Source organism: Lawsonibacter celer (assembly GCF_014281125.1).
Taxonomy (GTDB): Bacteria; Bacillota; Clostridia; order Oscillospirales; family Oscillospiraceae; genus Lawsonibacter_B; species Lawsonibacter_B celer.
This window is the reverse complement of the sequence record NZ_JACOEA010000001.1, coordinates 286303-340715: the sequence shown is the minus strand read 5'-3', so window position 1 is coordinate 340715 and position 54413 is coordinate 286303. Positions and strand designations below refer to the sequence as shown.

The following is a 54413-nucleotide window of genomic DNA, read 5'->3' as shown; positions in this document are numbered from 1 at the left end:
GAATGAGAGTCACTGGAACGGCCTGCTGGAATACCCGCAGTACTCCCGCCCGGAGGAGTGGCACGGCCGGCGGGTGCCCGATGTGCTCCGCTCCGGAAATCACAAGCTGGTGGAGCAGTGGCGGCGCAAGCAATCCATCCTGCGCACCCGCCTGCGCCGCCCGGACCTGTATGCCAAGCTGGACCTCTCCTCAAAAGAGGACCAGAAGCTGCTCCGGGAGCTGGAAGCAGAAATTGAGCCGGAGAAATAGCCCTTTCACGGACCGCCTTTTCCGGCGGTCCGTTTTTTGTTTGTTTACAGTTTTCCCCTTTACTTTTCCGCCGGAACATGCTAGAATGTCGACAAATCAAAGATCTAATTTTAAATACCACACAGAGGGATTTTAACAATGAGTTTTAAGATTATTGTCGACAGCTGCTGTGATTTGACCCAGGCCCAGCTCCGTGAAGCGTGCTTTACCAGCGTACCATTGACCATTCATGTGGGGCCGCATGTGGTAGTGGACGACAGCTCTTTTGACCAAAACGCCCTGCTCTGGCTGATGCGGGAAAGCGAAGAGGCGCCCAAAACCGCCTGTCCCTCCCCTGCACAGTACCTGGACGCCTTTGACTGCGGCGTGGACGATCTCTATGTGGTCACCCTCTCCGCGCTCCTCTCCGGCTCCCATAACAGCGCCGCCCAGGCCAGGGAGATGTGGCTGGAGGAGCACCCCAATGCCCGTGTGCATATTTTCAATTCCTGCTCCGCCTCCGCAGGTGAGGTTCTGGTGGCCCTGAAGATCCGGGAGCTGACCCAGTCCGGCATGAACTTTACCACGGTGGTCAGCCATGTCTCCCGCTATATCAATGAGATGGAGACCTATTTTGTACTGGAGACCCTGGACAATCTGCGCAAGGCCGGCCGGCTGTCCAAGCTGCAGACCCTGGTGACCAGCGCCCTGAAGGTCAAGTTGCTCATGGGTGCCACACCCGAGGGAGAGATCTGCAAGAAGGGCCAGGCCCTTTCCGTCAAGCAGGCGCTGGCCAAGATGGTCGCGCTTATGGCCGCCGACCCGTCCCATGAGGGCCGCCGGCTGGCGATCACCCACTGCAACTGTCTGGACCGCGCCTTTTATCTCAAGGAACTGGCGCTTAGACAGTGCCGGTTCAGCGAGATCGTAATCAGCGACACTGGGGGGATCTCCACCGTTTATGCCAATGACGGCGGTGTGGTAGCCGCCTATTGAAGCTTTTCTGTCCCGCCCGAAGGAGGATTCCTTCGGGCGGTTGTTTTTTATCCCGGCCCATGCTATAATCAAACAAATATTCGATTGCTGAGCGGTGACGCTTCTTGTCTTAGAGCCGACTGTTTCAGCTGGTCTATCTACTGCTGGACCGGGGCGCATGACCGCCCGGGAGCTGGCGCAGCACTTTGAGGTATCCGAACGCACCGTCTACCGGGATGTGGACGCCCTCTCCGCGGCTGGCGTTCCCATTTACGCGGTGCGAGGGAAAGGAGGCGGCGTGGCCCTGATGGACCACTACGTGCTCAGCCGCGCCGCCCATTGAGCCAGATGAGACCCCCATCCCTTGGTCTGCACTTCTCTCCCGCGCTCTCCTACCGGGTATACATATCCTGACGCAGGTTGTCGGGATATGTATGATACCACGATGGCATCTCACATACAGAAGGAAAACGCGATGGAGCTGGAATTTTGTCAGTCCTGCAGCATGCCGCTCCACGACTCGGCCATCCATGGCTGTGAGGCAGACAGCTCCCCCAACCCCCACTACTGCAAATACTGCTATCAAAACGGCGCTTTCACCAGTGGTATGACGATGAAGGAAATGATTGACTTCTGCACGCTCATGATGGTACAGGCCAACCCGGGTATGGCGGCCCAGCAGGCGCGGGAACGGATGCACCAGTTTTTCCCGCTTCTGCTGCGGTGGAAAAAATAAAACCAGCCCGGTACGTCCGCTTGACGTACCAGGCTTCCTCCGTTATACTGGCTCTATTGCGTTTATACAAGGAATACGAGGTGGTCTGCAATGGATCTGTGTAACAGCAATGAGATTAAAACCCTTCTCGCCCGGCATGGGTTCCGCTTCTCCAAAAGCATGGGCCAAAATTTTTTAATAGAGAGCTGGGTGCCCAGGGACATTGCGGAGGCCTCTGGAGCGAGCCCTCAGACCGGCGTTCTGGAGATCGGCCCCGGTATAGGGCCGCTGACCGTACAGTTGGCCCAGCGCGCCGGCCGGGTGGTCTGTCTGGAGCTGGACGAAGCCCTTCTGCCCATTCTGGCGGAGACGCTCTCCTCTTACGGCAACACGGAGGTCCTTTCAGGCGATATCCTGAAGGCTGATTTGGCCGCCCTGGTCACCGAAAAGCTGGCCGGCCTCACCCCCATTGTGTGTGCCAATCTGCCCTATAATATTACCACCCCCGTCCTTACCGCGCTGATTGAGTCTGGTCTCTTCGCCTCCATTACCGTCATGATCCAGCGGGAGGTGGCCCGCCGCTGTGCCGCCGCACCCGGCACGCCGGACTATGGTGCGTTTTCTGTCTTTTGCCAGTATTACACCACGCCGCAAGTGCTCTTCGACGTACCGCCGGACTGTTTTCTTCCCGCGCCCAAGGTCACCTCTTCTGTGATCCGCTTCGTACCCCGCCACGAGCCTGCTCAAGACCTAGTGGATGACACCTCCTTTTTCCGGGTGGTACGGTCGTCCTTCGCTCAGAGACGCAAGACACTGCTCAACAGCTTGTATGCTGTATTTGGCAGCAGGATGTCAAAGGACGAGCTCAAATCCCTGATCGAGTCTGTGGGCCTTCCCTCTGATGTGCGGGGGGAAAGACTTGAAATTTCGGATTTTGCCAAAATTGCCCAAAAACTCCCTTGAAATCCAAGGGAGTTTTTTCATTCTTGCAATTTCAAAAAATTTGCTTGCATTTTCCTAATTATTCACATAGAATAAAGCATATTATATTCCATGGGAGGTAATGGCTTTGGCTTTGACGGAAAACACGGCAATTTTGAATTGGATTGACGAGATGGCTGCAATGACTCAGCCGGATCAAATCGTCTGGATTGATGGTTCACAAGCCCAGCTAAACGCACTGCGTGCCGAGGCCGTTGCCTCAGGCGAACTGGAAAAGCTCAGTGAGGAAAAGCTTCCCGGCTGCTATCTGCACCGCACGGCAGTCAACGACGTGGCCCGGGTTGAGGACCGTACTTATATCTGCAGCCGGCGTCAGGAGGATGCGGGCCCCACCAACAACTGGATGGCTCCGGACGAGATGTACGCCAAGCTGAAAAAGCTGTACACCGCGTCGATGAAGGGCCGCACCATGTATGTAATCCCCTACTCCCTGGGCGTTGTAGGTTCTCCGTTTGCCAAATACGGGATTGAACTGACCGATTCCATCTATGTCGTACTCAATATGAACATTATGACACGGGTGGGCCGGCAGGTGCTGGATGCCCTTGGGGACAGCCCCGACTATGTCAAGGGGCTCCATGCGAAGGCGGATGTCGACCCGGAAAACCGCTATATTGTGCATTTCCCCGAAGATAACACCATCATGTCCGTCAACTCTGCCTATGGCGGAAACGTCCTGCTGGGCAAGAAATGCTTTGCCCTGCGGATCGCCTCCGCCCAGGGTCGCCGGGAGGGCTGGATGGCTGAGCATATGCTGATTCTGGGGATCCAGAATCCAAAGGGCGAGGTCCACTATCTGGCCGCCGCCTTCCCTTCTGCCTGCGGAAAAACCAATCTGGCCATGCTCATACCCCCGGCCCGCTATCGGCAGCAGGGCTGGAAGGTGTGGTGCGTCGGCGACGATATCGCGTGGATTCGTGTCGGAGAGGACGGCCGCCTGTGGGCCATGAATCCGGAGTACGGCTTCTTTGGCGTGGCCCCTGGTACCAACGAAAAGTCCAACCCAAACGCCCTGCATACCACTCAGAAGGACACGATTTTTACCAACGTGGTCCGCAATCTGGACGACAACACGGTCTGGTGGGAAGGGCTTGACAAAAATCCGCCCAAAAACGCCGTCGACTGGAAGGGGAATCCCTGGGACGGCACCGTCTCCGCTGAGAAGGGAGCCCACCCAAACTCCCGCTTTACCGCCCCGGCCAAGAACTGCCCCTGCCTTTCTCCGGAATTTGAAAATCCCAGGGGCGTTCCCTTGAGTGCCATTGTCTTCGGCGGCCGCCGGGCCAAGACCGCCCCTCTGGTCTACCAGTCCTTCGATTGGGAACACGGCGTGTTTGTGGGCTCCGCCATGGCCTCTGAGACAACTGCCGCCGCTGCGGGTGCGGTCGGCGTGGTGCGCCGGGACCCCATGGCCATGCTCCCCTTCTGCGGCTACAACATGGGCGACTATTGGCAGCACTGGCTCCACATGGGTACGGTGGTAACCGGCCGGGCCCCAAAGATCTTTCATGTCAATTGGTTCCGGACCGACGACGAGGGCCATTTCATCTGGCCCGGTTTCGGTGAAAATCTGCGGGTGCTGGTGTGGATTATGAAGCGCTGCTTTGATGAGGTCGGCGCAGACGAAACGCCGATCGGCTATCTGCCCAAGCCCCAGGATATTGATTTGGAGGACTCCGGCGTCGATTTGGACACGCTGAAGGGCCTGCTCAACGTGGACACAGAACTTTGGAAGGAAGAAGCCGCGGGGATCCGCGCCTTTTACAGCAAGTTTGGCCGTACGCTGCCCTCTGCACTCTCCGCCCAGCTGGACGCATTGGAGCGCCGCCTGGACTGAGCGCGGACTGGTTCCGCAAAGCCCGTCCATCCCCTCTGCGGGACGGACGGGCTTTCCTTTTTCTGCCGGCAAAAGCCCGTTATGCGCATTTTACACAAAAGCTCCCCGCAGCCCTCCTGCGCAGAATCAACAAAAATGATTTTTCCCAAAAAGTTCTGTTAGCGTTTCAAAACCGCAAAATGGTATAATTATCTTATCAAAATTAGGAGGATTATGCCATGAAGCGGATTCAAAGCGCCTGTCTGTCTCAGACGATTCTTTTTACCTGCAGTGACGATGTAAGCCCCGAACAGTCTGCCAAGTCGGCACGTCAGGAGCTTTCCCAGTACAAGGCCAGTCTGGAACGGCGCGGCATTTTGTATAAAATAGAAGAGGAAACGCTGCAGCCCGACGGCTCCATCGTGCTTAAATTGAAGCGACAGTATAATTTCTACCGCTGTGGCTCCTACTTGGACTGATCGGGGCGCGCGATGTATCACACTGGTGAGTTTATCGTATACGGCTCCAGCGGTGTATGCAGAGTTTTGGCAGTCGGCTCACCGGAAGCCGCGCAGGGCAGCCGGCCGCGCACCTACTATACCCTGCAGCCCGTTTACAGCTCTGAAACAATCTACGCACCCGTGGATTCCAGAGTGGCGATGCGGCCGGTGCTTACAAAAGCAGAGGCTCAGCAGCTGATTCGCTGCTTTCCTTCCATCCCAGAAGAACATATTGTGGAGGTGAAGAATGTTCAGACCCTTTCCCGCTACTATCAGGACTCCTTTCACGCCAACAGCTGCCGGGATCTGGTGCGCCTGCTCAAGACCATCCACAGCAGAAACAGCGCAGCCCGAAAAAATGGCCGGAGGCCCGGCAAGGTAGAGGGGCGCTACCAGAAGCGCGCAGAGGAGCTGCTCTATGGGGAGTTGTCCATCTCCCTCGGAATCCCGCTGGAGGAGGTCCCCCAATATATCCGGCAGGTATTGAAGGATGAGCCGCCTTCCGTACCCTGAGGCCCCTCAGCGGGCGGAGCAATGCTCCGCCCGCTGTCATTTTTTCTCGGGACGCATAGGATAGGAAAAAGGAGGTATCCCCATGCCTGTGATCTATCTTTCTCCATCCACACAAGAAAACAATCTCTATGTTACCGGAGGCACAGAGGAGGAATGGATGAACCGTCTGGCTGACGCAATGGAGCCCTACCTCACCGCTTCCGGCATCCGTTACAGCCGAAACACCCCTGACATGACGGCCGCGTCCTCGATCCGCGCCTCCAACGCAGGGAATTATGACCTGCATCTGGCGCTCCACTCCAATGCCGCGCCCGAGGGGCGGTATGGCCAGGTGCGGGGCATTCTGGTGTTCTACTTCCCTGGGTCCGCACAGGGCCAGCGGGCGGCTACGCTGATTGCTGACGGGCTGAAGAATATCTATCCTCTCCCGAACAATGTGCGCGCGGAGCCCACCACCAGTGTCGGCGAGGTGCGCCTGGTGCGGGCGCCATCTGTCTTTATCGAGCTGGGTTATCATGACAACCGGGACGACGCCGTCTGGATCACAAACAACCTGGACTCCGCCGCCCGCAATATCGTCCTCTCCCTGACCGAATTTTTCGGCCTGCCCTTCCTGGAGCCCATGCTGCCCAGGCCCGCTGTGGTGGATGTGTCCTGGGGCTATCTCAACATCCGCGACCGCCCCGATCCCGCCGCACCGGTCTTGGCCCGCGCCTATGACGGAGCCCGGCTGACAGTGCTCAATCAGTGGCAGGGCTGGTATGTGGTTCGCTTCGACAATTTGGTCGGCTGGGCCAGTTCTGACTTCATCACACTGATTTAGGAGGCCGCCATGGTAATCCATGTAGTACGGCCGGGGGATACGCCCTATAATCTGGCCCGTGAATACGGTGTCCCCCTTTCCTTTCTTCTGACGGATAATGGGTTGGAGCCCTCGGACACCCTGGTGGTAGGGCAGGCTCTGGTCATCCAGTTCCCGGAGCGCACCCACACCGTGCGCCCCGGTGAAACGCTGGACGCGATTGCCCGTCAATATGGAGTCAGCCTTCGGCAGCTGTATCGGAATAATCCTATTCTGGGCGGGCGCCCCCTGCTCTATCCGGACCTTACCCTGGTGCTCTCCTACCGGGGCACCAAAGAGGGTACCTTATCCGTCAACGGCTACGCCTATCCTTATATCGACAAAAGCCTGCTGCAGGCCACACTTCCCTATCTTACCTTTCTCACCCCGTTTACCTATGGTTTTACCCCCACAGGTGCGCTGGTCCCCCTGGACGACGAGGTACTGATCGCAATGGCGCTCCAGGCCGGTACCGCCCCTCTCATGCATCTGTCCACCCTGACGGAGGAGGGCGGTTTTTCCAATGACTTGGCTCATATTGCTCTGACCGACCTAACTGTCCAAAACACGCTGATAGACCAGATCCAGCGCACCCTGGAGGAAAAGGGCTATCGGGGGCTGGATGTGGATTTTGAGTATGTCTTTCCCGAGGACGCGGGGGCCTATGCCGCTTTTATCCGCCGTCTGGCCGCCCGCCTCAATCCATTGGGCTATCCGGTGATTGTCGCGCTGGCGCCCAAGACCTCAGCCACTCAGCAGGGGCTGCTCTATGAGGGCCATGACTTTGGCGCATTGGGGGCGGCAGCCAATGAAGTGCTGCTCATGACCTATGAGTGGGGGTATACATACGGCCCGCCTATGGCGGTGGCTCCCCTCCCCAACGTACGGCAGGTGGTGGAATATGCCCTCACTGAAATGCCTGCGGCAAAAATTTGGCTAGGTGTGCCGAACTATGGCTATGACTGGCCGCTCCCTTTTATTCGCGGTGAGACCAAAGCCCGCTCCATCTCCTCGGTACAGGCAGTGGAGCTGGCCCGCCAGCATGGCTCTGAAATCCAGTATGATGAGCGCGCCCAGTCCCCCTGGTTCCGATACACGGACGCCGCTGGTGTTGTACACGAGGTGTGGTTTGAAGATGCCCGCAGCATCCGGGCAAAGCTGGCCCTCATTCCCGAATATGGCCTGCGGGGCGCCGGCTATTGGAATGTGATGCGCCCCTTTCCCCAGAATTGGCGGGTACTCAACGGACTCTATCAGATTCGGGACCTCTGAAGCCGCCCCGTTTTTGGTCGATTTTTACGTTCATAAATTGTTCACAGCAAGTTTGAAAACGGTTCATCAATTCCATCTGAAATCTGGTATTATAATACTCGTCAGGATACCAGAGACAAAAACACATGACTCCTCCTCTCTTCCCTCTCTCTTTCAACACCAAGCACTGTCCTCCCGCGGGGCGGCAATCGCTCCCCGCGGGAGGGACAGACCAAAAGTTCCGCGTCCTTCGGGACGCGTTTTTTGATGTCAGGCATAAATTTCCCCCCAGACGGTCATACTGAGGGCGAGGTGATTTTATGTCCTACGTAAATCCCGCGATCCGCGACAAATTTGAATCCATGCCCGTTGATCTGAAAAACGCGATTCTCTCTATGGATGTGCGGCTTGAAAACATGTATGACCTGATGGCATGCCTGGAACGCATTATTGCGGAGGGAGAGAGCCATGCTTGACCACGCTGCGCTCACACCGGAAGCGCTGGATTACTTTCGCTCCCTTCCACTGAGCGACCAGGTCGCCCTGGATCACAGCAATCTCTCCTTCCGCACGCTGGAAGACCTTAAGGCCTACCAGGCACGCAACCTCCGGGATATCGACAGCGTGCTCTACCAGCAGCTGCCCGACCCCAGCATTCCCTCCAATTCCGCCCTGGATCCTTTGGATTCCCAATAAATCCCCTGCAAATCAGAAGCAAAACCGGAAGACAACTTTTGGGTATGTCTTCCGGTTTTTTCTCACCCGACCATTTTATATATACGTTCTTGGGGCAGTTGTCATGATGACAGCTGCCTCTTTCTCAGGTGAAATTTGCAGCAAAAATTTTATGGAGTCTTGACAAATGAACCGATAAACTTTCAATGGAAAAGTCCTGGTGCAGAGCTATGTTATGGACGAAATTTTTGAGAAGATGCAGAGCGGCTCCGCCGCCATCGGCGCCTACTACTACGGCGACTACCTGACCATGGCTGACATCAATCCCGACCTGGCCTTCTGCTTGCCCGAGGAGGGGACCCGTCTGAATCTGGCCTCCAACTGAACAGAAAAAGCGCGGAGCATTTCCCGCCAAAGTCTTTACACTTAAACCGGAGGGCATAGAAGAATAAATCTTCTATGCCCTCCGGTTTTTCTGCCTGGCATCTGTTAAAATTCGGAATCCCTGTTCCGCTTGGGATCAAGCCGCTCCAGGCACGCGCGTTCTTCGTCGGTCAAGTCCTCCATGACTGCATAATTCTCCCCAACAGGAAAGCCTGTATTTTCTACGACTTTCTCATAGGCAACGCCGGGATAAAGCAGAGAAAGCTCCAGCTTGCCCCCACGCTTTTCAAAAACGCACAGAGGGGTAAAGACCTTATCCACATTACCAAAGCTGGTAACAAAATCCACATGCTCCACAAAGGTCCGGGTATCGTGCTTTGTCCGCCACACCAGTGCCCGATGCGCATTGGGCACCAGCACTGCGCTGCCCGCGCCGCCGGGAAGCTTCACCTTCGGCTTTGCATAGGGGCCGATGCAGGAGTTGTTAAGGTGCGCGGTCTGATCAATCTGGACGCCGCCCAGGAAGGCGGTATCCAGGCGGCCGCGGGCCGCAAAGTCAAAAATGTCGGTCAGGTTAAAGCTGCACTTGGTTCCCTTGAAGAGGTTGTCGCCATCCGTAGAAATCCGAAGCTCCTCCGGGTGCATTTTATACCCGCCGGTGATGTTCACGTAATTCAGATTTTTTCCGTAGCAGCGGTCCGCCATCTGAATCGCGATATGAGGAATCGTCGAGGCCAGGCCATGGAAGACGCTCTCCCCTTCCCTCAGCTCCCGTGCGATGGCGGTCACCATCAAATCGGCCGTACGAGAAATGCTGTTCGAACTCATCAATGCTTCCCCCCTTCAATTCCCGCCGCGGCCAGGGCGGCTTCCGGCGTCTTGCCGTCCAGGAACGCGCGCAGCTCCTCCCGGTCCACATCGTAGCAGCCGCTGACCGCGCAGGGCCTGGCCCCGCCGGGCAGATGGACCACGGCAGTCGTCACCACGGCGGGAATGTCGGCGCGGTGCGGATCCTCGGCAAAATAGCTGCCGGGGACAATTTCTTCCGCGGTGAGGACGAGCTTTTTGGCCGCCCGTGCAATGGTCATATCCTCATAGCTGGGGCCAATGATGCAGGCGTTTCCGTCTTCATCCGCCTCCTGGACATGCAGGAACGCCACATCGGGTGCAATTGCCTGAATGGCCACCAGCTCCTCCCCGGTATAGGGGCAGGTGACGCTCTTAAAGCCCACCGCATCCAGCAGGTCAGAGCCCTTCATCCCACGAATGGGCAGGAAGGGCACGCCATAGATCGCCCCGCGCAGAGCGGTGATGACCGAATAGCAGGCGTTTTCATACGCCCGGACGGCTCCGGACTCCACGCCCTTCCGGTACCAGCGGCACAGTCCGAACTCCCCTTCATACCCCACGAAGCCGGCCGTAACCGCCTTTACTGCGCCGGCGGCACACAGCAGGTCAGCCTCATAGGCAATCGCGGTCTTGACCAGATGTAGCTCCTTGCGCCCCTGGCGGATCAGCTCCTTGACCGCCCCTACGGGAGAGCGGTAAAGAACATTTCCGCCAAAGGCCACGGTGTCCCCATCCTGTACCATTGCTACTGCGGCGGACAAGTCCATAAGTTTTGACATTCGATTTCCTCCTTTGTCTGTTTTTCAGAATGTTTTCTGTCTTCTCGGGTCTCCCCTATTTCACCATACCCGCCGCCAACTGCACCGGATCCCAGACATAGTTGAAGGGCGGGGCGTAGCCGAGGTCTGTCATGGCCAGCTGCGGGCAGGTAACGCCGGCGTCAATGGCCAAGGCGCACAGCTCAATACGGGCTGCCGCCCCCTCCTGCCCAGCCAGTTGGGCACCCAGCAGGGCCTTGGTTTCAGCATGGTAAAAGAGCTTAATGAACAGCTCACAGCCGCCTGGATAGTAGGGAGGCCTGGTATGCGCGGTGGTCTTGACCACCCGGACGGGAATGCCCGCCTCCTCCGCCTCCCTTTCATTCAGGCCGGTACGGGCCACCTCCAAATCCACAATCCGACACATAGAGGTTCCGAGCACCCCGGGCAGGCGGCTGTCCATCCCCACCAGCACCTCTCCAAGCACCTTTCCCTGCTTGTTGGCGTTGGTCCCCAGAGGCAGGTATACCTGCCTTCCGGTTATTTTGTTGGTAATCGTGGCGCAGTCCCCTGCGGCGTAAATATGGGGCACGCTGGTGCGCATCTGTCCGTCCACCAGCACCGCTCCATTGGGCAGCATTTTTACGCCGGAGTCCTTCAGAAAGGCCGTGTTGGGGCGCACACCCACGCTCAGGACTACCATCTGCGCGGGATAGGTCCCCCGATCCGTTACCACGCCTGTCACAGCGGTGGCTCCATCCAGCTCTTTCACGGCTTCTCCCAGCCGCAGAACCACATTATGCCGCTCCAGCGTCTGCACAATCAGCGGGGCAAAGTCTTCATCCATCACCATCATGGGGCGCGGCGCCATCTCAATGATGGTGACCCGCTTCCCCAGACGGACAAAGGACTCCGCCAGCTCCAGGCCAATATAGCCAGCACCCACAATGACCACGTCCTCTACGGCCGCCCGCTCCGCCCAGGCGCGGATTGCCTCCGCGTCCGCAATGGATTTCAGGGCGAAAACACCTTCCTTGTCCCGATTCCTGATGGGCGGAAGGATCGGAGCGGCGCCGGAGGCGACCACCAGCTCCTCATAGGACTCCTCCACCAGCTCTCCTGTGCTCAGATTGCGCGCTGTGACGGTTTGCCTGACGGCGTCCACCGCCACAGCCTCGTGTGCAATCCGCAGGTCAATGCCGCTGGCGAGAAACGCTTCCGGCTTGCGAATCCGGATTTTATCCGCATCATCGTTGACTCCGCCGATGTAATAGGGCAGCCCGCAGGCGCCATAGGAGGTTTCTTTGGTCCGCTCAAACACAACCACCTGCGCATCCGGCAGGCTGCGGCGGACCTTGGAGGCGGCGCTCATTCCCGCGGCGTCTCCCCCGATCATAACAACTTTCAAAAAATCACCTCAGCATAACAAAAACAAAGCCTGGTACAACCTCAAAAATGCGGAGCTGTGCGGATGTTCTCCGCACAGCTCCGCATTTTAAGTAGGATTTATCTGAGAGAACAGAGAGAGGTTAATGGATGAAAAGACTCGCCACAAAAATGATGGCCAGACTGATCACGGACTCCAGGAAACACATCAGGGTATAGGTCTTAAAGCCGCCCTGGGTGGTGAGACCGGAGATCTTGGTGGTAATCCAGAACGCGGAATCGTTGACGTGCGCGCCGCAGAGGGTACCGGAGAAGCCGGCCATGGCGATCAGGACGGGATTGGCGCCCGTAACGCCCATGGAGGCCACAATGGAGAGCGCGGTAATCATGGCTACCGTACCCGAGCCCTGAGCGACCTTCAGCAGAGCGGCAATGAGCCAAACGAAGAGGATAATCGGCATGTTGACGCTGCTGAGGATGCCCTTCAGCACATCGCCCACACCGGCCACGGTGAGGACCTGGCCCAGACCGCCGCCCACACCAGTAATGAGAAGGACGGTGCCCGCGGCGCCGACGGCCTTGTTAATGCTCTTTTCCACCTGCTTGAGGTCCATGCGGTGCTTCATCATGCAAACGACCATGGCGGCAATTGTGCCGCAGGCCATAGCGAATTCCTTTGAGCCAATCATCTGGATGAAATCAGGAACCATGGACACGCCGTCGGCGTTCTTTCCTACCACAGCGCCCCAAACCGTGTTGATGAGGATGAGGACGATGGGCAGGGCGATGGGGAGAATCGAAGCAAACATGCCGGGCAGCTTGCTCTCATCGCGCATCAGTTCCTTGGCACGGGCGGCCGCCTCGGCCTCCAGAGCTGGGTCATGCTCCTCACAGGTTTCAGGATTCCAGAAGCCCTTGCGGGAGAGGAACACGTTGTTGTAGATGAACATCGACAGCAGGAATGTGGGAAGGCCAATGGCGATGCCTACCGCGATGGTCACGCCGATGGGTACGCCCATCAGCTCGCCGCCGGTCATGGGACCAGGCGTGGGAGGAATAAAGGTGTGGGCAATGCCCAGGCCGGCCACCAGGCCGCCGACAAAGTGAGGCAGGATCTTCTGGGTGCTCTCCTTGGCCAGCGTCTTGGCCAGGGGCATCAGGATAACATAGCCGACATCATAGAACACGGGAATCGAGACGATAAAGCCGGTGGTGCCCATGGCATAGTCGGATTTCTTATCACCGAACACCTTGAGCAAGCCGTTTGCGATGGTCTGTACTGCGCCTACGTCAGCCACCAATTGCCCCAGCATTACGCCGAAGCCTACGGAAAGTCCGATGCCCTTCATCGTATTTCCGAAGCCGGTACTGATGGCACTGACTGTGTTCGTCATCCCCACGCCGCTGGCAATACCCATGAACATGGCTCCGATGAACATTGCGATAGCTGCGTTCATCTTGAACTTCAGGATCAGGACCAGAATGATGACGATTGCGATGACCAGCCATAGGAGAATGATTGGGGTTCCCATTATAAATGCCTCCTCTCAATATTTCAGAAGTCCTCGACTTCCGGTTCACACACAGGACCTTCTCTTTTTCTCTGCGCCCAGTTGGAGGTTCTTACAGGGTTTGGCGCCGATTATTCGACCACCGCGCCATAGCTGGCAGAGCGGACGAGCTTGGAGTAGCGGACCAGATAACCGTCGGTGACCTTCGGGGGATGCGGCACCCAGGCGGCTTTGCGCTTGGCCAGCTCCTCATCCGAAAGCTTTACGTTCAGGGTGCGCTTGGGGATATCGATTTCAATGATATCGCCGTCCTGAAGCAGAGCGATTTCGCCGCCCTCGGCAGCCTCGGGAGAGACATGTCCGATTGCCGCGCCGCGGGTAGCGCCGGAGAAGCGGCCGTCCGTGATGAGGGCCACCGTCTTGTCCAGGCCCGCGCCGCAGATGGCGGCCGTCGGGGTGAGCATCTCCCGCATGCCCGGGCCGCCCTTGGGGCCCTCATAGCGCACAATGACCACGTCGCCCGGAAGGATCTTGCCGGTCAGGATGGCGTCCACCGCGTCCTCCTCCATGTCGAAGCACTTGCAGGGGCCGGTATGGGTCAGCATCTCGGGAGAGACGGCGGCCTGCTTTACCACGGCGCCCTCCTTGCAGATGTTGCCGTGCAGGATGGCCAGGCCGCCCTCGTTGTAGAAGGCGTTCTCCATGGTGTGGATGACGTTTTCATCCTTAATGGAGCAGCCGGCCACATTCTCCGCCTGCGTCTTGCCAGTTACGGTGGGCAGGTTCAGGTCCACAAAGTCCAGCTTGGCGGTTTCCTTGATGATGGCGCCCAAGCCGCCGGCACGGTACATGTCCTCCATATACATATCTCCGCCGGGACGCATCTGAATGAGCTTTTTCGACTTTTTGGACAGCTCGTCAAAGTCCTCCAGCGTCAAATCCACCTTGGCCGCCTTTGCGATTGCCAACAGGTGCAGAATGGTGTTGGAGGAGCCGCCGATTGCCATGTCCACGGCGACGGCATTGATAAACGCCTGACGGGTCATGATGTCACGCGGCTTCACGTCGTTGGCGATCAAGTCCATGACCGTCTCACCCGCTCTGCGGGCCAGCGCCTTGCGCTTGGCAAGATAAGCCGGAATGGTGGAGTTCCAGGGCAGAGCCATGCCCAGGGCCTCGGCCATGCAGTTCATGGAGTTGGCGGTGCCCAGCAGGCCGCAGGCGCCGCAGCCAGGAGAGGCCTGGTCCTCCATCTCGTCCAGATCCTCCAGGGTGATGCTGCCAACCGAGACCTGACCCGCGGCCTCATAGAGGCGGGAGCCGTCGGTGCGGTTATCGCGGAACTTGCCTGCGTACATAGGCCCGCCGGCAATGAGGATGCTGGGAATGTTCAGGCGCGCGGCGGCAATGAGCATGCCGGGCGTGATTTTGTCGCAGTTTGTGATCATCACCAAAGCGTCCAGCTGGTGGCCCTCCGCCATCGCCTCAATGGAGTCGGCGATGATCTCGCGACTGGCCAGAGGATAGCGCATGCCGGAATGTCCCATGGCGATCCCGTCGCACAGGGCGATAACCGGGAATTCCAGGCCAACGCCGCCCTTGGAGGCAATTCCCAGCTTGACGGACTCGGCAATTTCGCGCAGGTGCACATGGCCGGGGTTTACCTCATTAAAGGAGTTGACCACGCCAACCAGCGGCTTTTTGAGGTCCTCGTTGGAAAGGCCGGTCGCCTTGAGCAGGGAACGCTGTGTGGCACGCGTCACGCCATCTTTTACCTGAGAACTTCTCATACTTCTCCTCCTTGTTCTTATTTGCCCTCAGCCGCTTTCCTGGCATCAAGGATCTGGTAGCAGATATCAATGATCTGGTCTTCTTGGCCGCCGATGACCTTGCGCTTGCCCAGCTCGGTGAAGATTTCACGGGCGGGGATTCCATAGCGCTCAGCCGCTTCCTTAGTGTGGAGATAGAAGCTGGAGTAAATACCGTTATAGCCCAGTGTAACCGACTCGTTGGTAATCTCCAGGGTGTGCCGAATCAGCGGCCGGACATACTGCTCCGCCACGTCCATCAGGGCGTAGAGGTCGGCGCCGGTCTTTACTCCCATCTTGTCCAGCACGGCGGTAATGGCCTGGATATTGCCGTTGCCGCAGCCTGCACCCTGCCCTTCCAGCGTGCCGTCCAGATAGGCCGCGCCGCACTCCGCGGCGGTAATGGCGTTGCCGACGCCCAGGCCCAGGTTGTTGTGCGTATGTACGCCAACCGGGCAGTCCACCACGGCCTGAACCGCCTGCATGCGATCACGGACCTGCTGAGGAGTCATGGCGCCGGAGGAGTCCGCCATATAAATCACGTCGGCGCCATACTCACGCGCCATCTTCGCCTGCTGAGCCAGGATCTCAGGCGTCGTCATATGGCACATCATAAAGAAGCAGATGGTCTCCAGGCCCAGCTTTTTGCCCAGCATGATGTGCTGCTCGCCGGCAGTCACCTCCGTGCAGTGAACCGCCACGCGGACGATATCCAGGCCCTCGTCCACCGCCATGCGCAGGTCGTCCATCGTGCCAAGTCCGGGCACCAGCAGTGTGGCCAGCTTGGTGTTTTTTAATACCTTGCGGGCGGAGGAGAGCATTACTTTATCGGTCTCCTTGGCAAAGCCGTACTCCAGGATGGAGCCGCCGATGCCGCCGCCATGGCCCACCTCGGCGGCATAGACGCCGCCCTTTTCCAGGCCCGCGCAGATATCCGTGATGTTCTGGGCGCTGTACTGGTGGGAAACCGCATGGCTGCCGTCGCGCAGCGTGGTGTCAATCAGACGAATGGAAGATTTCAGTTGGCTCATTTTCAGAACGCTCCTTTCAGCATAGCTTCGGCATAGAGTTCGCCGACCTTGACCGCCGAGGAGGTCTCCATATCCAGGTTGCCGGCATAGGGAGGCAGGAAGTCGCCCTGGCCCTGAATCGTAACCGTGGTGGTCACGATGCCCGCGTCGTAGACCGGACGGAGCGCCAGCTCATATCCGGGGACATAGGTCTTAATCTGATCCACCATCTCGTAAACCTCTTTCCGGACCGCCTCAAGGTCCACCTTGTCCGGATCCTTGGGAATACAATAGATAGTGTTGCGCATGGGGGGCTCGGGCAGAGCCGGCGTAAATACGGTAAGCACCTTGGCGGTTTCCGCCCCGCCGATGTCCCGCAGCGCCTTTGCCGTTGTACGGGTATACTCGTCGATGTTCCGGCGGGTACCGATTCCGGCGCTCTGGCTGGCCACAGCGGTGACCACCTCGGCATAGTGGATGTCCATGGCGTTATGGATCGCCCACACAATGGGCGTCGTGGCCTGGCCGCCGCAGGTAATCAGGTTGACGTTGCGCAGCTTCTTGGAAATGCAGTCCTGCATGTTCACCATGGGGGTGACCATCTCCCCTACAGCGGCGGGTGTCAGGTCGATTGCGATCTTACCCAGCTTATCCAGCACAGGGGCGGCAGTCTCAATGTGCGCCCGCGCGGTAGTGGCGTCGAAAACGATATCCGCCATCTCCGGGTGCTCCTCCAAATAGTGAACGCCGTCCAGCGAGGTGGCAAAGCCCAGATTCTTGGCCCGCGTGATTCCCTCCGAGTCCACCACGCCCAGCATGACTGACATCTCCAGGACCGGACTACGCATGACCTTATACATCAGGTCAGTACCGATGTTTCCAGGACCCAGAATGCCTACCTTGATTTTCTTCTGCTCCATTTGCGTTTCCTCCTTTTCCGATATTCGGAATTAGATTCCATATATCAAGGCGTAAAAGACTGTCTTCCGCCTCAATATCAGCTTAAAACCATTTTGTTCTCAAAAGGATTTTTGAACTTTGCTCTGTCTTAATATAGATTATTTCACCAAAATACTTTAAGTTTTCGCTTTCTATTTTTGCTGTTTTTTATTTTCATCTACCAAATTGCACGATTTAGTTTTTATGTTTCGAAAAAAATTGTGCATCTTTTCTTTTTATATAACCTAACACTCTTTTGAAAAAATATCAACACTTTTTCCTTATTTCAAATAATATTTCCGTATATCAGAAAAATAGACTTTACATCCTGTCTGAAATCAGATAGAATCAAACCATCGAATCCCTGTTGTCGAGAACAATCTGTGAGATGGAGGAATTTTATCATGATGGATCAAAAGCTTGTTCAGATGCTGGCGTCCGAGCTGCTGCAGGCCGAGGACACCGCAACCCCCATTCCCCCGCTGACCGACCGCTACCCGGACATCACAATTCCCGACGCCTATGCCATTCAAAAGGCAGTCATTGATTTGAAAACTGCACGCGGTGAAACAGTGATCGGCAAGAAAATCGGCCTGACCAGCCAGGGAATCCGCGACCAGGTGGGCGTTCAGGAGCCGGATTACGGCGTTATGACCAGCGCTGGTGTTGTCAACGACGGCGAGTGTATTGATATATGCAGGATGATCTGCCCCCGGATTGAGGCAGAGATTGTTTTCGTCCTCAAAAAGACCCTGGATAAGGACTACATCACTGCCTGGGATGTGATTGACGCCACCGCCGGCGTGATGCCCGCACTGGAAATTGTGGACAGCCGTATTCAGGACTGGCGGATCAAGATTCAGGATACGATTTCCGACAGCGCCTCCTATGCCCGGGTCGTAACCGGCGGCAACAAGCTGGTCCCCATCAATGATCTCGACCTCTCCATGGTGCCGATGGCCTCCTTCCGGAACGGCGAGCTGATGTTTACCGGCTGCGGCGCAGCCGTCATGGCCAGCAATCCGGTCAACTCCGTGGTTTGGCTGGCTAACAAAATGAAACAGTACGGAACCCCCCTCCAGGCCGGTGAGCTGATTCTCTCCGGCGCCTTTACGCCCGTGTTTGACTTCCGGCCGGGCGACCATGTGTTTGTCCGCTTTGGCCCTTTGGGCAATGTCTCCCTCAGCGCGAAGGCCTGAGCAGGCCCGGCATATCAATTGCAAAAAAGTACGGCGCTTTATCTGAACAGATAAAGCGCCGTACTTTTTCAATTGCCGCATTATATTTCGCTGTAGCCCAAATCCCGTGAAATCTGACGCGCGGTATTTTTTACATCCGCGATGAGCACGTCCAGCGAAGCGGGAACCCGGTTCACCGGCATGGAAATGCTTACCGCCCCGGCACACACGTCCCGCCCGCTGGAAAAGAAGGGCGCGCCGCAGCAAAAAAGCCCCATTTCACCCTCCTCGTTCTCAATGGCGTAGCCGTCCCTGCGCACGACCTCCAGCTGCTCCCACAGCTGTTGCTCCGTGACAATAGTATTGGGGGTATACCGCTCAAATTTGATCTGGGAAATGATATGTCTCTGTTCTGCCTGCGGCTGGTAGGCCAAAATACACTTGCCGCAGGCTGTGATCTGTATTTTTCGCGTGCCGCCCACATTGGGGGTGGCAAAAAAGCTGCGGTTTGCATTGATTTTTGAAATACACAAAATTTTATCCGTCCCCGTGCTGACAGACAGGTTGGTCGTTTCATTATACCGCTGAGACAGCTCTGTTAAGTACGGCTTCGCCACATTGGCCAGCTCATTGTAGAGCCGGACCTTATTGCCGAGGATAAAGCAGTTCAGCCCAAGGCGGTATTTCCCGTTCTCGCTGTTCTGGCTGATATAGCCCACGCTCTCCAGCGTGGTCAGTATACGGTGGGTCGTGCTTACAGGCATCTCCAGATGCGCTGCAATCGTGCTGATTCCCAGCTCATAATTTTCGAACGTGAACAGGTCCAGAATCGCCGCCGCCTTAACAATGGACTGATTCAGATATTTTTGATTAAAATTGCCGGAACGTTTCATATTATCCGTCCTTCCGGGGAAACAAAGAATCTTTTCTTTTTCTTATACTAGCAAACCCGGAAGCGGATTGCAACGCTATTTTCCAAATTCGTACGAAACGATAAAGTCAATTGGTTCCATGAAAGCGGAAATATCCGTCCTGCAGCGGTGCTACACGCAGCCTGCACCGGCCTGGAGCGCCTTCTCATTCACAGCCGCCAGCCGCTCCTTGGGGCCGTGAAACAGCTCCCGCAAAAGGTTTCGCAGCGTATCCATCTCTAAAAATCCGGCAGCAGCGGCATAGGCGCCTACCATCACCATGTTGGCGGTTTTGGGATATCCCAGTTCATTGGCCACGTCATTGCAGGGCACATAAATGGTTCTGCCCCTTCGCTCCACCCGGCGGGACACAATGGAGCTGTTTACTAGAACCATGGAATCAGGGGGCGCTATAGGTACATATTTGCAAAAGGACAGCTCGTTCATCACAATCAGCTCATTGGGCTCAGTCACGACAGGGGTAACAACCTCCTCTTCTGAGAGGACGCAGCAGCAGTTGGCGACACCGCCGCGCACCTCGGCCCCATAGGAGGGAAGCCAGGTGGCGTTCATCCCCTGCACTACCGCGGCCTGCGCAATCAGCTTCCCAATCGCCATGACGCCCTGCCCGCCGAAGCCGGCCACAAGCAGTTCATGGGTCATACCACATTCCCCTCCCTTCTGCAATCCTTCACCACGCCAAGGGGATAGTAGGGAATCATGTTTCCCTTCAGCCAGTCAATCGCTCCTGCCGGGTCCATCCCCCAGTTGGTGGGACAAATGGACAGCACCTCCACGAAGGTGAAGCCCGCGTTCTCCTTCTGAAGGAAAAGCGCTTTTTGAATGGCCCGTTTGGCCCGGTTCAGATGCGGGATATCCACCACGGTCACCCGTTCGGCATAAGCGGTGCCGTCCAGTGTGGACAGCAGCTCCGCCATGCGGATGGGGCTTCCGCATTGGCTCGGATCACGCCCCCACGGCGCGGTGGTCGCCCGCTGCCCCACCATCGTGGTGGGCGCCATCTGACCGCCTGTCATGCCGTAAATCGCATTGTTAATAAAAATCGTCGTGATTTTCTCGCCCCGCATTGCCGCGTGGACGATCTCCGCCGTACCGATGGCCGCCAGATCTCCGTCCCCCTGATAGGTGAATACAGTCCGGTCCGGGAGAACGCGCTTGATGCCGGTGGCCACGGCCGGCGCCCGGCCGTGGGCGGCCTGCTGCATATCGCAGTTGAAATAGTCGTAGGCATAGCCGGCACAGCCCACCGGAGCCACCCCAACGGCGTTCTCCAGCTCCCCTAGCTCTACCAGGCTCTCCGCCACCAGCTTGTGGACCAGGCCATGGGTACAGCCCGGGCAGTAGTGCATCGGCTTGTCGGTCAGGCCCTTTGATTTTGCATAGATGATTGCCACTGTGCTCACCTCCATTGTTCCAGAAAGGCTCTGGCTTGCTCCGCAATCTCATGGGGCGTCGGGATAACGCCCCCTGCGCGGCCGAAAAATCCCACCGGCTTGACGCCTTCCACGGCCAGGCGCACGTCCTCCACCATCTGCCCCAGGCTCAACTCCACCGTAAACACCGCCCGGACCGAGGTGCGCTCCGCCAGGGCGCACAGCCGGGTCGACGGATACGGCCAGAGGGAAATGGGGCGCAGGAGCCCACAGCGGATCCCCTGCTTCTCCAGCTCCTTCATGGCGGCCGCTGCCAGTCGCGCAGTCGTGCCGTAGGCCACGAAAATGAGCTCTGCCTCCTCGGTTCCCCGCTCTTCCCAGCGGACCTCGTTTTCCTCCATGGCGCGCCACTTCTCTGCCAAATGGAGATTATGTACCTCCAGCCCGGTGCCGTCGCTCCGCCACGAGTTTATGATATTTTTCCCCCGCTTCCCCTCCGTCGCAGTCGTGGCCCAACGCTTGGGTGGTAGCTCCCTCCTGGGAATCTCGTGCCAGACCATACCCTCCATCATCTGGCCTATCATACCGTCCATGAGGAGCAAAACAGGATTTCGGTATTGGTCGGCGATATCGAACGCCTCTTGTGTTAAATCCGCCGCCTCCTGCACGGTGCTCGGGGCCAACACCACGGTGCGGTAGTCCCCGTTGCCGCCGCCTCGGGTCGCCTGGAAGTAGTCGCCTTGGGCAGGCTGGATGGTCCCCAGTCCGGGCCCGCCCCGCATGACATTTACAATCACAGCCGGCAGCTCAGAGCCCACCAGATAAGTAATACCCTCCTGCTTCAGGCTGATTCCGGGGGAGGATGACGAGGTCATCACCCTGGCACCCGCTCCCGCCGCGCCATAGACCATGTTGATGGCCGCCACCTCAGACTCAGACTGGAGGAAGCAGCCTCCCACCTCGGGAAGATGGGCCGCCATATACTCGGGAATCTCATTCTGTGGTGTGATGGGATAACCAAAAAAGTACCGGCATCCCGCCAGGATAGCCGCGCGGGCCACCGCTTCATTTCCCTTCCAAAGCTCCTTTTGCGCCATGTTCTCCCCTCCTTACTGCTTTTCCACCGTGATGGCGGAATCCGGACACATCCGTGCGCAGCACCCGCAGGCGATACATTCTTCCGGCCTGCTGACCACCGCCACATGGTATCCCTTGCTGTTTACTGCGCCTTGTTCCAGTACCACAATACCCCTCGGGCAGACCAGGGTACAGAGCCCGCAGCCCTTGCACACCTCCCGGTCAAAGCTCACTTTTGCCGTCATTGTCCTCCTCCTCCCAGGGCTTTCTCATATAAATTTGAATGGGGAACACTTCCCCGCTCAGCCGACCGCTCATTTCCTTCACCAGCTTCCGGTGTACCACATGGCAAGCAACCGGGATTCCTGTCCGTGCCGCAATCTCCTCCGCCAGAACCGCCCCTTGCAGGACGTCCTCTGGGGCGGTTTCTCCGCAAAGATGCGTATTATTTACAATTCCCGTAACGTCCAGGCCCAGCACGGAACAAATCTGCTCCAGACAGGCCGCGGCCTGCTCCGTCGTCCCTGTCTCCGGGCGGTTGGCGTTGAGTACAAACAGCACCTTTGTCTCCGACCGGTCAATTTCCGCCCGAAAGCGCGCCAGCGCCCTGGCCCCCACCTCATCGCCTCCCAGGTCAATTACGCCATAGCGTGTTTTGTCCTGAAATACGGCAAAGAGCTCCGCCGGCAGCGCCGGCACGTCATTTTCCGGCCCCAAAAGGCTGGAGCTGATCAGACGCACCCCATGTTTTCCCAACTCCCCCTCCCGCTCACGGGCACGGAAGTAAGGGTTTACGATATCCAAATCACAGAGCGCACAGGGCCTTCCGCTACGCCCAAGGGCACAGGCCAGATTCACTGAAAACTCCGTTTTTCCGCTGCCGTAATGCCCAGTCACAATCGTGAGCCGCTTTTCTCCCAGCTTCATGGTTCCCTCCACTCCATATCATGTGATGTTATATTAATTCATCATACATCATATGTCAAGCGCTTTGTCGAATCTCTTGCATTTTAAGGCCGGATTCTTTATAATGATGTTATTATAAGGACGAGGGAGGGTATATTGTGGCCGGAAAAAGCCTATCAGAACGTACTGCCGACGCCATTTATGAGCTGATTATCAGCGATTCGTCTCTGAAGGCCGGCGATAAACTCCCAAACGAAAACGAGCTTTCCCTCCATTTCGGCGTCAGCCGTACTACTTTGCGGGAGGCCATCCGTTTCCTGGTGGCGCAGGGCATCCTCGAAATCCGCCGGGGCAAGGGTACTTATATTCTCTCTGCGGAGGTTCCCCCGTTGGGCTGTGATTTTGCCTCCTTCCAGCAGACCCGGATTCAGGTGCGGGACCTGTTTGAAGTGCGGCTAATGTTTGAGCCCCAGGTCGCCGCCCTTGCCTGCCAGCGTGCGGATGAGCAGGAGCTGGAGGAGATCTTCCGCCGGGCGGACGAGGTCGCGGACCAGGCTGCGGCCGGGGAAAATTGGCCTGAGGCGGACGAGCGTTTTCATGCCGCCATCGTGGCCGCCTCCCACAATGACTTTCTCTCCAACCTGCTGCCAATCCTCAACCGCGCCTTCTCCGAGGGCTGCCAGCTCATGGGCCGCAATCTGCGCGCTCTCTCAGACACGGTGCTCCGCGACAATGAGCTGCTGATTGAGGCCTTCCGCCTCCGCGATGCAGTAACCGCCAAGGCGGCCATGGAAATTCACCTGACCCATGTCATCCGCTCCCTTGAGATAGGAGAGGTGTAAAGCTCCCTAATAAATCAAAAAGGCGCTTTTCTGAACCAGATAACAGAGGCCGGGATTTGTAAAAATCCCGGCCTCTGTTCGTTTCCTTTCCTACGGTGAGGCCATACACCCCGCACTTCATCTGTCTCTTTCTTCAGGACAGGTATTTCCCTGCTATCTCCTCCAACGCCTCCTGATTCGCGGTGTTCCAGGCATCAAAAACCATACTGCTCTCCATGACAACCTGTCCCAGCCGCACCAGGAACGGGGGAATCTGCTCCTCCAGCATGACTGCCACTTCACGGCCAAAAGCCTCCTGCCCCTGGGCTTTCTTTCCGTTGATATACAGGACAAACGCGGACTGAAGCTTCCCGTCCACCGTCTTGGACACGCCCCGGAAGCCCAATGCGCCGGTCTGGTGGGTGCCGCAGAAGGACGGGCAGCCGGAAATATGAATCTACGGCAGCGCGCCGTCTGACAGCCCGGCCTCACGGGCGGCGCGAATACAGGGCTTCAGCAACGCCTGCGAATCGCGCAGGCCGATCTGGCAGATATCAGAACCGATACAGCTGACCGAGGCTTCAAACACAGTTTTCGCCCCGTCGGCCGTCAGCGACAAAATACTCTTGGCTTCAGCGCCAGTCAGCTGAATAATATAGGCGGTCTCATCCGGAGAAAGGCGCACCTCTGCCCCCGGCATTTCCGCCAATGCGTCACTGAGCGCACAAAACGACTCCACAGAGGGCTGACCGCCAATCGGGTGCCAAACAACTGTATACAGGCCGGGCTGCTTTTGGGGAAGCACCCGCGTCCCCTCCGCAACCGTTCCATCCCCTGTCTTTGCGGCCGGCTCCGGTGGGAGCTCCAAATCCAGCCGCTCACCGGAGGCAAATACCTCCTCCAGCTTTTCCCGGTAGGCCTTCGGTCCCCCCAGCACCTCCTGCATATACCGTGTGCGCGCTTTTCCGCGGTTTTCATAGTTGCCATAGGCCCGGAAGGTGAGCCACATAGCTTTGATATAATAGAGAATCCGCGCGGGCTCAACCCCCTCCCCCACCTTTACGCCGAAGCGGGGGTCGTTGCCCAGTCCGCCGGCGCTGTATATGTCGAACCTCCCGTCGGCCCGGGCGGCAAAGGCCAAGGGAGTGCGCTTCGGCAGGCCCACGAAGGCCGCGCCGGAGGATTTCGCGGGGATCGTGGAGGACTGCGAGGCCGGCAGGCGCTCCTTTGAGGAGTTCGTGTGTCTGTGCGGCATGAGCGAATCCACCTTCTACCGGCTCGTCCACAAGGTGTACTTTTTGACAAAGATGGGGTAACCCCAGATGGTGCATTTGGGTTGCTGACGATGATAGGACTCAAGGGGGAGAGCGGACGGAGTATCCCGGACGGCGAAGACGCCGGTGAGATAAGGCGTGCATTCGAGAGAAATGAGATAAATCCATGCAGTACGTCGGTTTTCCCACCGTTGGTCTCAGCGGTTTGGATATCCGGTCCGCCTGCCAAGTGGCCGAGGACGTTATGGTGGGGCTCTTGAAAAACGAGAAACACTCCTCCGGGTGATTGACGATCCCTCGAAACGGTTGGCACCGGTCAGCGCAGCACGACGGTAAATCAGAGACGATACCCTTATCCAGGCTATCCGGTATGCGGAGGTCAACGGCGCCTCCATCTGCAACCTGAGCCTAGGCAGCTCCACCAATGACCGGGCATTGTACCAGGCCATCGCCGGTTCTGAGATGCTGTTTGTGGTGTCGGCAGGCAACGACGGGGCGGACACGGATACCGCCCCCTCCTATCCCGCGTCCTATGCGCTGGAGGGGATAACTGCCACCGGCGGGATGCTGGATATCGGCGCAGCCATGACTTTTGATTTAAGCACACTTTCCGGCGAGGGATGGGACTCACTATCTGCGGAGTCCGGCAGCGCACCGGAGATACAAAGGAGGGGATGGGCAGAAGACAAGGGCAGTCCTATCTGGCCGTAAAATCGATGGATACCGAAGGTGACCTTTCCGTTATATCATATGCCGCAGGCACTCTGTCTGCGGAGCAGTTCAATGGTGGAAACACGGGACGGTGATTTACCGTGGATAGAAACGCTACAGCGACCTCTTCCGTGACCGGCTATGGAAGGTGACTCTGACCGTCTCCGGTGCTCCGACAACGGAAGGGTCCGTTGCTGTAAACTGTGGGGAGGACACTTACACACTCTCTTTGGCAGATGACAAATATGTTGTTACTGTTGACCTGCCGAATGAGACGAAAGACTACAATTTCACGGCCTCCTATAAGACTGCGGAGAACGGCAACTACGAAAGCGCTTAAAGCGATGCTTGCGAGGTATCTGTGACTCGGTATACCTTCGGCGGTGGTGGCAGCGGTTCCAGTAGCTATTCTGTCAGTGTGGACAGCACCAAGAACGGCTCCGTTTCCGTTTCTCCCAAGGACGCCAATAAAGGCACTACCATAACCATCACTATTGCGCCTAATGACGGCTATGAGCTGGACGATCTGACTGTCACCGACAAGAGCGGCGACACCGTGAAGCTGACCAAGAAGAGCAACACCAAGTACATCTTTACCATGCCCGCCAGCAAAGTGACTGTAGAGGCCAGCTTTGTGGAAGCGAGACTGTGGTTGTGCCTGACACGGACCTGCCCTTTGTGGACGTGATGGAGAGCACTTATTACTATGACGCCGTAGCGTGGGCCGTAGAGAATAGGATCACCGCCCGGCACCTCCAGGACTATGTTCAGCCCGGACAACACCTGCACCCGCGTCCAAATCGTCACGTTCCTGTACCGGGCCAACGCCTAAATTCATCCCCCGCTCAAATAATATGGCGTATAGAAACAAAGATAGAGGCAAGGTCGCTATGACCTTGCCTCTATCTTTGTTTCTACCGCAAATACATCCCTAATCATATACAGGGTTCGTATTTGCGTGTTTTGTGTAATCCCAACACTATAGATACTAAGGAACTTGCCAAGTTTATCGAAAAAGCGTGTTCAAATAGCGTCATGGAGTAAAAATAATACTTTTGCGTTTTGGGAGTTTTGAAATATCCTCCCCAAAACACAGAATCGGAAAACCCTGGCATTGCAAGGCTTCCCGAAAAGAAGAAACCCGTTTTTCGAAAAAATTGTTCGAAAAACGGGTTTCGTTCATATGGTACGGCTGAAGGGATTCGAACCCCCGACCTTTTGGTTCGTAGCCAAACACTCTATCCAGCTGAGCTACAGCCGCATACCGCCCCTTGAGGTATTCCTCATTGACAGCTTATTTATATTAGCACAGCTTGCTTCAAAATGCAAGAGGAACTTTCCGAAAAAAAGAAATTTTTTCAATCTGTTCACTCATCTCTTTCCAAGCTCCGCCTTTTTCTTGACAAGTTTCAGTTGTTTTGATATAAACAAGATAGCTGTATGACTGACGGAAGTGGATCACCACGTGGAGTACAGCAGTGGCTTCCGCCACGATTGCCGACCGTCTGGGCGTACTACGATGGTAGTGCGTCTTTTTTTGTTTTTAGGAATATCTTGAGGGAGGAAGTTGCATGAAAACGGATATCGAAATCGCACAGGCCTGTCAAATGAAGCACATTCTGGATATTGCGGCCACAGCCGGGGTGGAGGAGGCCTCGCTTGAGTACTACGGCAGGTATAAAGCCAAGTTAGACACCAGGCTGCTCTCCGAACACGCAGATCGGCCGGATGGAAAGCTCGTTCTGGTGACTGCCATCAACCCGACCCCTGCGGGAGAGGGCAAGACCACCACCACGGTGGGGCTGGCGGACGGCATGCGCCGCCTGGGCAAGAAGGTCATGGTGGCTCTGCGGGAGCCCAGCCTGGGCCCTGTATTTGGGGTGAAAGGCGGCGCGGCCGGTGGCGGCTATGCCCAGGTAGTGCCCATGGAGGACATCAACCTCCACTTCACAGGTGACTTTCACGCCATCGGCGCGGCCAACAACCTATTGGCCGCCATGCTGGACAACCACATTCAGCAGGGCAACGCCCTGGACATCGACGTCAAGCGCATTGTCTGGAAGCGCTGTGTGGACATGAACGACCGGCAACTGCGCAGCATTGTGGACGGCCTGGGCGGACGAATGCAGGGCGTGCCGCGGGAGGACGGCTTTGACATTACAGTGGCCAGCGAGGTCATGGCGGTGCTGTGCCTTTCGGATAGTCTGATGGATCTGAAAGCCCGGCTGGGCCGCATGGTGGTGGCTTACTCCCGCAGCGGAAAGCCCGTCACCGCCCACGATTTAAAGGCGGAGGGCGCGATGGCCGCCCTGCTCAAGGACGCCATCAAGCCGAATCTGGTGCAGACCCTGGAGGGCACGCCCGCCATCGTCCACGGCGGCCCCTTTGCCAATATCGCCCACGGCTGCAACTCGGCGATGGCCACCCGCATGGCTCTGAGGCTGGGCGATTACGCCATTACAGAGGCAGGCTTCGGCGCCGACCTGGGCGCGGAAAAATTCCTGGACATCAAATGCCGCCTCGCTGGCCTGACTCCGGCGGCCGTGGTGGTGGTGGCGACCGTCCGCGCCCTGAAACACCACGGCGGCGCAGCCAAGGCGGAGCTGAGTCAGGAGAATCTGGCTGCGCTGGAGGCCGGCATGCCCAATCTGCTCCGCCATGTGGAGAACATTACCCAGGTCTATGGCCTGCCCTGCGTGGTGGCTATCAACCGCTTCCCCACTGACACCGAAGCCGAACTGAGGCTGGTGGAGGACCGCTGCCGCGCCCTGGGGGTCAACGTGGCCCTCAGTGAGGTATGGGCCAAGGGCGGCAAAGGCGGCGAGGCTCTGGCCCGGGAGGTCATCCGTCTGTGTGAGACCCCGGCGCACTTCCGCTTCAGCTACGACCTGGAGCAGCCCATTGAACAAAAGCTGGAGGCAATTGTAAAAAAGGTCTATCACGGCGCTGGCGTTGATCTGACCCCCGCGGCCAGAAAACAGGCGGCCGAGCTGACCGCCCTGGGCTTTGGCGGTCTGCCCATCTGCATGGCTAAGACCCAGTACTCCTTTTCGGACGACGCCTCCCTGCTGGGCGCGCCCGACAGCTTCCGGGTGACGGTCCGCAATCTGAAGGTGTCTGCCGGAGCCGGCTTCCTGGTGGCCCTCACCGGCGATATTATGACCATGCCTGGTCTGCCCAAGGTCCCGGCCGCCGAAACGGTGGACGTGGACGCGGACGGCCGGATCACCGGACTGTTTTGAGGAGGATTCCAGTATGAACACAGCAGAACAGAGCTGTCAGGGCTTTTTAGACGCACTGGCCTCCAAAGCGCCAGTGCCCGGAGGCGGAGGCGCTTCCGCCCTGGCGGGGGCACTGGGGGCCGCCCTGGCCACCATGGTGGGCAATTACACGGTGGGCAAGAAAAAGTACGCCCACGTGGAGGAGGATGTGCGCCGCCTTATGGCGGACGCGGAGGAGATCCGGGCCCAGCTTCTGGCCCAGGTGGACGCGGACGCCGCGGCCTTTGAGCCTTTGTCCAGGGCGTATGCGATTCCCAAGGACGATCCGAGCCGGGAGGCGGTCATGGAGCAATGCCTCCGGGACGCGGCGGCCGCCCCTATGGAGATCTTGCGGCTGACCTGCCGGGCCATTGACCTGCACCGGGAGCTGGCGCAGAAGGGCAGCGTTATGGTGCTCTCCGACGTGGGCACCGGGGCAGCCTTCTGCCGGAGCGCATTGGAGGGCGCGTGGCTCAACGTGAAGGTAAACACCAAGAGCATGGCGGACCAGGCCTATGCCCAGTCTCTGAACGCCGAGGCAGACCGTCTGGCGGGCCTGTATCGGAACATGGCGGATCAGGTCTATGAGGCCGTGATGGGGAGGTATTCCTGATGGCAGAACTGTGGAAGGGCGCGCCGGTGGCCGCGGCGCTCACTGAGCGCGTGGCCGTGCAGGTGGAGTCTCTGAAGTCAAAGGGGATCTCGCCCACGCTGGCCATTGTCCGGGTAGGCGAGCGCCCTGAGGACCTCTCTTATGAGCGCGGGGCCATCAAGCGCTGCGAAAAGGTGGGCATTGCGGTCCGGCAGGTTCTGCTCACTGCCTCCTCCAGTCAGGAGGACCTGCTGGAGGTCATTGAGGAAATCAACCGGGATGAGTCCATCCATGGCTGTCTGCTGTTTCGCCCCCTGCCGAAGCATATGGACGAGGCGGCAGTTTGCCGGGCCCTCTCCCCTGCCAAGGATGTGGACGGCATCACCGACGGCTCCCTGGCCGGAGTGTTCACCGGCAGCGGCCAGGGCTTTCCGCCCTGTACCGCCCAGGCCTGTCTGGAGCTTCTAGACTATTACGGCTATGACCTGAAAGGCAAGCGGTCGGTGGTGGTAGGCCGCAGCCTGGTCATCGGCAAGCCTGCAGCCATGCTGCTGCTGGGCCGCAACGCCACAGTGACCATATGCCATACCCGCACGGCGGATCTGCCCTCCGTCTGCCGTCAGGCGGAGGTGCTGATCGCCGCCGCCGGAAAGGCCGGAGTGATCGGCGCGGAGCACGTCTCCCCCGGCCAGGTGGTAATCGACGTGGGCATCAATGTGGATGAACAGGGCAATCTGGTGGGCGATGCAGCGTTTGGCTGTGTGGAGCCGCTCGCCGCCGCCATTACCCCTGTCCCCGGCGGCGTAGGCGCGGTTACCACCTCCGTCCTGGCCGCCCACGTGGCGGAAGCTGCCGCCCAGTCCTGCGGCTGATTGGATATCGGCAAACGGAATCTGAAGCAGAATAGCCCCAACTTTCAAATGCTCGATTTTTTCCATGTCTAGCGCCATGATCTAGAGGCTGCTCCCGGACATTCAAGCCTTTTTCGAGAGCGAGGAGAAGCAGCGGGAGTTTGCCGGGTGGAAAGCACAGCAACAGGCCGAACAAGAGAACAAGGTGTAACAAAGGCGGGAACATCTGCAACGATGCTCCCGCCTTGTATATTTTAAAATAGTGGGAAACTAAACTCCATAACGAACAAAAAAACCAAATATAATAATTACAAGAATACCACCAATTCGGACACCTTTTTTCAATTCTTTATGGTCTCTCCAGTCCCATGCTTGAGGCCATACAGGGTTAATTGCAAAAAGAAGTCCTACGAGTATCCAACAGACATTGTGGAGAATGCCAATCTTAAATAATTGCTCAAACAAAAAGGCACACGCAATAATGACTAATGAAATATAGCATTGTATCTTAAACGATAATTGTTTCAAAGCGGCGCCTCCCAATAGTTTCCCAGTAGGTGTAGGCAGTTGATCGTATATATTTCAAAATGAGAATACCACATTTTACAGGAAATGACAAGGGCAAATAGTTATCCATTGCCCTCGTCTATTAAATCACATTTTCAATAGAAATGACAAATCCGAACTACATTACCCACCTGGATAATGTAGTTCGGATTATCATTGTTTGGTCCGAGTGACTGGATTCGAACCAGCGGCCTCTTGAACCCCATTCAAGCGCGATACCAAACTTCGCCACACCCGGAAAGAAGCCGTCCGTGTTTCAGACGGCTTGATTATATTAACACAATTTGAGCATACTTGCAAGCCTTTTTTCTAAATTTTTCGTTTTTTTCTGGCCGCAGCCTGATTATACCCAGCTGTCCTCCAGCTCATGCTTTTTGGCGCGGGTCATCAGCTCGGTCACAACTCGCTTCGGGTCTCTGCCGCGGTAGAGCACATCATAGGCCGCATCCGTAATAGGCATCTCCACACCGGCCTTGTCCGCCAGCGCTTTGCCGTTTGCCGCGGCGTAATACCCCTCCACCACGGCGCCGATCTCCTGCACAGCCTGCTCAGGCGGAGTGCCCTGGCCAATGAGAATGCCGCAGCGGCGGTTGCGGGAGTGCATAGACGTACAGGTAACTACCAGATCCCCCACGCCCGTCAGGCCGGCAAAGGTCTCCCTTCTGCCTCCCATAGCCACGCCCAGCCTGGCCATCTCTGTCAGGCCACGGGTAATCAGCGCCGCCTTGGTGTTGTCGCCAAACCCCATGCCATCACAGATCCCTGCACAGAGGGCGATCACATTTTTCAGGGCCGCTCCCAGCTCAACGCCGACCACATCGTCCGAGGCATAGACACGAAAGCGCTCATTCATAAACAAATCCTGTACCAGCTCTGCCGCTTCCCTGCTCTTGGAGGCGGAGACCACCACCGTCGGTACCTGGCGGCCCACCTCCTCTGCGTGAGAGGGCCCGGAGAGGGCTACAATGGGATGTTCCTCCCCCAACTCCTGCGCGATGGCCTGCGTCAGCGTGATCGAGGTATCCCGCTCAATCCCCTTGGAAACGGAGACCACCACAGCCCCCGTCTCCAGCAAAGGCTTGAGCAGCCGCGCCGTGGTGCGCACCGCAAAGGACGGCGTGGCAAGTACAATCACTTTGCAGTCCTTCACACAGCCTGGATCGGACGTAAGGTGCAGGCCCGCCGGCAGCGGAACCCCTTTGAGCATGGGGTTCTCCCCTGTCTCCCGCAAAACCAGGGACTCCTCCTCCCGGTATGACCACAGGGTTACGTCGTGGCCATTTTCCAGCAGGACCAGCGCCAACGCCGTGCCCCATCCTCCGCTGCCCATTACAGAGATTTTCATGTACAAAACTTCCTTTCAGGACGTCTTTCGATGGAAACTAAATTTCGACTCCTCACCCTTCACCAAGCGGGCCAGATTACTCCGGTGCTTCCACACCACCAGGCCGCCGCAGATAAGCGCCAGAAGAAAGATCAGCGCGTTCCGATATACAAACAGGGACGCAAATGGAAAGGAGGCCCCGGCCCACAGAGAGCCCAGGGAGACGTATCGGGTCAGGAGAAACAAAATCAGGAAGCCGCCCCAGACCACCAGTGCGATGCGCCAATCCATCATGAGTGCAATAGTGCCTCCGGAGAGGATTCCCTTGCCTCCGCGAAAGCCAAACATGCAAGGAAACATGTGGCCCAGCAGGCAAAAAACGCCTCCCCAGTATTTCGCCAACACAATGACCATGGGGTCATTCATTAAAAAGCTGCGAAACACGACCGTCGTGAGCAGTACCGCCGCCACAGCCTTTAATACATCGGTCAGGATAACCACCAGGGTCAGCGGTCCTCCGAAGGTCCGAAAAAAATTCGTCAACCCCGCATTTCCGCTGCCATGGGTGCGCACGTCATCCCGCAGGATATATTTGGAGACAATCACCGCCCCATTAAAACAGCCGCAGAAATAGGCCACTACCGCCATAATCAGGGCGGGGAGCCAGAAATCCAGCCCCCACTCGGTAAAGAAAAGGGTCAAATCCATCCGCTTACCCCTCCTTATCGCTCTTCTGCCGGACCGTCAGTTTTACCGGGGTCCCCTCCAGCCCGAAGGTGGCACGAATCTGGTTTTCCAGATAGCGCTGGTAGGAAAAGTGAAAGAGTTTGGCATCGTTGCAGAAAACCACGAAATGGGGCGGTTTAACCCCAACCTGGGTCATATAATAGATCTTCAGACGGCGTCCCTTATCCGTGGGGGGCTGCACCCGCGCGGTGGCGTCGGCCAGGACCGTGTTGAGCATGCCGGTGGTGATCCGCATGGACGCCTGGTCGTTGACATAGTTAATCAGGTCGAACAGGCGGTCCACACGCTGACCGGTGAGCGCCGAGATAAAAATGATCGGGGCATAGGTCATGTAGGACAGGTCGCGGCGGATGTCCTGACGCATGTTGTCCATGGTCCTGCCGTCCTTCTCCACCGCGTCCCACTTGTTGACCACAATGATGCACGCCTTGCCCGCCTCGTGGGCCAGGCCGGCCACCTTGGTGTCCTGCTCAGTGACCCCCTCGTTGGCGTCAATCATGATCAGGCACACATCGGCCCGCTCAATGGCCATGGTGGCCCGCAGAACAGAGAACTTCTCAATAGGGTCGTCCACCTTGGACCTTTTGCGCATGCCGGCGGTATCAATGAAGCGATACTTCCCTTTATGGTTTTCGAAATCGCTGTCCACCGCATCCCGGGTGGTTCCCGCCAGGTTGGAGACAATAACCCGCTGCTCCCCCAGGATCCTGTTCACCAGGGAGGACTTGCCCACATTGGGCTTCCCGATCACCGCCACCTTGATGACGTCGTCGTCCTCCTCCTCTTCCTCCTCAGGCGGGAAGTAGCGGAAGCACTCGTCCAGCAGATCGCCGGTGCCATGGCCGTGCACGGCGGAGACGGGGATCGGGTCCCCCAGACCCAAGTTGTAAAACTCATACACATCGGGATTGGTCCTGCCCACCTGGTCCATCTTGTTCACCGCCAGGACCACAGGCTTGCCCGAGCGGAGCAGCAGATTGGCTACCTCCTGATCAGAGGCGGTCAGGCCGGTCTTGATGTCACACAGGAAAATAATGACCGTTGCGTTTTGAATGGCGATCTCTGCCTGCTGGCGCATAAAAGCCAGGATCTCCGTATCCGCCGAGGGCTCAATGCCGCCGGTATCCACAATGTCGAAGGTCCGGCTGCGCCACTCACACTCGGCATACAGCCGGTCCCGGGTCACGCCTGGGGTGTCCTCCACAATGGACAGCCGCTGGCCGCATAATTTGTTGAACAGCATGGACTTGCCCACATTGGGCCGGCCCACGATCGCGACTAAGGGCTTCATTGATCAATCACTCTCATTTCTCAGGGGTTATATTGGTAGTACTCCGTGTCCTCTCCAGGGGCATGCAACGGGCGGTCCGGCGAGACCTCCAGGCCGCACATGGCATCCAGCAGCTCATAGCCGTCCTGAGGCACCGCCGTCACCGGCACCCCCAGCTCCCGCTCCACATCGTCCACGGAGACGTCGTCCAGAAAGACCCGCTCTCCGGAGCGGAGCATATTGGCCGGGATCAGCAGCCGCTCCCCCAGCGGCCTGCCCCTCAGCTGCGCAATGAGATCGCCGCCAGTCACCAGACCCGCCACTGTGATGGTCTCGCCAAAAAAGCGGTTTTGGATGGAATAGACATACCCTTCTATTTTATCGCATTTTTTCCGGGCCATGTCAACCAATTGCTGCAAAAAAGGGGCAGCGGATACGCCGGTGGCCATGGAAAAGGCCCCCGCCCTCATCAGGTCTTCCGGTTCGACCAGCCTGAGCGCCCGTTCAAACTCACAGCTCAGCAGGCGGAGCATCCCTACGCCATTGTCCAGCTGGGTAAACTCCTCGAAATAGTCCTCCGGCGGCAGCGGCCGGCCGGCCAGCAGGTAAAATTCGTCCGAGCACCACACCAGCCGGGTTCCGTGTTCCTCCAGATGCCGCTGGGCGAAGGCCTCTACCTGGTCCAGCAGGGCGGCCGCCTCCTCCCTGGTATAGGGGCGCAGCGGGTAAAGCCCCTCCCGGTACTTGGTCACCCCCACGGGCACCACGGAAATACTGTTCACCGCCGGCGCCATCTCCGCCAGATCGGTCAGCGTCCGGTGCAGCTGAGGCCCGTCGTTGATCCCGGGACAGGAGACGATCTGGCAGTTCATGATGATCTTGTTCTGCGCCAAACGGCGCATGGTGTCGATGGCCTCCCCCGCCCGCCGGTTCTTCAGCATCTCGACCCGCAGGACCGGGTCTGTTGTGTGGACGGAAATATTGATGGGTGAAATCCGCAGGTCAATAATCCGCTGAATCTCCCGCTGGGAGAGGTTCGTCAGGGTCAGATAATTTCCCATCAGGAAGGAGAGCCGGGCGTCGTCATCCTTAAAATAAAGGCTTTTGCGCATCCCGGGCGGCATCTGGTCCACAAAGCAGAAGATACAGTTGTTGGCACAGGAGCGGGCCCGATCCATAAGATAGCTCTCAAAGTTCAGGCCCAGGTTCTCTCCCTCCCGCTTTCTCACCCGCACGGTGCGGCTCTTCCCATCCGGCTGCCGCAGGGTCAGCTCCAGACGCGGATCATAGGTATAAAATTTATAGTCCAGCACGTCCACAATGGGATGCCCATCCACATGAGTCAGCGTCTCGCCGGGCCGTAGGCCCGCGCGCTCTGCCGGGCTGTGCCGGTCAATCGATTGTATTACCGTCATGCTCATGGGATTCCTCCATCGGTGGTTTCGAAGTCTTTTGTCATTTTACCCTATTTTTTGTAAAAATGCAAACCAGCCTCACACGCAAAAAAGCTGCCGGCCACGATTTTGGCCGGCGGCCTGCGCACCGCTTACAACTCGTTGAGCACGGACACGCCGATCAATCCGGGTCCCGTATGGACCGCCATGGTCGCTGTGATCTGCTTTTCAATGAGCAGCGTAGCCTTGGGCAGACGGCTGTGCAGCTCTCTGCGCATCCAGGCCAGCTGTTCCGGGTCGCCGGCGCCGCTCTCCAGCGCCAACCAGGCCGGACCGCTTCCCGCGCGCTCCACAACCAATTCCAGCAGCTTCTCCAGGCTTTTTCGGGTCCCTCTGGGCTTGGCGGCTACTACATAGGTCCCCTCCGAGCTGCAGGTAATGATCGGCTTGATCCCCAGCAGGGAACCCACCATGCCGGCCGCTGCACTAATGCGCCCGCCTTTTACCAGATACTCCATACTGTCCATGTAAAAATACGGCGAAGCGTGAGCTGCCTTCCCTGCCAGACCGGCCACGACCTCCTCATAAGGCACGCCGCTCTCCAGTTTCTCCGCCGCCCACAGGGCGCACAGGCCAGAGCTGAGCGATATGCCTTTGCTGTCCAGAACATAGCCCTCCAGGTCCCGGCACTCGGCCAGAGCAGTGCTCAGGGCGCTGTAAGAGGCACTGATGTGGCTGGAAACGCACACACCGATCACCCTGCGCACCCCTTGCCTCTGAAGGCGGCGAAGCAAATCCAGAGCCTCCTGCACGTTGGGCGCTGAGGTGGTTGGAATCTCCTTTGGAAAGCGGCTGTAAACCTCCTGGGGAGAAATTTCCACCCCATCCACATAAGCGCGGTCGCCATAGACAACCTTCAAGGGCAGTACGGCAATCCTGTGCCGCTCCACCAGCTCCTGGGGAATATCACTGGCCGAATCCGCAACAATGGCAATTCCAGCGTCCTGCATTTGTCTCATCGTTCCTTTCTGCTCCGGCACATCAAGCGTGCGATTCTGTCTTATTATAGCATTTGTCCTTTCAAGCGTCAATGGCAAACACCATAAAACATGGTTTTAAAAACAATATCGCATTGCATGCATCGGGCAAAAAGAAAGAGGGGACACTCCCCTCTTCTTTTCTGTGCTATTTACTTCGCCTCAGCCTTACCCAGCTCATGACCGTTGTAGGTCATGCAGTTCTTGCACATTCTGTGCGGAAGGCGGAACTCACCGCACTTGGGGCAGGTAGTGACGCCCGGAGTCTCCAGCTTCCACACGGAGCTGCGGCGCTTATTCCGACGCTGCTTGGACACTTTACTCTTAGGGACTGCCATTTATGACACCTCCTTAGGTCAATGCCCTGGCCGGGCAAAAGTTACTCAGTTTCTTTATCCAACAGCTGCGCGAGAGCAGCCAAACGTGGATCCACTTCAGGCTTGCAGCCGCACGGGCCTTCGTTCAGGTCGGCACCGCAGCGGGGGCACAGCCCCTTGCAATCTTCTGAGCAAAGATGCTTGGTGTCCATTGCAAGGACCAAGGCTGTGGTGAAAAGCTCGTCCAGGTCGGCTTCTCCGTTATCCAGCAGCACAATCTCATCGTTCTCTTCATCCTCCAGCCGCTCAGCCAGAAGACAGCTTACCGGGACCTTCATCTCCTGTCGGAACGACTTGAGACAGCGGTCACAACGCAGGCTGAGGGTGGTTTCCGCCGTCCCCTGAAGCTCCAGGGCGCCGGCCGTGTTCCGGACCGCGCCGGACACCTGGATCGGCGCCTGCGCAGGGCACTCCCCATAGAAATCCAGATCGGACAGATCCATCTGGAAAGCGAAGGGAACGCTTGCCCCCGGCTGGTGGAGAATTTCGCGGAGATTTAGTCGCATGGCACACCTCTCACAATGGTACAGCGGACATTATAACGAAAAATTCCGCCAATGTCAAATACTTTTCTTCAAAATTTTTTCACTTTGTGGTATGATGTCTAAAACATCCACAAAAAACGGGAGCGATCGGGTTATGAAAGAATTTATCGTTGGCAAAAACGACGCCGGGCAGCGGCTGGACCGCTGGCTGGCCAAGACGTTGCCCCTGCTCCCCGCCCCCCTGGCCCAGAAGTATATCCGCCTCAAGCGGGTGAAGGTCAACGGCAAAGGCTCCCAGCGGGACGTGCGCCTAGCCGCCGGTGATGTGCTGCAATTGTACATCAACGACGAATTCTTTGACGCCCCCCGGGAGGAAAATGCCTTTCTCTCCGTGTTCAGGCCTCAGCTGGATCTGGTCTATGAGGATGAAAATCTGCTGCTGCTCAATAAGCGCCCCGGCCTGCTGTGTCATTCAGACGAGCACGAGAAGGTCAACACCCTCATCACCCACGTGCAGGCCTACCTCTATCAAAAGAAGGAGTGGAATCCCAGGGATGAGCACTCCTTTATCCCGGCCTTGTGCAACCGCATTGACCGGAATACCGGCGGTATCGTCATGGCGGCCAAAAATGCGGAGACCCTTCGCATCCTCAACCAGAAGATCCGGGACCGGGAGATCGCCAAGCGCTATCTGGCTATTATCCACGGGCGTATGAATCCGCCCCAGGGCCGACTGGACGGCTTTCTGCTCAAGGATGAGGAAAAGGCCCAGGTAAAGGTCTATCACAGGCCCGTCCCCGGCGGCCGGAGCGCGGCCACCTTATATAAAACTCTGAGGACCCAGGACGGCCTCTCCCTGGTGGAGTGCGAACTGCTCACCGGGCGCACCCACCAGATCCGCGCCCAGTTTGCCGACGCGGGCCATCCCCTGCTAGGCGACGGCAAGTACGGCCGCGGCAGGGACGGCCAAAAATATGGCCGCACTTTTCAGGCCCTGTGCTCTTATCAGCTGGAGTTTACCTTCTCTACCGACGCGGGGCTTTTAGAGTATTTAAAAGGAAAACGCTTTACGGTAAAAAGCGTTGATTTTGTAAGTGAATATTTCCCTGGAAATTTCCCAAAATAATTACAGCAAATTTATTGACTTTTTTCGCAATACCATATATTATTTGATTCGTCATAAGGGCGTACCCAACCGCCGGTTTGGGTGCGTCTTTTGCTACTATTTTGGGAAATGGGGGAGGATAAATGTCCAAGGAGCTCATCCGCCTGTCGGATTGTGTGATGAAGTTTGACGACGACGTGATTCTGGACCATATCAATCTCTATATCAATGATAAGGAATTCCTCACACTGCTCGGTCCCTCGGGCTGCGGCAAAACCACCATGCTGCGCATTATCGGCGGTTTTCAAAAGCCCACCTCGGGAGACGTGTTTTTTGACGGTGTGAGGATTAATGATGTCCCGCCCCACAGGCGGAAGGTAAACACCGTGTTCCAGAAGTATGCGCTGTTTACCCATATGAATATCTTCGAAAACGTGGCCTTCGGGCTACGCATCAATAAAGTCCCGGATCCCAAGGACCCCAAGCGCCTGATCAAGGTGCCCGAGGCGGAGGTCAAGCGGCGGGTGGAGGAGGCCTTGACCCTGGTAAACCTGGCCGGCTATGGCAAGCGCTCAGTCAACTCCCTGTCCGGCGGCCAGCAGCAGCGGGTGGCCATCGCCCGGGCTATTGTGAACCGGCCCCAGGTGCTGCTGCTGGACGAGCCGCTGGGCGCCCTGGACCTGAAGCTGCGCAAGGATATGCAGATCGAGCTCAAGCGCATCCAGCAGCAGGTGGGCATTACCTTCATCTACGTCACCCACGACCAGGAGGAAGCTCTGACCATGAGTGATACCATCGTGGTGATGAACGCGGGCAAGATCCAGCAGATCGGCACGCCAGAGGACATCTATAACGAGCCAAAGAACGCCTTTGTGGCCGACTTCATCGGGGAGAGCAACATCATCGACGGAGTCATGCATGAGGACTATGTGGTGGGCATGTACGGCCGGAAATTCCGTTGCCTGGACAAGGGCTTTGCCCCAGGAGAGGCGGTGGACGTGGTCATCCGCCCGGAGGACATCGATATCGTGTCCGAGGCGGAGGGACAACTCACCGGCACTGTCACCGAGGTTACGTTTAAGGGGGTCCACTATGACACAATTGTGGATTTCCGGGGCTTCAAGTGGCTGATTCAGACCACCGACTACTCCCCCGTGGGCTCCCGCATCGGTGTGAAAATTGATCCGGACGGCTTTCATATTATGAAAAAGAGCCCCTATTCCGGCATGTTCGGCGACTACAGCTCCTACAGCGCGGAGTACGACGAGCTCAACGAGGGCCCGGACGAGGCGGAGGGCGGAGATGAGGAATAGAGCGCTCGCCATCCCCTATGTGGTCTGGATGGCCCTCTTTGTCATCGCGCCCCTGATTTTGATCGTCATCTACGCCTTCACCGCTAAGGACGGCGGCGTTACCCTGTCCAACTTCAGCAATATGGGGCAGTATTTCCCTGCGTTCCGGCACTCCTTTGTGCTGGCCGTGATCGCCACCCTGATCTGCATCCTGATCGGCTATCCCTTGGCCTACTTTCTTTCCAAGGAGAGCGTTATGGTGCGCAAGGTAGCCATGATGCTCATCATGCTGCCCATGTGGATGAATTTCCTGCTGCGCACCTATGCCTGGATGTCTCTGCTGGACGACAACGGGCTCATCAATCAGTTTTTGGGCAGTATCGGCCTGTTTGACCTGATCAATGGTATCTTCGGTACCAATCTCACCTGCTTCCATATGATCAACACCCAGGGCGCCATCATTCTGGGCATGGTTTACAACTTCCTCCCCTTTATGATCATGCCCATCTTTTCGGTCATTGACAAGATTGACCCCAAGGTGATTGAGGCGGCCCAGGACCTGGGAGCGAACAACACCATGGTATTCCGCAAGGTCATCTTTCCCCTGTCCCTGCCCGGGGTGCTTTCCGGTGTCACCATGGTGTTTATCCCGTCGGTCTCCACCTTCGCCCTCTCCCGCCTGCTGGGAGGCGGCAAGACGCTGCTGCTGGGCGACCTCATTGAGATGCAGTTTTTGGGCAACGCCTACAATCCCCACCTGGGCTCGGCCATCGCGCTGGTGATGATGGTCATTGTTCTGGTGTGCATGGCCATCATGAACCGCTTCGGCGAGGGAGAAGAGGGGGTGGCGGTGCTGTGAGCAAGCGGCGCATTCCCTCCCGCATCTTTACGGTGCTGGTCTACCTGTTTCTCTACGCCCCCATTGTCCTGCTGATCGTCTTTTCCTTCAACTCCGCCAAGAGCAACCGCGTCTGGGAGGGCTTCTCCCTGAAGTGGTATCTGGAGCTTTTTCAGGATACCCGCCTGCTGGGGGCTCTGCGCACCACCCTGATTCTCTCCGTGCTGGCCGCCCTCATCGCCACGATTCTGGGCACCGCCGCCGCCATCGGCTTCTACAGCATGCGCCGCCGGTCCAGAAGCGTGTGCCTGTCGGTGAACAACATCCCCCTGACCAATGCGGACATTATCACCGGCGTATCCATGATGCTCCTGTTCGTGTTCGCCATCGGTGCCTTCAACGGCAGCCCCCTCAGCCAGCTGCTGGGCGTGCGCTGGAAAATGGGTTTCGGCACCCTGCTCCTCGCCCATATCACCTTTGATGCGCCCTATGTGATCCTCTCCGTCATGCCCAAGCTGCGGCAGCTGGATCCCAACATCTACGAGGCGGCTCAGGATTTGGGCGCCTCCGGCTTTTACGCCTTCCGGCGGGTGATCCTCCCGGAGATCATGCCGGGCGTCCTCAACGGCCTGATCATCGCCTTCACCATGTCCATTGACGACTTTGTCATCAGCTACTTTACAAAGGGCTCCGGAGTCACCACCCTGGCCGTGGAGATCTATACCATGGTCAAAAAGCCTGTGACACCGGAGATCAACGCCCTGTCCACCCTAATGTTTATCTGCGTTTTCCTGCTGTTGCTCATTGTCAATGTCCGTCAGGCCAGGCAGGAGACCGCCAGCAGCCGCCGCAAGGCCGCCCTGACGCCCTCAGACGGGCAGTCCTAGGTAACTCGCCCCTGGCGGGGCTGGTTATAATTTATTTCATATCCGAAAGGGGATAAAGAAAGAAATTGAAAAAGACTCTCGCACTCCTACTGACCACGGCGCTGGCCTTGGGCCTGTCTCTGACCGCCTGCGGCGGCACTACCAGCGGCACAGCCTCCACACCCGGCACGGAAAGCAAGGGTGAAGTCAACGTCTATAACTGGGGCGTCTACATCGACGAGTCCGTCCTGGATGAATTCACCGCTCAGACCGGCATCAAGGTAAACTATGATACCTTTGAGAGCAACGAGTCCATGTACGGCGTGCTCAAGAACGACGGCGCCAGCTACGACGTGGTCATCCCCTCCGACTATATGATCTCCCGTATGATCGAGGAGGATATGCTGGAGCCTTTGGACTTTGCGAATATTCCCAATTTTTCCGACATCGACCCTGCCCTGAAAAACCCGGACTACGACCCGGAAAACCTGTACTCCGTGCCCTATATGTGGGGCCTGCTGGGCATTATCTACAACACCACCCTGGTCAGCGAGACGCCCACCAGCTGGGCCACCATGTTCGACGCCCAGTATTCGGGCCAGATTCTGATGTTCAACAATTCCCGTGACGCCCTGGGTGTGGCCCTGAAGTACCTGGGCTACTCCTACAACACCACGGACGAGGCCCAGATCAAGGAAGCCACCGACCTGCTGATCAAGCAGAAGCCCCTGGTGCAGAGCTATGTTATGGACGAAATTTTTGAGAAGATGCAGAGCGGCTCCGCCGCCATCGGCGCCTACTACTACGGCGACTACCTGACCATGGCTGACGTCAATCCCGACCTGGCCTTCTGCTTGCCCGAGGAGGGGACCAACCTCTATGTGGACGCCATGTGCATCCCCAAGGGCGCGGAAAACAAGGCCAATGCGGAGGCCTTTATCAACTTTATGTGCTCCACTGCCGTTGGAACGGCCAATGTGGAAGAGACCTGGTATTCCTCTCCCCTGCTCTCAGTGCGTGAGGAGCTGGACCCGGAGGTCTCGGAGGACCCCTACGCCTACCCCGACGAGGAGTTGCTGGCCAAATGCGAGAGCTTCAAAAATCTGCCCCAGGAAACCCTCACGCTCTACGACGGGGAGTGGACCCGTCTGAAGCTGGCCTCCAACTAATCCCATCCAAAACGCTGCGCGGAGAAAATCCGTGCAGCGTTTTTCTTGCGTCCCGGCCGTATCCGTTGTAAAATGATACTGTTCTACCTCATTTTTGAAAGGAGACAAGCCATTATGTCTGTTGTAATAGGAATGAAAGGCCGCGCCGAAACTCAGGTGGTTCCGGAAAATACCGCCGCTGCCGTGGGCAGTGGACTGGTGCCTGTATTCGCCACGCCCTACATGATCGCGCTTATGGAAAATGCCGCCGTCAATGCAGTTCAATCAGCTCTGGACCCTGGACAGGGCACGGTCGGCACCCGGCTGGATGTGACCCATGACGCGGCCACGCCCGTGGGCATAAAAGTCTGGGCGGAGGCGGAGGTCACCGCGGTGGAGGGGAAAAAGCTCACCTTCTCCGTCCAGGCCTTCGATGAGGCCGGCCCCATCGGCGGCGGAACACACGAGCGCTTTATCATCGCAGTAGACCGCTTCCTGGTCAAGGCGGAAGCCAAGAAAGCGGGGCGCTGATCATGTCCATCGAAGCCTGCCGCGCCTACTTCCGCGCCCTGGGCCGGGAGCAGGACATTCTGGAATTCGACGTATCCAGCGCCACGGTGGAGCTGGCTGCCCAAGCGGTCGGCTGTGAGAGCGCCCGCATCGCCAAAACCCTGTCCTTCTCCGTGGGCGGCGGCTGTGTTCTGCTGGTATGCGCGGGAGACGCAAAAATCGACAACCGCAAGTTCAAGGATCAGTTTCACACCAAGGCGGTCATGCTCACCCCTGAACAGGTACTCGCCTTTACAGGACATGCCGTGGGCGGCGTATGTCCATTTGCCATCAACCACCCGGCTGTGACCACCTATCTCGACTGCTCGCTCCAGCGCTTCCACACGGTTTTCCCCGCCGCCGGCAGCTCCAATTCCGCCATTGAACTCACCTGCGGCGAGCTGGCGGAGTACTCTCACAGCGCCGGCTGGGTGGACGTATGCAAAAATTGGGGCTGAGTCACACATTTTCTACGATTTGTCTAGTGATTTTTTCCCGGTGTGTAGTATCATCATTTCAGACGGAAAGGAGTTTTCCCGATGAAAGAAAAAGTCAAGCAGATCAAGTTTAATTTTGTGGTGGCCGCCATACTCTATATTGTACTGGGCCTGGTTCTTCTCCTGTGGCCGGACACCTCCAGCAGCGTCATCTGTTACGCCATCGGCGCCGTACTGCTGATCTACGGCGTAATCGGCATCATCGCGTTCTTGTCCAGCCGGAACAAGACCGTTGTTTTAGCGCTTCAGCTGGTGGTCTCCGTGGCCGCCGCGGCATTGGGCGTGCTCTCCCTGACCCAGCCCAGGTTGATTCTCTCCCTGCTCCCTGTCCTCATGGGCCTGTTTATCATCGTGGTCAGCCTGATCAGCATGAAGCGCGCCATTGATATGCGCCATTACCTCTATACGCGCTGGTGGGCCGCTCTGCTGCTCTCTCTGGCCGCCATTGCGCTGGGCGCGCTCATTCTGTTCCATCCCTATATGACCGCCAAAGCGGTCATTATGGTCACCGGCGCGGTGTTCCTCTATGTGGGTATCTGTGATCTCTGGGCCATCTGGAAAACTTCAAAGCTGGCCAAAGAGTATAAAAAGCTCCATCCCATTGAAGTGGACCCTATTGACATCGAATAGTGGGAACCAATGAAAAAACGGACGTGCGTTTGCACGTCCGTTTTCTTATTCCCAGGGCTGGAACTGCGCGTCCAGCACGCTGCGCCGGTAGATCGCCACAAAATCGGGCGCGGCCTCCGGACAGTTGGCGCGGATCGCGGAGACAATGAGCTCCGGGTTCACACCCGGATTCTGCGCCCTCAGAATCAGGTCCAGCGTCACCGTATCCCGCCGCTCCTCCACCGTCGCTTTGGCAATGAGCGGGATCAGGTCCAGCTCCACCTGACCGCTTTTCGCCTTTTTCGAACGCTTTGTCACCACCAGGGCGTCCCGGTCCAGCAAGTCGTGAATTGCGCGCTCCGCGCCGAAGGGGGCCCCGGCCTCGTATTCCATGGTCACAATATAGTTGACATAACACAATTCCTTGACGGGACGCACCGCCTCATAGCAGCGGGAGACTGTAATGCCGGTGGGCAGGGCCGCATTCATCCGCTCCGGGACCCGCTCCAGATGCTCCTCATTCAGGATTTCGCACTCCAGCACCTCGCAGCCGCTGGAAAATCCCACCGACAGGGGCAGCGGAATTGAGACAAACGCATGGGGGTTGAACCCCTCCGTGTGCTTGATGTGCAGGCCCGCCCGCAGAAAGGAGCGCTGAAAGGTACGCATCAAATCCAAATGGGAGATATATTTTGCAGTGTCAGTCTTTGAAAACGCCAGCCTATGTTTCATCGCAGGCACCCCCCAGATAGAGCTTGTCCGCCCCGCAACCGGTACACTGCTTCCGGCAGTCGGGGGTAATTTTCGCCTCATAGGCGCGCTCCCGCTCCCGCCATAGGAATTGGGCGGATACGCCAGTGGAGGTCATGCTCCAGGGGAGTACCTCCTCCCTGCTGCGGGCGCGGTTGGCATAGAAATGCGGGTCGATGCCACAGGCCTTAAAAGCCTCCAGCCAGCGGTCAAAGTCAAAGTATTCGCTCCAGGAGTCAAATTTGGCGCCCTTACGCCAGGCCGCCTCAATCACCTCGGCCACTCTTCGGTCTCCCCGGGCAAAGACCGCCTCCAGGAAGCTGGTCTGTGAATCGTGCCAGTTATATTTGATGGACCGGCCGCGCATATGCTCCCGCAGGAGCTTCACCCGGCGCTGATACTCCTCCATGGTGATCTGCGGCTCCCACTGGAAGGCGGTGTGGGGCTTGGGCACAAACCAGGCGGTGGACACAGTGATGGTCACACCCCGGCGGGGATTGGGCGTGGTCTCCCGCCAGGCCTGGTACACCTTCTCGGCCAGGTCGGCGATGCCCAGCACATCCTCATCGGTCTCGGTGGGCAGTCCCAGCATAAAGTAGAGCTTGACCGTGCTCCAGCCGCCGGAGAAGGCGGTACGGCAGGAGCGAAGCACCTCCTGCTCGGTGACGTTTTTGTTGATGGCGTCCCGCAGGCGCTGAGTACCCGCTTCCGGGGCGAAGGTCAGTCCGGATTTGCGTACGTGCTGAAGCCGCTCCATCAGGCCGGCGGAAAAATTGTCCGCCCGCAGCGAGGGCAGGGACAGGGAGACCTTGTTGGGCTCACACCAGTCGAGAAGGCCGTCGCACAGAGGCTCCAGCCGTCGGTAGTCGCTGGTGGACAGGCTGGAGAGGGTCATCTCCTGATAGCCGGAGTCCCTGCATGCCTCAATCCCCTGCTGAATCAACAGCTCCGGGTCCCTGGCCCGGACCGGGCGGTAGGCATACCCCGCCTGACAAAAACGGCAGCCCCGGATGCAGCCCCGGAAAAGTTCCAGCATCACACGGTCATGGACGATCTCTGTGGAGGGCACGATGGTTTTCACCGGGAAATAGCTCTTGTTAAAGTCCTGAACAATTCGCTTGGTCACCACGGCAGGTGCGCCGTCACGGGGTGTAATGGCGTCCACCGTGCCATCGCCGCGGTAAGTAACATCATAGAGCGAGGGGACGTACAGGCCGGGGATCTGGGCGGCGGCGGCAAGCAGCTCCTCCTTGCTCCAGCACTCCTCCCTGGCTCTCCGGTAGAGCTCAATCAACTCTACCGTCACATCTTCGCCCTCACCCAGGGAAAAAATGTCGATAAAGGGGGCCAAAGGCTCGGGATTGAAGGCGCAGGTGCCACCCGCGATCACCAGCGGGCTCAGCTCCCCCCGCTCCTGGCTGCGCAGAGGCACGCCGGCCAGATCCAGCATATTGAGCACATTGGTATAGGCCATCTCATAACCCAGGGAAAATCCGATGATGTCAAACTCGTCAATGGCGTCTCCGCTCTCCAGGCCATAGAGAACCACGCCCGCCCGGCGCATCTCCTCCTCCATGTCCCCCCAGGGCGCAAAAACCCGTTCGCACCAGACTCCATCCATCTGGTTCATTACGCCGTAGAGAATCCGCATGCCCAAATTCGACATGCCGATCTCATACGTATCCGGAAAGCAGAGCGCCACTCTGGTATCGACCGCTTTCCGATCCTTCACCACGGCATTGTATTCCCCGCCCGTATACCGGGCGGGCTTTTGTACCCGAGGCAAGATATGTTCCAGTGTCTGATTCATGCCGATCCCCCGCAACAATAGCCCTGCAATGGCAGACTAAATTTATTTTAAGCGATGGACTGTCTGCTTTCAAGTCCAACTTTTTCCTTTTTTTGGCTGACAGGAAGAAGTCAAAAGCCACCCGGATGGGTGGCTTTTGACTTCTTCCTGTCTTTTGCCCCTGATAGTTTACCCGATTCACCAGGTCTGGTCAAGAGGAAAGTGAAATTCTGTGCCTTTTTGTCAAATACGGCGGAGCCTTTCTCCGTTCCGTACACGCCCGGCGCAGGATTTTAATGCACATCCTTGCACTTGGCACAGGTTCCGTAAAAAATCAGCTCATGCCCCGTCACGTCGTGACCGCTGGCCAAAAGAGCCTGCTCATCCAGCGCCTTGTCATAGGGCAGTGACAAATCATATACACTGCCGCACGCCTGGCAGCAAAAATGCGGGTGGGGCCTTGTCTCGGCATCATACCGCTCGACCGGAAATGCCATTCGGGCAATAGCGCCCTCATCGGCCAGAAGATTGAGATTTCGGTATACAGTGCCAAGGCTCAGGTTTGGATTCTCCGGCTTAAGCCATTGATAGATCATCTCTGCGGTTGGGTGCTGATCCGTCCCTTTCAGTGCGGCATAAATCAGCTCCCGCTGACGGGAGTATCGCTTTCCGTTCATGGTTCACCTCTCTTTTACTAATAACTATTATCGTTATTAAAATATCAGAAATCCCCAAAAGATGCAAGCCCTTTTTCAAAAATTTTTTCCGGGTGTAAAGATCTGTGTGAAGTGCATACTAGAATCCGGACGGAGATTTTGTGAAGGATTTTAGTCCGAAGATCAGAAACAGACTGGAGGATGCGGAATGAAGCGAATCTTTACCATCCTGTGCCTAAGTCTTGCGCTTACCCTGGCCATGACAGGCTGCGGCACGAATAAGACGCCCAGCGTAACTCCTACCCCGGCTACTACAACTCCTACCGTTACCCCTGAGGCCACCCCCGACACGACGCCTGAGGTGACCACGACCCCTGACAGCGGAACCAACGGTTCTGCCGGTATGGCCGGTACGGCGGTACGCCCAGTCACTCCTGGTACGTCCAATACCAAAACGGACGTTACCACCCGGGACGCGACCCGTGATATCGGGAACGCCGCCCGCGGCGTAACCGACGGCGTCGGTGATGTCGCCCGCGGGATTGTAGACGGTGCTGGAGATATCGTAAACGGTGTTGGAAACGCGGCTAAGGACATCGGAACTGGTGTGAAAGACGCTGTCCGATAACAGGACAAAAGCAGAACCTCCGGTTAACACCGGAGGTTCTGCTTCTTCTTTCACTGGAAACCGGAATATGCCGCTCTTAACAAAGCACCTTTTCAGCCGCGTCATTTTGCCTTGTGACGGTTCTTCGACTTTGTATTTTTCTTTGGCTTCGCCGCCGCCCATCCCGCCTTTTTTACCGGTCTGGCCGTCCGGCCGGGCCGCCGGGTCTGCCCAGTTCCCCTCTGGGCATGCTTTTCACGAGGACGGCCCTTCGGGGCACCCGTCGGCCGGAGCAGGCAGCCCTTTCCATAGCCGATCAAATCCTCCCGCTGGGTACGGCGCAACGCCTCCAGGACCAGGGGACGTTTTTCCGGCCGCTTCCACTGCATGAGGGCCCGTTGCATGGCCTTCTCATGAGGATCCTTGGGCACATACACCGGCTGCATGGTGCGCGGGTCGATGCCAGTATAGTACATACAGGTGGATAGGGTGCCCGGTGTGGGGTAAAAATCCTGTACCTGCTCCGGCTGGCGGCCGGTCCGGTTGATCCACTCCGCCAGCTCCACCGCATCGGCCAGGGTACAGCCCGGGTGGGAGGACATGAGATAGGGCACCAGATACTGCTCCTTGCCGTAGCGCTGGTTGAGCCGCTCATACTTCTGTTTAAACTTCTCATAGGTCTCGATATGAGGCTTGCCCATGTAGTCCAGCACGCCGCCCACACAGTGCTCCGGGGCCACCTTTAGCTGGCCGGAGACATGATACTGCACCAGCTCGGCGAAAAACTCGCCGCTTTTATCCTGGAGCATATAGTCAAAGCGGATCCCGGAGCGGATAAAAATTTTTTTGATCCCCGGGATCGCACGCAGCTTACGTAGGAGCATAAGATAGTCGGTGTGGTCCACATCCAGATTGGGACACGGGGTAGGCGCCAAGCAAGCCCGGTTGCGGCACATACCGGCCTTGAGCTGCTTAGTGCAGGCCGGACGACGGAAATTCGCGGTAGGGCCCCCCACATCATGAATATAGCCCTTAAAGCCCGGGTGTCTGGTAAGGGCGGTCACCTCGCGGATGACACTCTCATGGCTGCGCGAGGAGATGATACGCCCCTGGTGAAACGCCAGGGAGCAGAAATTGCAGGCCCCAAAACACCCCCGGTTGTGGGCTACGGAGAAGCGGACCTCTTCAATGGCAGGCACGCCGCCCATTTCGTCGTACATAGGGTGGGGCTCCCGCACATAGGGCAGCTCCGCCACCGCGTCCAGCTCCGCGGTGGTCAGGGGCATGGCCGGAGGGTTCACCACCAGCAACCGGTCCCCGTGGCGCTGCAGAATGGCCTTTCCCCGCACCGGGTCATGCTCCTCATACTGGATCCGGTTTGCTTGGGCATAGGCCCGCTTATCCGCGCATACCTGTTCATAGGAGGGACACTCCACCTTCGGATAGACGCAGGCGGATGGATTTTTTGCTATAAAGGCTGTTCCCTTTATATCTGTGATTTCCCCAACAGGGGTACCGGAGGCCAGCCGGGCGGCAATCGCACGGGTGGCGGTCTCCCCCATGCCATAGACCAGCAGGTCCGCCTGGCTGTCAAAGAGGATGGCCCGGCGCACCTTATCCTCCCAATAGTCATAGTGGGCAAATCGGCGCAGGCTGGCCTCCAGCCCGCCCACAATCACCGGAATCTCGCCGAAGGCCTCCCGCACCTTATTGGCATATACCACAGCCGCGTGGTCCGGCCGCAGCCCGGTCCGATTCCCCGGGGAATAGGCGTCCGCGCTGCGGCGGCGCTTGGCCACGGTATAGTGGGCCACCATGGAATCAATGTTTCCACTGGAAAGGAAAACGCCCAGACGCGGCCGGCCAAGTGCTGTAAAGGAGGATAGCTTCCTCCAGTCCGGCTGGGCCAGGATGGCCACGCGATACCCATCCGCCTCCAGCAAGCGGGAGATGATGGCTGGCCCGAAGGAGGGGTGATCCACATAGGCGTCCCCGGTAATCAGCAGGAAGTCATACCAGTCCCAGCCCCGCTTCTCCAGGTCATCCCGGCTGACCGGCAGAAAATTGTCTCTCGTGATTGTCGTATCCAATGTATTTCTCCAAAATGTCCAGCTTCACTGGGCCGCTGTGCTCCTCGCCTGTTTTTGTGAAGCCATATTTCTTATAAAAGCGCTGGGCCACCTGGTTTTCTGGCGCACATCGCAGCCTCAGCCAGTCCCGTCCTAAAGGCCTGTAAAGTGAAATCGCCTGACCAATCAGCTGTACCCCAAGCCCCTGCTTGCGGCGCTCCGGCGTCATGTACACAAAGGGAATATAGCCCACCCGCTCCGATGCGAAGCGCTCCAGATCCAGCTCCAGCATACCCGCCGGCTCCTCCCGGAGCATCGCGCAGATCAGCGCCCGGCGGTCATAGCTCCAGTGGACTCTGGCCGCCTGAAGAAAGCCGGTTCCGTCAAAGGGGATGTCCGGGCCGTGGACGTCCACCCATGCGTCTCTGCGGGCCGCCAGATACCGCTCCGGCTCATGCTCCAGGTCCAGCGGGCAAAACCACATGTTGGCGTCCGCCGCCTTCCCCTGCTGGGATTTCCACCACTTCTGGCGCCCCAAGGTGGAAATCTCCTCCGGCAGATGGGAGTTGTCGTTTTCCAGGACGAGCTCCGCCCGGCCCTCCTCCACCCGCAGGCAGGTGACAGCGGTGTTGTCGCTGTGCCCCAGGGCGTCCATCTCCCCGGGCCCCAGGCCCCTGAGCGCGGCCTGCAGGCAGCGGATAGCCGTGCCGTGTGAAAAGACGGCCACCGTCTGCCCGGGGTGGGCCGCCGCAATCTCAAACACGGCCCTCTTCATGCGCGTCTGCAACTGGTCAAAAGTCTCGCCCCCCTCCACAACGAACTCCGGGGCGCTGTGATTGAACTGGAGCAGGCGCTTCCGGTCCTTGTGCTCCAGCGCGCCCCAGGGCTCGTCCTCCCACACGCCCACATGCATCTCCCGCAGATCTCGGCGGGTGTGCAGCTCCAGGCCATGACTTTTCCAGATGGCCCCTGCTGTGGTACAGGTACGGAAGAGGTCGCTGGAATACACCGCATCAATCCGGACCTTTTCAAAACGATTGGCCAGGGCCGCGATCTGGCGGTAACCGTTGTCGGTAATCAGGCTGTCATACCAGCCATGAATGCGGCGGTAGAGATTGCCCTCCGCCTCCGCATGGCGGATGAGGTAAATCAGGGTCATAGGTCTTCTCTCCTGCGTATTTTCTGTAAAGGGAATCTGCTTACCAGGGTTGCACCGCGCCCGTCAGGTCGGAGACCCGCTCCAGCCCTTGGGTCTCCGCCAGCGCCGCCAGGCCGTCCCGCACCTTGATGGGTGTGAAGGGGTCGGCAAAGCAGGCAGTCCCCACCGCCACGGCAGTGGCGCCGGCCAGCATCAGCTGGGCCGCATCCTCGGCCTTGGCCACGCCGCCCATGCCCAGGATGGGAATCTTGACCGCATTGGCCACTTCCCATACCATGCGCACCGCCACGGGCAGCACGGCAGGGCCGGACAGGCCGCCGGTATTCATCTTCAGTATTGGCCGGTGGGTGTTTACGTCGATGCGCATTCCCCGCAGCGTGTTGATGAGGCTGACCGCGTCGGCCCCCGCCCCCTCTACCGCCCGGGCGATCTCCGTGACGTCGGTCACGTTGGGGGAAAGCTTGACCATCACAGGCACCGAGGCGTGGTGCTTGGCGATCTGGGTGACCTCCGCTGCCATTTCCGGCCGGGTGCCGTAGGCCAGCCCCCCTGCCTTCACATTGGGGCAGGAGATATTGACCTCGATCAAATCCACCCCGGCCTCAGAGAGCTTTTCGCACATCTCTCCGTACTCCTCCGGGGTATTGCCCGAGATATTGGCCACCACCGCCAGGTCGTGCTTTCTCAGTTCAGGCAGCTCATGGGCGATAAACGCGTCCACGCCGGGGTTCTGGAGTCCCACGGAGTTGAGGATGCCCATAGGCGTCTCCGCAATGCGGGGAGGCGGATTGCCCTCCCGCCGGGCGGGGGTGAGCCCCTTGGCGCAGATGCCGCCCAGCTCGGACAGGTCGTAAAATTCCCCGTACTCCCGGCCAAAGCCAAAGGTGCCGGAGGCCACCAGCACGGGGTTCTTCAGCCGAACACCCGCCAGCTCCACGGACAGATCCACTGTCTTAGACATTCCAGTCCACCTCCCTGGCGTCAAATACCGGGCCATCCTTGCACACGTGCTTCATGGTCCCGTCCGCCATCTGCACCGCGCAGCCCAGGCAGGCGCCCACGCCGCAGGCCATGCGCTCCTCCAGGGAGACCTGACAGGGCACGCCGAAGCGCTCAGCTGTCTCCGCCACGCTTCGAAGCATGGGCTTGGGGCCGCAGGAGAGCACCGCGGTATAGTCCGCGTCCTTCTCCAGAAGCTGCTCCAGCTTCTGATGCACAAAGCCGTGGAAGCCCAGAGAGCCGTCGTCGCTGCACAGGTGGAGCTCCCTGCATTTCTCCCGAAAATCCTCCACCAGCATGGCCCGCTCGGCACAGCGGAAGCCCAGCACAGCGGTGGAGTGTCCCCAGGTAAGGGCCGCCTGGCCCAGCAGCGGAGGCACGCCGATACCGCCGCCCACCAGAAGCAGCCGATCCTTGGGCCCGCAGGCAAATCCGTTGCCCAGAGGGCCAAGCACATTGAGCTTTTCCCCCGCACGGCGGCCGGCCAGCCACCTGGTTCCCTCGCCCCGCACCTCAAAGACAATGCGCACCAGGTCCTCCGGGTCGTCGGCCTGAGCCAGGGAGACTGAGATGGGACGGCGGAGGAGCAGCCCCTCTCCGCACTGGATATGTAAAAACTGTCCGGCGCGCAGCCCCTGCTGTTCCACCAGCTTCCCCGCCTCCAGGGTAAAGGAGTAGGCAAACTCGTTGAGCCTGTCCGCGCTGACGATGGTGCAAATCTGTTCCACCGGCATAGAAACGCCCCCCAATTATACAATCGTTACAAACTGCTTGATATCGTCCCGCATGGCGATGGCGGCGCTGCGGGCGGCGTCCTGGAAGTCATGGCCGTCGCCCCCGGTCTTCTGCCAGGCGCACATAATGCCCCGGGAGGAGTTGACAATGGCCCCATGGCCATATTTATTAAAGGCAAACTGCACATCCTCGGCGGTCCCGCCCTGGGCGCCGTAGCCGGGCACCAGGAAGAAGGTGTGCTCCAGCCGCTTGCGCAGGGCGCGAATATCCGAGGGGTAGGTGGCCCCGGTGACCGCGCCCGCCATAGTATAGCCGTACTTGCCCTCGGTTCCCTTGGCAATTCGCTCGTTCAGATCGCCCATCACCTGGTACACCAGCCGGTCCCCGGCCACGATGTCCTGCAGCTCCCCGGAGCCGGGATTGGAGGTTTTGACCAGCACAAACACGCACTTATCCTCCCCCTTTGCGGCCTCCAGAAATGGCTTGATGGAGTCCGAGCCCATATACCCGTTGAGGGTCACACAGTCGGCGTCAAAGCTCTTGAAGCTCTCCCCCTCGATCTTTGCCCCGGACAGCCAGCCCTCGGCATAGGCTGCTGCGGTGGAGCCGATGTCTCCCCGCTTGATATCGGCAATGACAAAGAGGCCCTTGCTCTTGGCGTAGCGGATGGTGCGCTCCAGCATCTCCAGCCCCTGCCAGCCCAGATTCTCATAGTAGGCCGCCTGGGGCTTGACTGCGGGGATCACGTCGCACAGGGCGTCGATCAGGCCCACGTTGAACTGATAGATCGCCTCACAGGCCCCCCTCAGGCCCACCCCGTATTCGGCGTAAGCGGCCTGGCGGATGTGCTCCGGCACGTACTCGATGCGGGCGTCCAGGCCGGCGACGGTGGGGTTTTTCATGGCGCGGATTTTATCCTGCAGCAGATCAAAAGACATATCTTATTCTCCCTCCCCGCAGACGACTTTGCCGCCCACGATGGTATATTTGACTTTTCCCTTAAGCCTTTGCCCCGCAAAGGGCGTATTGCGGCCCTTGGAGGCAAACTGTTCCGGGTCCACCGTCCACTCCTCGTCCGGATCAAAGATCACCATATCCGCATCCGCGCCTACGGACAGGCGGCCCTTGGCAGGAATGCGCAGAATACAGGCCGGATTGACCGTCATTTTGCGCAGGATATCGGACAGTCCCATCTCCCCGGTATGGTAGAGGTAGGTCAGGGTGACCGCCAGGGCGGTCTCCAGTCCCACCATTCCGCTGGGCGCCTCCGGCAGCGGCCGGGCCTTCTCCTCGGCGGAGTGGGGGGCGTGGTCGGTGGCGATAGCGTCAATGGTGCCGTCCTTGAGCCCCTCAATAATGGCCTCCACATCCGCGCTGGTGCGCAGAGGCGGATTCACCCGCGCCAGG

The 54413-nt window shown here is 58.1% G+C and carries 61 protein-coding genes, 2 tRNA genes and 1 riboswitch (2 of these 64 only partly in view); of the genes, 29 read left to right on the top strand and 34 right to left on the bottom strand.

The annotated features are described in order from the left end of the window. The 13 genes from trmD to H9Q75_RS01560 form a co-directional block, all read left to right on the top strand. A protein-coding gene (gene trmD / locus H9Q75_RS01620) for a tRNA (guanosine(37)-N1)-methyltransferase TrmD (RefSeq protein WP_186564413.1) crosses the window boundary here: on the top strand, positions 1 to 250 show its final stretch. The gene continues 503 nt to the left of window position 1, outside the view; only the last 250 of its 753 coding nucleotides appear in the window; its start codon lies beyond the left edge, outside the window; it ends in the stop codon at positions 248 to 250. A 138-nt stretch (positions 251 to 388) separates the two neighbouring features. After that, positions 389 to 1225, top strand: coding sequence for a DegV family protein (locus H9Q75_RS01615; protein WP_186564412.1), 837 nt, complete (start codon positions 389 to 391; stop codon positions 1223 to 1225). A gap of 157 nt (positions 1226 to 1382) precedes the next feature. Continuing rightward, on the top strand, positions 1383 to 1547 hold the full coding sequence (locus H9Q75_RS01610) for a helix-turn-helix transcriptional regulator (RefSeq protein WP_243200640.1): 165 nt from the start codon (positions 1383 to 1385) through the stop codon (positions 1545 to 1547). A 132-nt stretch (positions 1548 to 1679) separates the two neighbouring features. Further along, positions 1680 to 1940 (top strand): zinc ribbon domain-containing protein, encoded by a 261-nt coding sequence (locus tag H9Q75_RS01605; RefSeq protein ID WP_186564411.1) that lies wholly within the window; start codon positions 1680 to 1682, stop codon positions 1938 to 1940. 90 nt (positions 1941 to 2030) lie between these two features. Continuing rightward, on the top strand, positions 2031 to 2882 hold the full coding sequence (gene rsmA / locus H9Q75_RS01600) for a 16S rRNA (adenine(1518)-N(6)/adenine(1519)-N(6))-dimethyltransferase RsmA (protein ID WP_186564410.1): 852 nt from the start codon (positions 2031 to 2033) through the stop codon (positions 2880 to 2882). 100 nt (positions 2883 to 2982) lie between these two features. Then, entirely contained in the window at positions 2983 to 4758 is a 1776-nt protein-coding gene (locus H9Q75_RS01595; protein WP_243200639.1) for a phosphoenolpyruvate carboxykinase (GTP), read from the top strand. A gap of 218 nt (positions 4759 to 4976) precedes the next feature. Beyond that, positions 4977 to 5216 carry a hypothetical protein gene (locus H9Q75_RS01590; RefSeq protein ID WP_186564409.1) on the top strand — a complete coding sequence of 80 codons (240 nt, stop codon included), beginning with the start codon at positions 4977 to 4979 and terminating at the stop codon, positions 5214 to 5216. A 12-nt stretch (positions 5217 to 5228) separates the two neighbouring features. Continuing rightward, the gene (locus tag H9Q75_RS01585) at positions 5229 to 5750 is read left to right on the top strand and encodes a CarD family transcriptional regulator (protein WP_186564408.1); all 522 of its coding nucleotides are present in this window, start codon (positions 5229 to 5231) and stop codon (positions 5748 to 5750) included. An 82-nt stretch (positions 5751 to 5832) separates the two neighbouring features. After that, positions 5833 to 6573 carry an N-acetylmuramoyl-L-alanine amidase gene (locus H9Q75_RS01580; RefSeq protein WP_186564407.1) on the top strand — a complete coding sequence of 247 codons (741 nt, stop codon included), beginning with the start codon at positions 5833 to 5835 and terminating at the stop codon, positions 6571 to 6573. Positions 6574 to 6582: 9 nt separating this feature from the next. Then, entirely contained in the window at positions 6583 to 7863 is a 1281-nt protein-coding gene (locus tag H9Q75_RS01575) for a glycosyl hydrolase family 18 protein (protein WP_186564406.1), read from the top strand. 299 nt (positions 7864 to 8162) lie between these two features. Next, positions 8163 to 8318 (top strand): hypothetical protein, encoded by a 156-nt coding sequence (locus H9Q75_RS01570; protein ID WP_186564405.1) that lies wholly within the window; start codon positions 8163 to 8165, stop codon positions 8316 to 8318. After that, on the top strand, positions 8311 to 8538 hold the full coding sequence (locus H9Q75_RS01565; RefSeq protein WP_186564404.1) for a hypothetical protein: 228 nt from the start codon (positions 8311 to 8313) through the stop codon (positions 8536 to 8538). The genes H9Q75_RS01570 and H9Q75_RS01565 overlap by 8 nt, the downstream gene beginning before the upstream one ends. Positions 8539 to 8752: 214 nt before the next feature. Beyond that, positions 8753 to 8902, top strand: coding sequence for a hypothetical protein (locus H9Q75_RS01560; RefSeq protein WP_243200638.1), 150 nt, complete (start codon positions 8753 to 8755; stop codon positions 8900 to 8902). Between the two features lie 104 nt (positions 8903 to 9006). Here H9Q75_RS01560 and H9Q75_RS01555 read toward each other — a convergent pair whose 3' ends face one another. The 7 genes from H9Q75_RS01555 to H9Q75_RS01525 all read right to left on the bottom strand — a co-directional run bounded on the left by H9Q75_RS01555 (position 9007) and on the right by H9Q75_RS01525 (position 17143). Beyond that, positions 9007 to 9729 (bottom strand): CoA-transferase subunit beta, encoded by a 723-nt coding sequence (locus H9Q75_RS01555; protein ID WP_186564403.1) that lies wholly within the window; start codon positions 9727 to 9729, stop codon positions 9007 to 9009. Continuing rightward, the gene (locus H9Q75_RS01550) at positions 9729 to 10529 is read right to left on the bottom strand and encodes a CoA transferase subunit A (protein ID WP_186564402.1); all 801 of its coding nucleotides are present in this window, start codon (positions 10527 to 10529) and stop codon (positions 9729 to 9731) included. Before H9Q75_RS01550 ends, H9Q75_RS01555 begins: the two co-directional genes overlap by 1 nt. A gap of 55 nt (positions 10530 to 10584) precedes the next feature. After that, positions 10585 to 11916: a CoA-disulfide reductase gene (locus H9Q75_RS01545; protein WP_186564401.1), complete on the bottom strand. Its 1332-nt coding sequence runs from the start codon at positions 11914 to 11916 to the stop codon at positions 10585 to 10587. Positions 11917 to 12037: 121 nt separating this feature from the next. Continuing rightward, on the bottom strand, positions 12038 to 13426 hold the full coding sequence (locus H9Q75_RS01540) for a GntP family permease (protein WP_186564400.1): 1389 nt from the start codon (positions 13424 to 13426) through the stop codon (positions 12038 to 12040). A 110-nt stretch (positions 13427 to 13536) separates the two neighbouring features. Continuing rightward, positions 13537 to 15195 (bottom strand): dihydroxy-acid dehydratase, encoded by a 1659-nt coding sequence (gene ilvD, locus H9Q75_RS01535; protein WP_186564399.1) that lies wholly within the window; start codon positions 15193 to 15195, stop codon positions 13537 to 13539. A 17-nt stretch (positions 15196 to 15212) separates the two neighbouring features. Then, positions 15213 to 16244 (bottom strand): 4-hydroxy-2-oxovalerate aldolase, encoded by a 1032-nt coding sequence (gene dmpG / locus H9Q75_RS01530; RefSeq protein WP_186564398.1) that lies wholly within the window; start codon positions 16242 to 16244, stop codon positions 15213 to 15215. Between the two features lie 2 nt (positions 16245 to 16246). Next, positions 16247 to 17143 carry an acetaldehyde dehydrogenase (acetylating) gene (locus H9Q75_RS01525; protein WP_186564397.1) on the bottom strand — a complete coding sequence of 299 codons (897 nt, stop codon included), beginning with the start codon at positions 17141 to 17143 and terminating at the stop codon, positions 16247 to 16249. A 423-nt stretch (positions 17144 to 17566) separates the two neighbouring features. On the opposite strand from H9Q75_RS01525, the gene H9Q75_RS01520 reads away from it, so the two are divergent. Continuing rightward, on the top strand, positions 17567 to 18361 hold the full coding sequence (locus tag H9Q75_RS01520; protein ID WP_207720729.1) for a 2-keto-4-pentenoate hydratase: 795 nt from the start codon (positions 17567 to 17569) through the stop codon (positions 18359 to 18361). A gap of 80 nt (positions 18362 to 18441) precedes the next feature. Here the strand turns inward: H9Q75_RS01520 and H9Q75_RS01515 are convergent, their stop codons facing one another. The 6 genes from H9Q75_RS01515 to H9Q75_RS01490 form a co-directional block, all read right to left on the bottom strand. After that, positions 18442 to 19233 carry an IclR family transcriptional regulator gene (locus H9Q75_RS01515; RefSeq protein ID WP_186564396.1) on the bottom strand — a complete coding sequence of 264 codons (792 nt, stop codon included), beginning with the start codon at positions 19231 to 19233 and terminating at the stop codon, positions 18442 to 18444. Between the two features lie 150 nt (positions 19234 to 19383). Beyond that, positions 19384 to 19914: a 2-oxoacid:acceptor oxidoreductase family protein gene (locus H9Q75_RS01510; RefSeq protein WP_186564395.1), complete on the bottom strand. Its 531-nt coding sequence runs from the start codon at positions 19912 to 19914 to the stop codon at positions 19384 to 19386. Next, positions 19911 to 20666 carry a thiamine pyrophosphate-dependent enzyme gene (locus tag H9Q75_RS01505; protein WP_186564394.1) on the bottom strand — a complete coding sequence of 252 codons (756 nt, stop codon included), beginning with the start codon at positions 20664 to 20666 and terminating at the stop codon, positions 19911 to 19913. Before H9Q75_RS01505 ends, H9Q75_RS01510 begins: the two co-directional genes overlap by 4 nt. A 5-nt stretch (positions 20667 to 20671) precedes the next feature. After that, positions 20672 to 21742 carry a 3-methyl-2-oxobutanoate dehydrogenase subunit VorB gene (locus H9Q75_RS01500; protein WP_186564393.1) on the bottom strand — a complete coding sequence of 357 codons (1071 nt, stop codon included), beginning with the start codon at positions 21740 to 21742 and terminating at the stop codon, positions 20672 to 20674. A 12-nt stretch (positions 21743 to 21754) separates the two neighbouring features. Continuing rightward, entirely contained in the window at positions 21755 to 21967 is a 213-nt protein-coding gene (locus tag H9Q75_RS01495; RefSeq protein ID WP_186564392.1) for a 4Fe-4S dicluster domain-containing protein, read from the bottom strand. Next, on the bottom strand, positions 21945 to 22649 hold the full coding sequence (locus H9Q75_RS01490) for a nucleotide-binding protein (protein WP_186564391.1): 705 nt from the start codon (positions 22647 to 22649) through the stop codon (positions 21945 to 21947). Before H9Q75_RS01490 ends, H9Q75_RS01495 begins: the two co-directional genes overlap by 23 nt. 137 nt (positions 22650 to 22786) lie before the next feature. Between H9Q75_RS01490 and H9Q75_RS01485 the strand changes: the two genes are divergently transcribed. Next, the gene (locus H9Q75_RS01485; RefSeq protein WP_341480877.1) at positions 22787 to 23470 is read left to right on the top strand and encodes a FadR/GntR family transcriptional regulator; all 684 of its coding nucleotides are present in this window, start codon (positions 22787 to 22789) and stop codon (positions 23468 to 23470) included. A 133-nt stretch (positions 23471 to 23603) separates the two neighbouring features. On the opposite strand, the gene H9Q75_RS12600 is transcribed toward H9Q75_RS01485, so the two are convergent. Then, positions 23604 to 23840 (bottom strand): condensin-2 complex subunit G2 family protein, encoded by a 237-nt coding sequence (locus H9Q75_RS12600; RefSeq protein WP_243200637.1) that lies wholly within the window; start codon positions 23838 to 23840, stop codon positions 23604 to 23606. Positions 23841 to 23906: 66 nt separating this feature from the next. Continuing rightward, the gene (locus H9Q75_RS01480) at positions 23907 to 24704 is read right to left on the bottom strand and encodes a hypothetical protein (protein WP_243200636.1); all 798 of its coding nucleotides are present in this window, start codon (positions 24702 to 24704) and stop codon (positions 23907 to 23909) included. Between the two features lie 355 nt (positions 24705 to 25059). Here H9Q75_RS01480 and H9Q75_RS01475 point away from each other — a divergent pair, with 355 nt between their 5' ends. Beyond that, a complete protein-coding gene (locus H9Q75_RS01475) occupies positions 25060 to 25434 on the top strand; it encodes a S8 family serine peptidase (protein WP_186564987.1) in 375 nt (124 codons plus the stop codon). A gap of 361 nt (positions 25435 to 25795) precedes the next feature. Next, a complete protein-coding gene (locus H9Q75_RS01470) occupies positions 25796 to 26122 on the top strand; it encodes an InlB B-repeat-containing protein (RefSeq protein WP_186564390.1) in 327 nt (108 codons plus the stop codon). 496 nt (positions 26123 to 26618) lie between these two features. Here the strand turns inward: H9Q75_RS01470 and H9Q75_RS01465 are convergent. Beyond that, a tRNA-Arg gene (locus tag H9Q75_RS01465) sits at positions 26619 to 26695 on the bottom strand. A gap of 169 nt (positions 26696 to 26864) precedes the next feature. Then, positions 26865 to 26952, top strand: a riboswitch (ZMP/ZTP riboswitch). Between the two features lie 53 nt (positions 26953 to 27005). Here H9Q75_RS01465 and H9Q75_RS01460 point away from each other — a divergent pair. Genes H9Q75_RS01460 through H9Q75_RS01450 form a run of 3 tightly spaced genes read left to right on the top strand, consistent with a single transcriptional unit; the run spans position 27006 to position 30158 of the window. Beyond that, the gene (locus H9Q75_RS01460; protein WP_186564389.1) at positions 27006 to 28676 is read left to right on the top strand and encodes a formate--tetrahydrofolate ligase; all 1671 of its coding nucleotides are present in this window, start codon (positions 27006 to 27008) and stop codon (positions 28674 to 28676) included. A gap of 13 nt (positions 28677 to 28689) precedes the next feature. Beyond that, complete coding sequence (locus H9Q75_RS01455; RefSeq protein WP_186564388.1) at positions 28690 to 29307, top strand: cyclodeaminase/cyclohydrolase family protein; 618 nt, start codon at positions 28690 to 28692, stop codon at positions 29305 to 29307. Then, positions 29307 to 30158 (top strand): bifunctional 5,10-methylenetetrahydrofolate dehydrogenase/5,10-methenyltetrahydrofolate cyclohydrolase, encoded by an 852-nt coding sequence (locus H9Q75_RS01450; protein ID WP_186564387.1) that lies wholly within the window; start codon positions 29307 to 29309, stop codon positions 30156 to 30158. Before H9Q75_RS01455 ends, H9Q75_RS01450 begins: the two co-directional genes overlap by 1 nt. Before the next feature lie 249 nt (positions 30159 to 30407). Here the strand turns inward: H9Q75_RS01450 and H9Q75_RS01445 are convergent, their stop codons facing one another. From H9Q75_RS01445 to H9Q75_RS01405, 9 genes are all read right to left on the bottom strand, one after another. Beyond that, positions 30408 to 30665 carry a hypothetical protein gene (locus tag H9Q75_RS01445; protein WP_186564386.1) on the bottom strand — a complete coding sequence of 86 codons (258 nt, stop codon included), beginning with the start codon at positions 30663 to 30665 and terminating at the stop codon, positions 30408 to 30410. A gap of 200 nt (positions 30666 to 30865) precedes the next feature. Further along, a tRNA-Pro gene (locus tag H9Q75_RS01440) sits at positions 30866 to 30942 on the bottom strand. Positions 30943 to 31047: 105 nt separating this feature from the next. Next, positions 31048 to 32049: an NAD(P)H-dependent glycerol-3-phosphate dehydrogenase gene (locus H9Q75_RS01435; RefSeq protein ID WP_186564385.1), complete on the bottom strand. Its 1002-nt coding sequence runs from the start codon at positions 32047 to 32049 to the stop codon at positions 31048 to 31050. A gap of 15 nt (positions 32050 to 32064) precedes the next feature. Continuing rightward, on the bottom strand, positions 32065 to 32736 hold the full coding sequence (locus H9Q75_RS01430; RefSeq protein WP_186564384.1) for a glycerol-3-phosphate acyltransferase: 672 nt from the start codon (positions 32734 to 32736) through the stop codon (positions 32065 to 32067). A 4-nt stretch (positions 32737 to 32740) separates the two neighbouring features. Continuing rightward, positions 32741 to 34066, bottom strand: a complete 1326-nt coding sequence (gene der, locus H9Q75_RS01425; protein ID WP_186564383.1) for a ribosome biogenesis GTPase Der — start codon at positions 34064 to 34066, stop codon at positions 32741 to 32743. A 20-nt stretch (positions 34067 to 34086) separates the two neighbouring features. Continuing rightward, positions 34087 to 35466 carry a DUF512 domain-containing protein gene (locus tag H9Q75_RS01420; protein WP_186564382.1) on the bottom strand — a complete coding sequence of 460 codons (1380 nt, stop codon included), beginning with the start codon at positions 35464 to 35466 and terminating at the stop codon, positions 34087 to 34089. A 125-nt stretch (positions 35467 to 35591) separates the two neighbouring features. Continuing rightward, a complete protein-coding gene (locus tag H9Q75_RS01415; RefSeq protein ID WP_186564381.1) occupies positions 35592 to 36458 on the bottom strand; it encodes a DegV family protein in 867 nt (288 codons plus the stop codon). 170 nt (positions 36459 to 36628) lie between these two features. Beyond that, positions 36629 to 36814: a 50S ribosomal protein L32 gene (gene rpmF / locus H9Q75_RS01410; RefSeq protein ID WP_186564380.1), complete on the bottom strand. Its 186-nt coding sequence runs from the start codon at positions 36812 to 36814 to the stop codon at positions 36629 to 36631. A 41-nt stretch (positions 36815 to 36855) separates the two neighbouring features. Further along, the gene (locus H9Q75_RS01405) at positions 36856 to 37359 is read right to left on the bottom strand and encodes a YceD family protein (protein WP_186564379.1); all 504 of its coding nucleotides are present in this window, start codon (positions 37357 to 37359) and stop codon (positions 36856 to 36858) included. A 133-nt stretch (positions 37360 to 37492) separates the two neighbouring features. On the opposite strand from H9Q75_RS01405, the gene H9Q75_RS01400 reads away from it, so the two are divergent. The 8 genes from H9Q75_RS01400 to H9Q75_RS01365 all read left to right on the top strand — a co-directional run bounded on the left by H9Q75_RS01400 (position 37493) and on the right by H9Q75_RS01365 (position 44263). After that, positions 37493 to 38464 (top strand): RluA family pseudouridine synthase, encoded by a 972-nt coding sequence (locus H9Q75_RS01400; RefSeq protein WP_186564378.1) that lies wholly within the window; start codon positions 37493 to 37495, stop codon positions 38462 to 38464. 122 nt (positions 38465 to 38586) lie between these two features. Further along, positions 38587 to 39756: an ABC transporter ATP-binding protein gene (locus H9Q75_RS01395; RefSeq protein ID WP_186564377.1), complete on the top strand. Its 1170-nt coding sequence runs from the start codon at positions 38587 to 38589 to the stop codon at positions 39754 to 39756. Next, positions 39746 to 40594, top strand: coding sequence for an ABC transporter permease (locus H9Q75_RS01390; protein ID WP_186564376.1), 849 nt, complete (start codon positions 39746 to 39748; stop codon positions 40592 to 40594). The genes H9Q75_RS01395 and H9Q75_RS01390 overlap by 11 nt, the downstream gene beginning before the upstream one ends. Next, positions 40591 to 41460 carry an ABC transporter permease subunit gene (locus H9Q75_RS01385; RefSeq protein ID WP_186564375.1) on the top strand — a complete coding sequence of 290 codons (870 nt, stop codon included), beginning with the start codon at positions 40591 to 40593 and terminating at the stop codon, positions 41458 to 41460. Before H9Q75_RS01390 ends, H9Q75_RS01385 begins: the two co-directional genes overlap by 4 nt. Before the next feature lie 65 nt (positions 41461 to 41525). Beyond that, a complete protein-coding gene (locus H9Q75_RS01380; protein ID WP_186564374.1) occupies positions 41526 to 42608 on the top strand; it encodes an ABC transporter substrate-binding protein in 1083 nt (360 codons plus the stop codon). 114 nt (positions 42609 to 42722) lie between these two features. Further along, complete coding sequence (locus H9Q75_RS01375; RefSeq protein WP_186564373.1) at positions 42723 to 43118, top strand: thioesterase family protein; 396 nt, start codon at positions 42723 to 42725, stop codon at positions 43116 to 43118. A gap of 2 nt (positions 43119 to 43120) precedes the next feature. Next, positions 43121 to 43594, top strand: coding sequence for a YbaK/EbsC family protein (locus H9Q75_RS01370; protein WP_186564372.1), 474 nt, complete (start codon positions 43121 to 43123; stop codon positions 43592 to 43594). An 81-nt stretch (positions 43595 to 43675) separates the two neighbouring features. Continuing rightward, entirely contained in the window at positions 43676 to 44263 is a 588-nt protein-coding gene (locus tag H9Q75_RS01365; protein ID WP_186564371.1) for an HdeD family acid-resistance protein, read from the top strand. Positions 44264 to 44308: 45 nt separating this feature from the next. Here the strand turns inward: H9Q75_RS01365 and H9Q75_RS01360 are convergent, their stop codons facing one another. The 3 genes from H9Q75_RS01360 to H9Q75_RS01350 all read right to left on the bottom strand — a co-directional run bounded on the left by H9Q75_RS01360 (position 44309) and on the right by H9Q75_RS01350 (position 47458). Next, a complete protein-coding gene (locus H9Q75_RS01360; RefSeq protein ID WP_186564370.1) occupies positions 44309 to 44974 on the bottom strand; it encodes a TIGR03936 family radical SAM-associated protein in 666 nt (221 codons plus the stop codon). Then, positions 44964 to 46802 (bottom strand): TIGR03960 family B12-binding radical SAM protein, encoded by a 1839-nt coding sequence (locus H9Q75_RS01355; RefSeq protein WP_186564369.1) that lies wholly within the window; start codon positions 46800 to 46802, stop codon positions 44964 to 44966. The genes H9Q75_RS01360 and H9Q75_RS01355 overlap by 11 nt, the downstream gene beginning before the upstream one ends. A gap of 272 nt (positions 46803 to 47074) precedes the next feature. Continuing rightward, positions 47075 to 47458 carry a Fur family transcriptional regulator gene (locus H9Q75_RS01350; RefSeq protein ID WP_186564368.1) on the bottom strand — a complete coding sequence of 128 codons (384 nt, stop codon included), beginning with the start codon at positions 47456 to 47458 and terminating at the stop codon, positions 47075 to 47077. Positions 47459 to 47645: 187 nt separating this feature from the next. Here H9Q75_RS01350 and H9Q75_RS01345 point away from each other — a divergent pair, with 187 nt between their 5' ends. Further along, the gene (locus H9Q75_RS01345) at positions 47646 to 48065 is read left to right on the top strand and encodes a hypothetical protein (protein WP_186564367.1); all 420 of its coding nucleotides are present in this window, start codon (positions 47646 to 47648) and stop codon (positions 48063 to 48065) included. A gap of 101 nt (positions 48066 to 48166) precedes the next feature. On the opposite strand, the gene H9Q75_RS01340 is transcribed toward H9Q75_RS01345, so the two are convergent. The 6 genes in view from H9Q75_RS01340 to H9Q75_RS01315 are tightly spaced (at most 40 nt apart) and all read right to left on the bottom strand, a layout consistent with a single transcriptional unit that may run on beyond the window. Next, positions 48167 to 50134, bottom strand: coding sequence for a YgiQ family radical SAM protein (locus H9Q75_RS01340; RefSeq protein ID WP_207720727.1), 1968 nt, complete (start codon positions 50132 to 50134; stop codon positions 48167 to 48169). Beyond that, positions 50085 to 51272, bottom strand: coding sequence for a bifunctional histidine phosphatase family protein/GNAT family N-acetyltransferase (locus tag H9Q75_RS01335; protein WP_186564366.1), 1188 nt, complete (start codon positions 51270 to 51272; stop codon positions 50085 to 50087). The genes H9Q75_RS01340 and H9Q75_RS01335 overlap by 50 nt, the downstream gene beginning before the upstream one ends. 40 nt (positions 51273 to 51312) lie before the next feature. After that, positions 51313 to 52233 (bottom strand): dihydroorotate dehydrogenase, encoded by a 921-nt coding sequence (locus H9Q75_RS01330; protein WP_186564365.1) that lies wholly within the window; start codon positions 52231 to 52233, stop codon positions 51313 to 51315. Further along, a complete protein-coding gene (locus H9Q75_RS01325; RefSeq protein ID WP_186564364.1) occupies positions 52226 to 53005 on the bottom strand; it encodes a dihydroorotate dehydrogenase electron transfer subunit in 780 nt (259 codons plus the stop codon). The genes H9Q75_RS01330 and H9Q75_RS01325 overlap by 8 nt, the downstream gene beginning before the upstream one ends. A 15-nt stretch (positions 53006 to 53020) precedes the next feature. Then, complete coding sequence (gene pyrF / locus H9Q75_RS01320) at positions 53021 to 53944, bottom strand: orotidine-5'-phosphate decarboxylase (protein ID WP_186564363.1); 924 nt, start codon at positions 53942 to 53944, stop codon at positions 53021 to 53023. Between the two features lie 3 nt (positions 53945 to 53947). Next, positions 53948 to 54413: the 3' end of a dihydroorotase gene (locus H9Q75_RS01315; protein ID WP_186564362.1), read on the bottom strand. Its footprint extends 818 nt past the window's final position; 466 of the gene's 1284 nt are visible here — the last part of the coding sequence; the start codon falls outside the window, past its right edge; its stop codon occupies positions 53948 to 53950.

Bases quoted from the DNA above. Each gene is read 5' to 3' on its own strand.
- H9Q75_RS01615 (WP_186564412.1), top strand. From the start codon at position 389: ATGAGTTTTAAGATTATTGTCGACAGCTGCTGTGATTTGACCCAGGCC.
- H9Q75_RS01610 (WP_243200640.1), top strand. From the start codon at position 1,383: ATGACCGCCCGGGAGCTGGCGCAGCACTTTGAGGTATCCGAACGCACC.
- H9Q75_RS01605 (WP_186564411.1), top strand. From the start codon at position 1,680: ATGGAGCTGGAATTTTGTCAGTCCTGCAGCATGCCGCTCCACGACTCG.
- rsmA (WP_186564410.1), top strand. From the start codon at position 2,031: ATGGATCTGTGTAACAGCAATGAGATTAAAACCCTTCTCGCCCGGCAT.
- H9Q75_RS01595 (WP_243200639.1), top strand. From the start codon at position 2,983: ATGGCTTTGGCTTTGACGGAAAACACGGCAATTTTGAATTGGATTGAC.
- H9Q75_RS01590 (WP_186564409.1), top strand. From the start codon at position 4,977: ATGAAGCGGATTCAAAGCGCCTGTCTGTCTCAGACGATTCTTTTTACC.
- H9Q75_RS01585 (WP_186564408.1), top strand. From the start codon at position 5,229: ATGTATCACACTGGTGAGTTTATCGTATACGGCTCCAGCGGTGTATGC.
- H9Q75_RS01580 (WP_186564407.1), top strand. From the start codon at position 5,833: ATGCCTGTGATCTATCTTTCTCCATCCACACAAGAAAACAATCTCTAT.
- H9Q75_RS01575 (WP_186564406.1), top strand. From the start codon at position 6,583: ATGGTAATCCATGTAGTACGGCCGGGGGATACGCCCTATAATCTGGCC.
- H9Q75_RS01570 (WP_186564405.1), top strand. From the start codon at position 8,163: ATGTCCTACGTAAATCCCGCGATCCGCGACAAATTTGAATCCATGCCC.
- H9Q75_RS01565 (WP_186564404.1), top strand. From the start codon at position 8,311: ATGCTTGACCACGCTGCGCTCACACCGGAAGCGCTGGATTACTTTCGC.
- H9Q75_RS01560 (WP_243200638.1), top strand. From the start codon at position 8,753: ATGGACGAAATTTTTGAGAAGATGCAGAGCGGCTCCGCCGCCATCGGC.
- H9Q75_RS01555 (WP_186564403.1), bottom strand. From the start codon at position 9,729: ATGAGTTCGAACAGCATTTCTCGTACGGCCGATTTGATGGTGACCGCC.
- H9Q75_RS01550 (WP_186564402.1), bottom strand. From the start codon at position 10,529: ATGTCAAAACTTATGGACTTGTCCGCCGCAGTAGCAATGGTACAGGAT.
- H9Q75_RS01540 (WP_186564400.1), bottom strand. From the start codon at position 13,426: ATGGGAACCCCAATCATTCTCCTATGGCTGGTCATCGCAATCGTCATC.
- ilvD (WP_186564399.1), bottom strand. From the start codon at position 15,195: ATGAGAAGTTCTCAGGTAAAAGATGGCGTGACGCGTGCCACACAGCGT.
- dmpG (WP_186564398.1), bottom strand. From the start codon at position 16,244: ATGAGCCAACTGAAATCTTCCATTCGTCTGATTGACACCACGCTGCGC.
- H9Q75_RS01525 (WP_186564397.1), bottom strand. From the start codon at position 17,143: ATGGAGCAGAAGAAAATCAAGGTAGGCATTCTGGGTCCTGGAAACATC.
- H9Q75_RS01520 (WP_207720729.1), top strand. From the start codon at position 17,567: ATGATGGATCAAAAGCTTGTTCAGATGCTGGCGTCCGAGCTGCTGCAG.
- H9Q75_RS01515 (WP_186564396.1), bottom strand. From the start codon at position 19,233: ATGAAACGTTCCGGCAATTTTAATCAAAAATATCTGAATCAGTCCATT.
- H9Q75_RS01510 (WP_186564395.1), bottom strand. From the start codon at position 19,914: ATGACCCATGAACTGCTTGTGGCCGGCTTCGGCGGGCAGGGCGTCATG.
- H9Q75_RS01500 (WP_186564393.1), bottom strand. From the start codon at position 21,742: ATGGCGCAAAAGGAGCTTTGGAAGGGAAATGAAGCGGTGGCCCGCGCG.
- H9Q75_RS01495 (WP_186564392.1), bottom strand. From the start codon at position 21,967: ATGACGGCAAAAGTGAGCTTTGACCGGGAGGTGTGCAAGGGCTGCGGG.
- H9Q75_RS01490 (WP_186564391.1), bottom strand. From the start codon at position 22,649: ATGAAGCTGGGAGAAAAGCGGCTCACGATTGTGACTGGGCATTACGGC.
- H9Q75_RS01480 (WP_243200636.1), bottom strand. From the start codon at position 24,704: ATGCCGCACAGACACACGAACTCCTCAAAGGAGCGCCTGCCGGCCTCG.
- H9Q75_RS01460 (WP_186564389.1), top strand. From the start codon at position 27,006: ATGAAAACGGATATCGAAATCGCACAGGCCTGTCAAATGAAGCACATT.
- H9Q75_RS01455 (WP_186564388.1), top strand. From the start codon at position 28,690: ATGAACACAGCAGAACAGAGCTGTCAGGGCTTTTTAGACGCACTGGCC.
- H9Q75_RS01450 (WP_186564387.1), top strand. From the start codon at position 29,307: ATGGCAGAACTGTGGAAGGGCGCGCCGGTGGCCGCGGCGCTCACTGAG.
- H9Q75_RS01435 (WP_186564385.1), bottom strand. From the start codon at position 32,049: ATGAAAATCTCTGTAATGGGCAGCGGAGGATGGGGCACGGCGTTGGCG.
- H9Q75_RS01430 (WP_186564384.1), bottom strand. From the start codon at position 32,736: ATGGATTTGACCCTTTTCTTTACCGAGTGGGGGCTGGATTTCTGGCTC.
- der (WP_186564383.1), bottom strand. From the start codon at position 34,066: ATGAAGCCCTTAGTCGCGATCGTGGGCCGGCCCAATGTGGGCAAGTCC.
- H9Q75_RS01420 (WP_186564382.1), bottom strand. From the start codon at position 35,466: ATGAGCATGACGGTAATACAATCGATTGACCGGCACAGCCCGGCAGAG.
- H9Q75_RS01415 (WP_186564381.1), bottom strand. From the start codon at position 36,458: ATGAGACAAATGCAGGACGCTGGAATTGCCATTGTTGCGGATTCGGCC.
- rpmF (WP_186564380.1), bottom strand. From the start codon at position 36,814: ATGGCAGTCCCTAAGAGTAAAGTGTCCAAGCAGCGTCGGAATAAGCGC.
- H9Q75_RS01405 (WP_186564379.1), bottom strand. From the start codon at position 37,359: ATGCGACTAAATCTCCGCGAAATTCTCCACCAGCCGGGGGCAAGCGTT.
- H9Q75_RS01400 (WP_186564378.1), top strand. From the start codon at position 37,493: ATGAAAGAATTTATCGTTGGCAAAAACGACGCCGGGCAGCGGCTGGAC.
- H9Q75_RS01395 (WP_186564377.1), top strand. From the start codon at position 38,587: ATGTCCAAGGAGCTCATCCGCCTGTCGGATTGTGTGATGAAGTTTGAC.
- H9Q75_RS01390 (WP_186564376.1), top strand. From the start codon at position 39,746: ATGAGGAATAGAGCGCTCGCCATCCCCTATGTGGTCTGGATGGCCCTC.
- H9Q75_RS01375 (WP_186564373.1), top strand. From the start codon at position 42,723: ATGTCTGTTGTAATAGGAATGAAAGGCCGCGCCGAAACTCAGGTGGTT.
- H9Q75_RS01370 (WP_186564372.1), top strand. From the start codon at position 43,121: ATGTCCATCGAAGCCTGCCGCGCCTACTTCCGCGCCCTGGGCCGGGAG.
- H9Q75_RS01365 (WP_186564371.1), top strand. From the start codon at position 43,676: ATGAAAGAAAAAGTCAAGCAGATCAAGTTTAATTTTGTGGTGGCCGCC.
- H9Q75_RS01360 (WP_186564370.1), bottom strand. From the start codon at position 44,974: ATGAAACATAGGCTGGCGTTTTCAAAGACTGACACTGCAAAATATATC.
- H9Q75_RS01355 (WP_186564369.1), bottom strand. From the start codon at position 46,802: ATGAATCAGACACTGGAACATATCTTGCCTCGGGTACAAAAGCCCGCC.
- H9Q75_RS01350 (WP_186564368.1), bottom strand. From the start codon at position 47,458: ATGAACGGAAAGCGATACTCCCGTCAGCGGGAGCTGATTTATGCCGCA.
- H9Q75_RS01345 (WP_186564367.1), top strand. From the start codon at position 47,646: ATGAAGCGAATCTTTACCATCCTGTGCCTAAGTCTTGCGCTTACCCTG.
- H9Q75_RS01335 (WP_186564366.1), bottom strand. From the start codon at position 51,272: ATGACCCTGATTTACCTCATCCGCCATGCGGAGGCGGAGGGCAATCTC.
- H9Q75_RS01330 (WP_186564365.1), bottom strand. From the start codon at position 52,233: ATGTCTAAGACAGTGGATCTGTCCGTGGAGCTGGCGGGTGTTCGGCTG.
- H9Q75_RS01325 (WP_186564364.1), bottom strand. From the start codon at position 53,005: ATGCCGGTGGAACAGATTTGCACCATCGTCAGCGCGGACAGGCTCAAC.
- pyrF (WP_186564363.1), bottom strand. From the start codon at position 53,944: ATGTCTTTTGATCTGCTGCAGGATAAAATCCGCGCCATGAAAAACCCC.